At 38.9% G+C, this 43,165-nt stretch carries 46 protein-coding genes; 26 read left to right on the forward strand and 20 right to left on the reverse strand.

Annotated elements, in window-relative coordinates; genetic code table 11:
* Nucleotides 1-87: 87 nt before the first annotated feature.
* Together acpS and fliL are read right to left on the reverse strand one after the other, a co-directional pair.
* The gene (gene acpS, locus CVS92_RS03525; protein WP_107784747.1) at nucleotides 88-432 is read right to left on the reverse strand and encodes a holo-ACP synthase; all 345 of its coding nucleotides are present in this window, start codon (nucleotides 430-432) and stop codon (nucleotides 88-90) included.
* Nucleotides 429-965 carry a flagellar basal body-associated protein FliL gene (gene fliL / locus CVS92_RS03530; RefSeq protein WP_107788525.1) on the reverse strand — a complete coding sequence of 179 codons (537 nt, stop codon included), beginning with the start codon at nucleotides 963-965 and terminating at the stop codon, nucleotides 429-431. The genes acpS and fliL overlap by 4 nt, the downstream gene beginning before the upstream one ends.
* 58 nt (nucleotides 966-1,023) lie before the next feature.
* Here fliL and ybaK point away from each other — a divergent pair, with 58 nt between their 5' ends.
* Complete coding sequence (gene ybaK, locus CVS92_RS03535) at nucleotides 1,024-1,506, forward strand: Cys-tRNA(Pro) deacylase (protein ID WP_107788526.1); 483 nt, start codon at nucleotides 1,024-1,026, stop codon at nucleotides 1,504-1,506.
* On the opposite strand, the gene CVS92_RS03540 is transcribed toward ybaK, so the two are convergent.
* Nucleotides 1,495-2,481 (reverse strand): SAM-dependent methyltransferase, encoded by a 987-nt coding sequence (locus CVS92_RS03540; RefSeq protein ID WP_107788527.1) that lies wholly within the window; start codon nucleotides 2,479-2,481, stop codon nucleotides 1,495-1,497. The two genes, ybaK and CVS92_RS03540, sit on opposite strands and share 12 nt — an antisense overlap.
* Nucleotides 2,478-3,086 (reverse strand): trimeric intracellular cation channel family protein, encoded by a 609-nt coding sequence (locus CVS92_RS03545; RefSeq protein WP_054196787.1) that lies wholly within the window; start codon nucleotides 3,084-3,086, stop codon nucleotides 2,478-2,480. The genes CVS92_RS03540 and CVS92_RS03545 overlap by 4 nt, the downstream gene beginning before the upstream one ends.
* A 117-nt stretch (nucleotides 3,087-3,203) precedes the next feature.
* Here CVS92_RS03545 and CVS92_RS03550 point away from each other — a divergent pair, with 117 nt between their 5' ends.
* Nucleotides 3,204-3,866 (forward strand): lipid-binding SYLF domain-containing protein, encoded by a 663-nt coding sequence (locus CVS92_RS03550; protein ID WP_107788528.1) that lies wholly within the window; start codon nucleotides 3,204-3,206, stop codon nucleotides 3,864-3,866.
* 90 nt (nucleotides 3,867-3,956) lie between these two features.
* Here CVS92_RS03550 and CVS92_RS03555 read toward each other — a convergent pair whose 3' ends face one another.
* Nucleotides 3,957-4,166, reverse strand: coding sequence for a hypothetical protein (locus CVS92_RS03555; RefSeq protein ID WP_002942234.1), 210 nt, complete (start codon nucleotides 4,164-4,166; stop codon nucleotides 3,957-3,959).
* Nucleotides 4,167-4,316: 150 nt separating this feature from the next.
* Between CVS92_RS03555 and CVS92_RS03560 the strand changes: the two genes are divergently transcribed.
* The 10 genes from CVS92_RS03560 (at nucleotide 4,317) to modD (ending at nucleotide 11,463) form a co-directional block, all read left to right on the forward strand.
* A complete protein-coding gene (locus tag CVS92_RS03560; RefSeq protein WP_107788529.1) occupies nucleotides 4,317-4,763 on the forward strand; it encodes a Fur family transcriptional regulator in 447 nt (148 codons plus the stop codon).
* Nucleotides 4,764-4,864: 101 nt separating this feature from the next.
* Entirely contained in the window at nucleotides 4,865-5,188 is a 324-nt protein-coding gene (locus CVS92_RS03565) for an HMA2 domain-containing protein (protein ID WP_021091233.1), read from the forward strand.
* Complete coding sequence (locus CVS92_RS03570) at nucleotides 5,181-5,831, forward strand: ferritin-like domain-containing protein (RefSeq protein WP_107788530.1); 651 nt, start codon at nucleotides 5,181-5,183, stop codon at nucleotides 5,829-5,831. The genes CVS92_RS03565 and CVS92_RS03570 overlap by 8 nt, the downstream gene beginning before the upstream one ends.
* A 31-nt stretch (nucleotides 5,832-5,862) precedes the next feature.
* On the forward strand, nucleotides 5,863-6,174 hold the full coding sequence (locus CVS92_RS03575; protein ID WP_234398692.1) for a hypothetical protein: 312 nt from the start codon (nucleotides 5,863-5,865) through the stop codon (nucleotides 6,172-6,174).
* A gap of 9 nt (nucleotides 6,175-6,183) precedes the next feature.
* Nucleotides 6,184-6,498, forward strand: a complete 315-nt coding sequence (locus CVS92_RS03580) for a hypothetical protein (RefSeq protein WP_103589312.1) — start codon at nucleotides 6,184-6,186, stop codon at nucleotides 6,496-6,498.
* Nucleotides 6,498-6,821: an oxidoreductase gene (locus CVS92_RS03585; protein WP_087585277.1), complete on the forward strand. Its 324-nt coding sequence runs from the start codon at nucleotides 6,498-6,500 to the stop codon at nucleotides 6,819-6,821. Before CVS92_RS03580 ends, CVS92_RS03585 begins: the two co-directional genes overlap by 1 nt.
* Entirely contained in the window at nucleotides 6,790-8,880 is a 2,091-nt protein-coding gene (locus CVS92_RS03590) for a heavy metal translocating P-type ATPase (protein ID WP_413784235.1), read from the forward strand. Before CVS92_RS03585 ends, CVS92_RS03590 begins: the two co-directional genes overlap by 32 nt.
* 14 nt (nucleotides 8,881-8,894) lie before the next feature.
* Nucleotides 8,895-10,358: an alanine/glycine:cation symporter family protein gene (locus CVS92_RS03595; RefSeq protein WP_234398693.1), complete on the forward strand. Its 1,464-nt coding sequence runs from the start codon at nucleotides 8,895-8,897 to the stop codon at nucleotides 10,356-10,358.
* Between the two features lie 12 nt (nucleotides 10,359-10,370).
* On the forward strand, nucleotides 10,371-10,628 hold the full coding sequence (locus CVS92_RS03600; protein ID WP_107788533.1) for a helicase: 258 nt from the start codon (nucleotides 10,371-10,373) through the stop codon (nucleotides 10,626-10,628).
* A 1-nt stretch (nucleotide 10,629) separates the two neighbouring features.
* Nucleotides 10,630-11,463 (forward strand): ModD protein, encoded by an 834-nt coding sequence (modD, locus tag CVS92_RS03605; RefSeq protein ID WP_107788534.1) that lies wholly within the window; start codon nucleotides 10,630-10,632, stop codon nucleotides 11,461-11,463.
* Between the two features lie 358 nt (nucleotides 11,464-11,821).
* Here the strand turns inward: modD and CVS92_RS03610 are convergent, their stop codons facing one another.
* The 5 genes from CVS92_RS03610 to abc-f form a co-directional block, all read right to left on the reverse strand.
* Entirely contained in the window at nucleotides 11,822-13,762 is a 1,941-nt protein-coding gene (locus tag CVS92_RS03610; RefSeq protein WP_107708230.1) for a BCCT family transporter, read from the reverse strand.
* A 125-nt stretch (nucleotides 13,763-13,887) separates the two neighbouring features.
* Complete coding sequence (locus tag CVS92_RS03615) at nucleotides 13,888-15,333, reverse strand: DKNYY domain-containing protein (RefSeq protein WP_107788535.1); 1,446 nt, start codon at nucleotides 15,331-15,333, stop codon at nucleotides 13,888-13,890.
* Nucleotides 15,333-16,844 carry a DKNYY domain-containing protein gene (locus CVS92_RS03620; RefSeq protein ID WP_107788536.1) on the reverse strand — a complete coding sequence of 504 codons (1,512 nt, stop codon included), beginning with the start codon at nucleotides 16,842-16,844 and terminating at the stop codon, nucleotides 15,333-15,335. Before CVS92_RS03620 ends, CVS92_RS03615 begins: the two co-directional genes overlap by 1 nt.
* Before the next feature lie 73 nt (nucleotides 16,845-16,917).
* The gene (locus tag CVS92_RS03625) at nucleotides 16,918-17,352 is read right to left on the reverse strand and encodes a hypothetical protein (RefSeq protein WP_107788537.1); all 435 of its coding nucleotides are present in this window, start codon (nucleotides 17,350-17,352) and stop codon (nucleotides 16,918-16,920) included.
* A gap of 1 nt (nucleotide 17,353) precedes the next feature.
* The gene (abc-f, locus tag CVS92_RS03630; protein WP_107788538.1) at nucleotides 17,354-19,285 is read right to left on the reverse strand and encodes a ribosomal protection-like ABC-F family protein; all 1,932 of its coding nucleotides are present in this window, start codon (nucleotides 19,283-19,285) and stop codon (nucleotides 17,354-17,356) included.
* Between the two features lie 102 nt (nucleotides 19,286-19,387).
* Between abc-f and CVS92_RS03635 the strand changes: the two genes are divergently transcribed.
* From CVS92_RS03635 to CVS92_RS03645, 3 genes are all read left to right on the forward strand, one after another.
* Nucleotides 19,388-20,707 carry an MATE family efflux transporter gene (locus CVS92_RS03635; protein ID WP_107788539.1) on the forward strand — a complete coding sequence of 440 codons (1,320 nt, stop codon included), beginning with the start codon at nucleotides 19,388-19,390 and terminating at the stop codon, nucleotides 20,705-20,707.
* Nucleotides 20,683-21,345 (forward strand): M48 family metallopeptidase, encoded by a 663-nt coding sequence (locus CVS92_RS03640; RefSeq protein ID WP_199906405.1) that lies wholly within the window; start codon nucleotides 20,683-20,685, stop codon nucleotides 21,343-21,345. Before CVS92_RS03635 ends, CVS92_RS03640 begins: the two co-directional genes overlap by 25 nt.
* 70 nt (nucleotides 21,346-21,415) lie before the next feature.
* Complete coding sequence (locus tag CVS92_RS03645; protein ID WP_103600401.1) at nucleotides 21,416-21,901, forward strand: tetratricopeptide repeat protein; 486 nt, start codon at nucleotides 21,416-21,418, stop codon at nucleotides 21,899-21,901.
* 166 nt (nucleotides 21,902-22,067) lie between these two features.
* Here CVS92_RS03645 and CVS92_RS03650 read toward each other — a convergent pair whose 3' ends face one another.
* Complete coding sequence (locus tag CVS92_RS03650; protein ID WP_107788541.1) at nucleotides 22,068-24,134, reverse strand: TRAP transporter permease; 2,067 nt, start codon at nucleotides 24,132-24,134, stop codon at nucleotides 22,068-22,070.
* 83 nt (nucleotides 24,135-24,217) lie between these two features.
* Nucleotides 24,218-25,159: a TAXI family TRAP transporter solute-binding subunit gene (locus tag CVS92_RS03655; protein WP_107788542.1), complete on the reverse strand. Its 942-nt coding sequence runs from the start codon at nucleotides 25,157-25,159 to the stop codon at nucleotides 24,218-24,220.
* Nucleotides 25,160-25,480: 321 nt separating this feature from the next.
* Between CVS92_RS03655 and CVS92_RS03660 the strand changes: the two genes are divergently transcribed.
* From CVS92_RS03660 to CVS92_RS03675, 4 genes are read left to right on the forward strand one after another with little or no spacing between them, the layout of a single operon-like run.
* The gene (locus tag CVS92_RS03660) at nucleotides 25,481-26,353 is read left to right on the forward strand and encodes a phosphate ABC transporter substrate-binding protein (protein WP_107788543.1); all 873 of its coding nucleotides are present in this window, start codon (nucleotides 25,481-25,483) and stop codon (nucleotides 26,351-26,353) included.
* Between the two features lie 4 nt (nucleotides 26,354-26,357).
* Nucleotides 26,358-27,215 (forward strand): phosphate ABC transporter permease subunit PstC, encoded by an 858-nt coding sequence (pstC, locus tag CVS92_RS03665; RefSeq protein ID WP_107788544.1) that lies wholly within the window; start codon nucleotides 26,358-26,360, stop codon nucleotides 27,213-27,215.
* Complete coding sequence (locus CVS92_RS03670; RefSeq protein ID WP_107788545.1) at nucleotides 27,202-28,059, forward strand: PstA family ABC transporter permease; 858 nt, start codon at nucleotides 27,202-27,204, stop codon at nucleotides 28,057-28,059. The genes pstC and CVS92_RS03670 overlap by 14 nt, the downstream gene beginning before the upstream one ends.
* Nucleotides 28,028-28,693 (forward strand): phosphate ABC transporter ATP-binding protein, encoded by a 666-nt coding sequence (locus CVS92_RS03675; RefSeq protein ID WP_107788546.1) that lies wholly within the window; start codon nucleotides 28,028-28,030, stop codon nucleotides 28,691-28,693. Before CVS92_RS03670 ends, CVS92_RS03675 begins: the two co-directional genes overlap by 32 nt.
* Nucleotides 28,694-28,719: 26 nt before the next feature.
* Here the strand turns inward: CVS92_RS03675 and CVS92_RS03680 are convergent, their stop codons facing one another.
* The 4 genes from CVS92_RS03680 to CVS92_RS03695 are packed head-to-tail and all read right to left on the reverse strand — an operon-like array spanning nucleotide 28,720 to nucleotide 31,733.
* Nucleotides 28,720-29,592: a carbon-nitrogen hydrolase gene (locus CVS92_RS03680; RefSeq protein ID WP_107788547.1), complete on the reverse strand. Its 873-nt coding sequence runs from the start codon at nucleotides 29,590-29,592 to the stop codon at nucleotides 28,720-28,722.
* Nucleotide 29,593: 1 nt separating this feature from the next.
* Nucleotides 29,594-30,520: a cation diffusion facilitator family transporter gene (locus CVS92_RS03685; protein ID WP_107788548.1), complete on the reverse strand. Its 927-nt coding sequence runs from the start codon at nucleotides 30,518-30,520 to the stop codon at nucleotides 29,594-29,596.
* A gap of 2 nt (nucleotides 30,521-30,522) precedes the next feature.
* Nucleotides 30,523-31,491: an agmatine deiminase family protein gene (locus CVS92_RS03690; RefSeq protein ID WP_107788549.1), complete on the reverse strand. Its 969-nt coding sequence runs from the start codon at nucleotides 31,489-31,491 to the stop codon at nucleotides 30,523-30,525.
* Entirely contained in the window at nucleotides 31,488-31,733 is a 246-nt protein-coding gene (locus CVS92_RS03695; protein WP_021091247.1) for a CBU_0592 family membrane protein, read from the reverse strand. Before CVS92_RS03695 ends, CVS92_RS03690 begins: the two co-directional genes overlap by 4 nt.
* A 110-nt stretch (nucleotides 31,734-31,843) precedes the next feature.
* Between CVS92_RS03695 and CVS92_RS03700 the strand changes: the two genes are divergently transcribed.
* The 4 genes from CVS92_RS03700 to CVS92_RS03715 all read left to right on the forward strand — a co-directional run bounded on the left by CVS92_RS03700 (nucleotide 31,844) and on the right by CVS92_RS03715 (nucleotide 34,844).
* Entirely contained in the window at nucleotides 31,844-32,497 is a 654-nt protein-coding gene (locus CVS92_RS03700; RefSeq protein WP_107788550.1) for an amino acid ABC transporter permease, read from the forward strand.
* A complete protein-coding gene (locus tag CVS92_RS03705; protein ID WP_107788551.1) occupies nucleotides 32,484-33,152 on the forward strand; it encodes an amino acid ABC transporter permease in 669 nt (222 codons plus the stop codon). The genes CVS92_RS03700 and CVS92_RS03705 overlap by 14 nt, the downstream gene beginning before the upstream one ends.
* Before the next feature lies 1 nt (nucleotide 33,153).
* Nucleotides 33,154-33,891, forward strand: a complete 738-nt coding sequence (locus CVS92_RS03710; protein WP_107788552.1) for an amino acid ABC transporter ATP-binding protein — start codon at nucleotides 33,154-33,156, stop codon at nucleotides 33,889-33,891.
* 92 nt (nucleotides 33,892-33,983) lie between these two features.
* Nucleotides 33,984-34,844, forward strand: coding sequence for a cysteine ABC transporter substrate-binding protein (locus CVS92_RS03715; protein ID WP_107788553.1), 861 nt, complete (start codon nucleotides 33,984-33,986; stop codon nucleotides 34,842-34,844).
* Between the two features lie 400 nt (nucleotides 34,845-35,244).
* Here the strand turns inward: CVS92_RS03715 and CVS92_RS03720 are convergent, their stop codons facing one another.
* From CVS92_RS03720 to groES, 4 genes are all read right to left on the reverse strand, one after another.
* Entirely contained in the window at nucleotides 35,245-36,612 is a 1,368-nt protein-coding gene (locus tag CVS92_RS03720; RefSeq protein WP_107788554.1) for a phosphomannomutase/phosphoglucomutase, read from the reverse strand.
* Nucleotides 36,613-36,745: 133 nt separating this feature from the next.
* Complete coding sequence (gene groL, locus CVS92_RS03725) at nucleotides 36,746-38,380, reverse strand: chaperonin GroEL (RefSeq protein WP_002940160.1); 1,635 nt, start codon at nucleotides 38,378-38,380, stop codon at nucleotides 36,746-36,748.
* 22 nt (nucleotides 38,381-38,402) lie between these two features.
* Nucleotides 38,403-38,711, reverse strand: coding sequence for a monooxygenase (locus CVS92_RS03730; protein ID WP_084042163.1), 309 nt, complete (start codon nucleotides 38,709-38,711; stop codon nucleotides 38,403-38,405).
* Nucleotides 38,712-38,719: 8 nt separating this feature from the next.
* Nucleotides 38,720-38,980, reverse strand: a complete 261-nt coding sequence (gene groES / locus CVS92_RS03735) for a co-chaperone GroES (RefSeq protein ID WP_072594386.1) — start codon at nucleotides 38,978-38,980, stop codon at nucleotides 38,720-38,722.
* Nucleotides 38,981-39,148: 168 nt separating this feature from the next.
* Here groES and CVS92_RS03740 point away from each other — a divergent pair, with 168 nt between their 5' ends.
* The 3 genes from CVS92_RS03740 to CVS92_RS09150 form a co-directional block, all read left to right on the forward strand.
* Nucleotides 39,149-41,689 (forward strand): tryptophanyl-tRNA synthetase, encoded by a 2,541-nt coding sequence (locus CVS92_RS03740; RefSeq protein WP_107788555.1) that lies wholly within the window; start codon nucleotides 39,149-39,151, stop codon nucleotides 41,687-41,689.
* Nucleotides 41,690-42,847 (forward strand): MFS transporter, encoded by a 1,158-nt coding sequence (locus tag CVS92_RS03745; RefSeq protein WP_107788556.1) that lies wholly within the window; start codon nucleotides 41,690-41,692, stop codon nucleotides 42,845-42,847.
* A gap of 99 nt (nucleotides 42,848-42,946) precedes the next feature.
* Nucleotides 42,947-43,165 (forward strand): hypothetical protein (locus tag CVS92_RS09150; protein ID WP_234398694.1); only part of this gene is annotated, 219 nt, incomplete at its 3' end.

A 43,165-nucleotide genomic window follows, 5' to 3' on the forward strand; every position in this document is an offset into this window, starting at 1 on the left:
GGCTTAAGTAAAGCATCTTGCATAAAAATTAAAATTATTTTGATTTTTATCCACGTTATATTATAAAAACTTCAAATACAAAAAATTTCACACTATCATCACTGCAGCTACGGCAAATCCGCCATCGTGAGTTATGCTAAGGCTTGCTTCTTTGATATTAAAATTTGTATAAATTTTTGTGCTAAATTTTATCTTTGGTGCGTTTTTTGCGTCTTTGCTAAGCTCAATGTCCAAAAAGCCACACTCTTTGCTGATGCCCACACCAAGAGCTTTGCTAGCTGCTTCTTTGGCCGCCCAAAATCCAGCCAAAGTCGCATCATTTTTTGCTAGCGTGATCTCGTCATCACTAAGAAATTTTTTTAAAAAAAGCTCGCCATAACGAGCCTTAAGTTTTGAAATTCTATCTATCTTAACGATATCAATGCCTATCATTGCACCACAAAATCAGTAAAAAATATGTTTTTGATGTAGCCATCATTTAGCACTTCATTTAGCTTGCCGACGATCTCGTCTTTTAGCCTATCCTTGCCCTTTGCGGTGCTTACTTCTTCGTAGGTTTTTGATGAAAGTGTTCTGATAATAATATCTCTTAAAAGTGCTTTTTTCTTATCAAGCTCAGGAGTTAGCAACTCATCGCTTTGCTCCATATCGATCTTAGTTTTAAGAAATCTTGAGCCATTTTCGCTAAGCAAATTTACAATAAACTGATCAAGTGGATATATCGGTCCCATATTTGAATAGTCGTTGCTACCATGCTTTGCCTTATTTTGAGCTGGCATGGACTGCGTTTGAGTCTGAGCTGATGCTTGCATCATATTTGCCTCTTTTGGCTCGTCAGAACTAAGCATCAAAAACGCGACTAGTCCTCCAATAACTAGCAGCAAAACAAATATCGCAATGATAATTATCATTAATGCACCATTGCCACCTTTTTTTGCTTTTTTCTCTTCAACTTCTTCAGTCATCTTTCCTCCTTTAAGTTTTGGCTATAATTATACAAAAAATTCGCAAAAATGAGAAAAAATGATACATAAAACAAATGCTGCTAGAGCTTTAGACAAGCTAAAAATTAATTATGAAATTTTAGAGTATGAAGTTGATTTAAACGATCTTTCAGCCCTCCACGTAGCAGCTAGCACTAAGCAAGATATAAAGCAAATTTATAAGACTATCGTTTGCGAGTGTGAGCCTAAAAATTTCGTTGTTGCTTGCTTGCAGGGCGATTTGGAGCTTGATCTAAAAGCACTTGCTCACGCGTGTGGCGCAAAACGCTGTGAACTTATAAATTTAAAAGATATAGAAAAGATCACTGGCTACATCAGGGGTGGCTGCTCACCGCTTGCTATGAAAAAGCACTTTGCCACATTCATCGATGAGCGAGCAAAAGAGCAAGAATACGTGTTAGTAAGCGCTGGAGTAAGAGGCAAACAGATAAAAATAGCTCCAAATGATCTTTTAAAAGCTTGCGAGGCCAAATTTGCCAATATAGCCAGGCTAGTTCTTTAAAAACTCTATAAATTTAAACTTCTCGCCTAAAAACTCGGGCGAGAGTAGAAATTTCGCCTGCTTAGCTGCATTTTCATAGGCTTGCTTGCTACCCTTTTCAAGCACTAAAGATAAAATTTCATCCATGCCAAGATCACAAACTAAAGCTTCGTTTTGTTTTTTAAATTTAAGCATCTCAAAGCCAGCCTCGCAAAAAGCCTCTTTTACCTGCTTAAAGCAAAGGCTATAAGTTAGATCCGAGCTTTTAAAATATGGCTCAAGATCTGAAATTTCAAATAAAGAAAATACTTGATGGTCTTTAAAAACCCTTAGGCTAAACTCATTTTTTGGCTCAAATTCGCCGTAATCAAAGCTTAAAAATCTCACCTTTTTTGCTGCACTTGCAAGCTGGAGCGCAAATTTAACGTAGCTAGTTGATATCTCGCCCTTTTTTATGTCAAATTTCTTTGCAAGAGCTAGCAAATTTTGATCTGCCTTTTGCCAGTGAAATTTTAGTTCATCATCCACAAAAAGCATATTTTGTCCGTCTATTACTTCACAGCTAAATGCGTCAAGTAGCTCATTTGAGATGACAAAAATTTCATCAAATGCACACTCGTCTAAATTTTTATAGTGTTTTATTTTGATATCATCGCCAAAGCGTTTTGCAAAAGTCTCAAGCTGTTTTTTATGTAAAATTTCATGAGGTTCGATGATTATAAACTCCAAATTTGGCAAAATTTCTGGGTTAAGCGTAAAAATCCCTTGTGCAAAATCAGCTAGCATATCGCCAGAGTTTGCACCAATCTCCACAATCTTACAAGAGCTAGAAATTTCGCAGTTTCTAAGCAGCTTTAAAAAGTAGTTTGCAAGGCAAGCGCCAAAGAGATAGCCAACGCTTACATTTGTATAAAAATCGCCCTTTTTGCCGATATCTACGCCAAATTTATAGTAGTTTTCATTGACCCAGATATCAAAAAACTCGCTAAATTTCATAGATCAGGTAGCTTCCAGCCTCTGTAAAACGCAAACATCCTAACTGTAATGCCAGCAGCGAGCAAGAGCATGGTAAAAAATATATTGGTTAGGCCTAGATGATATAGCACAAAGTAAGCAAGCCCCACGCCAAGGCTTATCGTGCCGTAAAGTCCGGTGCGTAAAAACCATGGAATTTCGTTTAGCAAAATATCTCTTAAGATACCGCCGCCAACGCCGTTAAAAAAGGCGATCATCATCACGCCAAAGATGTTGTAGTTGTACTCAATAGCAACCATTGCTCCAACGATCGAAAAACAGATAACATCGATCGCATCGGCAAATATGAATACAAATTTTCGCTCCAAACCTTCTCTTTTTATGTGTAAATTTGCCACTCTTGAAACAATCAACATAAAAATAACAACGCTTACTGGCATATAGTGCGTAAATGAATAAACTGCCCTGCCAACGAGCATATCACGCATGATACCGCCACCAAGTGCGGTCAAAAATGCAGACAAAAAGACTCCAAGCCAGTCGCACTCCTTTTTTACTGCAAATAAAAACCCACTAAGTGCAGCTGATGCAATACCGACGTATTCGACAAAAAGTATTAAACTCATATTTTTCCCTTAAAAGGTCGCATTTTATAATGAACTCTCATAAAAAATCATTAATAATATTTTTACCATTAGTTTATTTTAGGCTATAATAACGAAAAATTTAAGGAAGGAATTTTAATGAAAAGACTATTAATCATATTTCTTGCTGGTTTATTTTTCACGCCATACTTAAATGCTGATGTGATCCAAAATCAAAAGCTAAAAAATGCAATAAATATTTTAAACACTTTTGGTACAAGAAATTTAAAGCCAAACACTAAATTTGAAGGCATAAAAGCGATCGCCATAATCCCTGATGTGACAAAAGCAGGCGCTGTTGTAACTGGCTCAACAGGCAAAGGCGTATTTATCGCTAAAAACGATGATGGTGAATGGTCAAGCCCATTTTTTGTAAATTACACATCTGGAAGCATAGGCTTGCAGCTTGGTTACAGCTCAGCTGATATGATCATTTTATTTAAAAATTCAGAAGCTTATGCAAATTTATTTAATGCAAAAGATACGATCAGCCTAAAAGCAGAAGCAACTGGTGGCGTTGGTAATGAAGTAGCGATCACAAGTGATTTGCCTGAAATTTCAGCATTTGCTGAGGAGCGTGGCAAGACAAGTGGTGCTTTTGTAGGAGTTAGCCTAGATGTGGCAAGGCTAAAAATAAATAGACAAGATACAAATGATTACTATGAGCGAATGTATGATTTTGAAAATATCTACAACAATAGCCCAAAAGCTAGTAAATACACACTAAAATTTAAAGAAATAATCTCAAAATACTTCTTATAGCTCAATTCCTTGACTCATTAAGTGAGTCAAGAGCTCTTTTTATTTTTACTTTTATGATTAATTTTATAGAAGTTATGGCTTAGCTTTTTGCTAAACCATAAATAGTGAAACAAAGCGTTTTTTAGGGATTGGAGAAAATTGAGTCATATACTCAAACGCTTCTTCGTAATCGCCATCTGTATATTGTGCAACTTGTTCGATAAGCTCGTAAAGCTCCTCATCGTCCATAGAATCAAAACTGCCTCTATTTTCTAAAACCTCTAACAAAACGGCGTCTAATTCAAGCTCGTCGTAAGTCATTTTATTCCTTAATTTTGATTTAAAAAATGCGACACTATACCAAAACAATCTTATAAAATACTTTACTTGAAATTCGTAAGAAATTTTATGCTTTTTTTATAAGTAAAGTTGTAAAATCCTTATATTCATTATCATTTTGGTTAGGTTTTTGTGGATAATTTTGAACTATTTTATAAGCATTTTAAAGAGTTTTTAGAAGCCTTTGGGCAGAAAAGCTCAGAGTTAAAAGAACAAATTTTGCATGTACTTTTCATTAGCAACTCTCATCTAAGTGCTCAAGAAATTTCTTCAGAAATTTACAAAATCCACAAGAATGAAATTTCAATGACATCAATTTACTCGTTTTTAAATTTTCTCGAAACGCATCATCTTGCAAATTGTTTTGAAGAAAATGGAGTAAAAAAATTTGAGTTAAATTTAAAATCCTCGCACGATCATTTGATATGTGAAATTTGTGAAAAGATAGTTGATTTTGAAGATGAGATGATAGAGCAAAGGCAAGAGCAAATTTGCGAAGAAAAAAATTTTAGCGAGCAGTCGCATACGATGATACTTTATGGTATTTGCAGTGATTGCCAAGAGAAAAATGGAAATTAAATTTTATCATTTCATTTTACTTTTTGATAATGAAAAACAAAAAAATTTCAGATTTATTTAAGCTGTGAAATAGATAATACGCAATTAAAAAAAGGATGAAAATGGATATAAAAACACAAACTTTAGCACAAGTTGCAAGCTATTTTTCAATGATAGCTCATACAAACGGCAGACTAAGAGTAAGAGTTAGTCCAAAGATAAAAGAGCTAAGTAGCAGCGTAAATTTAGCTAGCCTAGATGATGTGATAGCTCAAATAAATGGTATAAAAAATGTAAAATTTAACAAGCTAATCGGCTCTGTAACGATCGAATATGATCATGAAATTTTTCCAAAAAACCTTTGGGAAGATCTTTTAAAAGGGCAAAATTTAGAAGAGATTTCAACTAGAGTAAATGAAGTTGCAAAAGAAGTGAAATATGCTTAATGAACTTTTAAATGCATCATACACCAGCGAAAACAACGCACTTAGCTTATATGAAAATTTAGCTTCATTTGGTGATGTTTTTAACGAGATCGCAAATATCAGAAAAAATGCAATCATCTTGATAGAAAAATTTGCGAGCACACATGATTATGAGCTTGCTTGCGAAAATGAAGCTATATTTTTGCCAGCAAAAAATAAAGAAGATGCGCTGATACAAGCTTTAAACTATGAGTTAGAGCTAAATAAAATGTATGAAAAATTTTGTGAAAGCTTAGATGATGAAGAGCTAAAAGATCTATTTTTTAGACTTTGGGCTACTTCAAATAACGAATACGTTGCCTCTTTAAAGCAACGTTTAAAAGAAATTTATAGTGGCTGTGAAATAAAAAATGAGCTAAATTTAAATGAAATTTCACAAAATTTTGAGCAAAATGGCATAACAAATATTTTAGAAAACTATCAAAACGACTTTAATGAGATAACTAAAAGCTTGCAAAATATCGCAAGTGGCAAAGCTGATAAAAGCGAGTTAGCAAAGATAACCAACAATCCAAATTTCTCGTTTTTTAGCGGACTTGCACTTGGGGCATTAGGCATTTCAGTAGTTAGTAAAAATTTTAATAAGGATGAAGAAAATGAATAATTTACAAAATCAAACAAAGAAAGGATTTAAAATGGCATTACCATTTTTAGCAGGTTTAGCAGTAGGCGGTTTAGCAGTAGCTGCTTGGAATAAAAGAGATAAGATCAAAGAGTACGCCCAAGAAGGCTTAGATAAAGGCAAAGAGGCTGCAAAAGATCTTTACAAAAAAGGTAAAAGCGTTGCAAAAGATGCAAAAGACTTTATAGTAAAAGAAGAGAAAAAGGCAAAACGCGGTGCTAAAAAAGTAGAAAAAGAGGCTGAAAAAGTGGTAAAGAAAACAAGAAAACCACGCGCTAAAAAGCCAGCTGCTCCAAAAGCTATCACAGTAAACGATATAGCTTAAGGATAGAGAATGCAAGAAAATAGTCTTTTTACACTTTCAAGCACAAGACTTCCATTTGATCACTTCATCAGCGGAGCTTTAATCGCTGGCATGGGTGCAGCTGCACTTGGCTTTAGCGACTATCTAAATAATAGAGCAACTAAAAAAGATATCGCTAAAAAGATAGCGAAATACGCTGTAACAGGTGGTTTTGTAGGTGCTGTTGGCATTCATGCTTCAAATTTAATAGCACAAAAAAAATATCTAAATGCAGCAGCTTTTACAGCAGCTGGTATCGGCGGTCTTTTGATAGCAGAAAAACTAATAAAATTGGAGAGTAAATAATGAATAACCCTTATATCAACGAAGAAAACGTAGCAAGTGAAACTGTAGCCAACAATGCAGCAGCTACTCAGCCAAGCGCAATTGATAACGCAATAAACAATGCAGCTCAAAATTTACCATTTGTGCCTGAAAATTTTAATGCTGCTGGCTTTGTAAAAGGTCTAGTTTTAGGTGGTATCGCAGCTTATGTACTGACTAATCCAAAAGCACAAGAGTGCGTATTTAAAGCGATTATCAAAGGTGGCGAGCTTATAAATGCTGGCATAGAAGAACTAAAAGAGCGTTTTGAAGATGTCAAAGCAGAACTTGACTCACAAAAATAAGGTCACTCTAGCTCACAAGAGTAAAAATAGAGCGAGATTTATTTGCGAGAGCCTAAACGATAGAAGCGATGTCAGCGCCATCGAGGCTGCGATCTCAGAGCGAACTGATGCGCTAAGTGTTCGTGTAAATAAATACGCAAAAAGCATCATCGTCGAATTTGATAAGAGCTATGAGAAAATTTTAGATTTTATAAAGAGCTATGATTTTCCAACCAAGTCAAAAGATGAGAATTTACCTAGCAAGGCAAATATCTACAAAGCTGCTGCTGCACTTGGTGTAACGCCGTTTATGAGCAACAAAACTTTAAAATCAGCCGTGACTCTTTACGCTACAGCTCCAAATTTAATAGAAGGTGCAAAAGAGCTAAGGCACGAGGGCGTCACCTCAAAAGTACTTGAGGCAACAGCTATTGGTACAAGCCTTGCTATGGGTGATCACCTAGCAGCAAATAGCACAAATTTGATGATAAATATCGGCGAATATATGGAAGAAAGTGCTAGCCACAGAAGTGATGATCTCATCAAAGAGCTAGCAAAACCAAATATCGAAGAAGTCTGGGTCGAGAGAAATTTAAATGGTGAAAAGACGCTTGAAAAAGTAAAAACCGAAAATTTAAAAAAGGGCGACATCGTAGTAGTCGGAGCTGGTGAGACGATAGGCGTTGATGGTTATATCGTTGAAGGTAACGCTGATGTAAATCAAGTCTCAATGACTGGAGAGGCTGAACCTATACCAAAAGCTAGAGGCGACCGTGTTATAAGTGGCACCGTGGTTGATGAAGGTAGGATAAAAATTTGGGCTGAAAACGTAGGTAGCGACACCGCAACTGCAAGGATCAAAGAGTACATCCAAACTTCACTTAATGAAAAATCAGCCATTGGGGTAAAAGCTCTAAAACTAGCCGACAAACTTGTACCAGTCACACTCTCACTTGCTGGGCTTTCATATATTATAAATAAAAATATGAACAGCGTTGCAAGCGTGCTTCAGGCTGACTACTCTTGTGCACTTAAGCTCGCTACGCCAGTTGCGTTTAAGTCAAGCATCTCAAAGGCTGGCAGAAACGGCATCCTCATAAAAGGCGCAAAGGCGATCGAGGCTCTAAGTTCGGTTGATACATTTGTCTTTGACAAAACCGGCACTCTAACTCACGGACGCCTAAGCGTGGTTGAAATTTACTCTTTTAAAGATGGATTTTCAGAGGCTGATATCTTAAATTTAACCGCAAGTGCTGAGGAGCACTACTTCCACCCTGTGGCTGAAGCGATAGTTGAGGCTGCAAACAAGCGTGGATTTAGCCATATCCACCACGACGAAGTTGAATTTATCGTAGCTCACGGTGTAAAAACTGCGATGCACGGCAAAGAGGTCGTTATCGGCAGTAGGCACTTTTTAGAAGATGATGAGATGATAAGCTTTAAAGCTCACGAAACGCTTATAAATAAGGCTTTACAAAGCGGTCTAACCCTGCTTTACGTGGGATACGACAAAGAGCTTGTTGGCGTCATAGCCATGAAAGATGATATGAGAGCAAACGCTAAAGATATGGTGGCAAAACTACGAAATCTTGGCGTGAAAGAGATAGTTATGCTAAGTGGCGACATAAAGAGCAAAGCTGAAGAGGTAGCGCGCGAGCTGGGGCTTGACAGGGTCTATGCTGAGTGCTTGCCAACGGACAAAGCAGCGATCATCGAAGAGCTAAAGAGTGAGGGCAAAAAGGTCGCTTTTGTAGGTGATGGCATAAATGACGCGCCAAGCTTAACAAAAGCAAATGTTGGCATCAGCATGCACAAAGGTGCTGATATCGCTAAAGCAACGGCTGATATAAGCCTTTTAAAAGATGACATCACGAGCGTAGCGCTTGCAAAAGAGCTTGCTAATAAAACTATGAAGTTAATTAGCTCAAATTTCCGCTCAACCGTTGGCGTAAATACAGCCATACTAAGTGCCGCAACGCTTGGCATGTTAAATCCAATAGCAACTGCCATGCTTCATAATGGCACAACGATTTGGCTTTTATTAAATTCAATGAAGGGCGTAAAATTCAAATCAAAATAAATTTGAAAGGGTAGATGGTGCTTGATAGTTTCTTAAATTTTTTAAACGGCAAAATGGACGTAGCCAACGACTTTTTATATGGATATTTTTTAGTCATTATTCTTGTGGCTACGGGAATTTATTTTAGTTATTTGACTCGTTTTGTGCAGTTTAGGATGTTTTTTGAGGCTTGCAGAGTCTTAGTAGAAAAAAAGGACAAGTATAATAAGCACCATTTAACGCCATTTCAAGCACTTATGATCTCGACTGCTTCGCGCGTTGGTATAGGCAATATCGCTGGAATTTCAGCTGCCATCGTCGCGGGCGGTCCTGGTGCTCTTTTTTGGATGTGCTTGATGGCATTTTTAGGATCAGCTTCAGCTTTTATAGAGAGTACGCTAGCGCAAATTTATAAGACAAAAGATGTTTTTGGATTTAAAGGTGGTCCAGCTTATTACATCAAAAATGGCCTTGGCATAAAATGGCTGGCCTCTCTTTTTGCAGTGATCCTCATCATCACCTACGCATACGGTTTTAACGGACTTCAAAGCTATACCATGACATCAGCTTTTGAAATTTACTACGACAAAGCTGGCAGCAACGTTAGCTTTGCACAAAGCGGCCTACCTGTTGGCATCGGCCTTATTCTTACGGCATTTGCGGCGGTAATGTTTTTTAGCAAAAGCCACATCATCGGTAAGGTAAGCTCATACATCGTGCCGTTTATGGCACTTGCCTACATCTCGCTAGCACTTATCGCTATCATTTTAAATTTCAAAGAAATTCCTGATGTTGTTAAGATGATTTTAGAAAATGCCTTTGATTTTAAAGCGATATTTGGCGGATTTGCCGGCAGCGTGATCGTAATAGGCATCAAAAGAGGTCTTTTCTCAAACGAAGCTGGCATGGGCTCAGCTCCAAACGCAGCAGCCGCAGCACATACTAGCCACCCAGTAAAACAAGGCCTAGTTCAAGCAATGGCAGTCTTTATAGACATGACTATATGTATCGCTTCTGGTATGATCGTGCTATTTTCACAGGCCTATCTTACGAAGCAGACTGGCTCAAGTGGTGAGGTGCTAACAGCACTTCCTCTCGTTCAAGCCGCTATGAAAGAGTATTTTGGTGAATTTGGAGTTCATTTTACCACTCTTGCGGTCGTACTTTTTGCCATCACTTCGCTTATTGGCAACTACTACTACGCTCAGGCAAATATGAAATTTTTAACCAAAAACCACAAGCTTACATTGCTATTTAAGATAACGGCTGTCGTTATGATATTTATTGGCGCTCAGATGAATTTAAAGCTCGCTTGGAATATCGCGGATATCACAATGGCTGCAATGGCAACTATTAACATCATCGCTATATTCTTACTTTCAAAAGTAGTGATAATAGCAGTCAAAGACTACGAAGCTCAAAGAAAAGCTGGGATAAATCCAGAATTTGACCCAGAAAGTCTTGGCATCAAAAATACAAGTTGCTGGAATAAAAACTAAATGGAGAAGAATTTGAAAAACGATACAAAAATAAGTGGCAAACTACTTGACATAAATACTCACAGAAAGGTAGCAAAGGTCGGTATGGGCGTTACTTTAGCGACAGTTTGCTTAACGGCACTTTGCATGAATGGCAGAGGTATGAAAAAATTACACACAGTTTCAGGCATTGCATTTACTTGCTTTGCTCTTTATCATACTGGGCTTTATGACAATGGAATCTTTAAAAAAATGATAATAAAAGCAAAAAATGAGGCAAAAAAGGCATAAAATGATACTTAGCGACGCAGAAATTCTAAGCTATATAAACGAAGATATACCTTACTTTGATCTTACTACGTCGCTTCAAAATATCGATAAAAATGCCTTACTTGAAATTTATTCACGTGATGAAATTTGCGTTAGCTGCGTTGATGTAGCCGCAAGTGTTGCAAAGCTACTTGGGTGCGAGAGTAAAATTTTTGTGCAAAATTCTCAAATTTGCAAGGCTGGCGATGTAATCATAAAAATTTATGGCAGCTATGAAAATGTGCATAAGGCTTGGAAACTAGCTCAAGTCGCACTAGAATATGCCAGTGCCATCGCAACTTATACAAACAAAATGGTAAATGCCACAAAGTGCGTCAATGAAAAATGTGAAATTTTAGCAACTAGAAAGAGCTTTCCATTTGCTAAGAAATTTTGCGTAAAAGCAGTACTTGAAGGCGGTGGTGGCATCCATAGGCTTGGGCTTAGCGATAGTATTTTATTTTTTAAAAACCACATGAAAGCTTATGCAAATTTTGATGAATTTGTATCTCTTTTGCCAGAATTTAAAGCCAAAATGGTTGAGAAAAAAATCTGCGTTGAAGCTGAAAATTTAGACGAAGCAAGCAAGCTTTTAAAAGCAAATTGCGACGTTGTACAGTGTGATAAATTTAGCCAAGAGCTTATCAAAAACGTACTATCTTTAAGAGATGAAATTTCGCCAAATACAATGATACTAGCAGCTGGCGGCATAAATTTAGCAAATGTAAAAGATTACGCAAATGCCGATGCGATAGTAACATCAGCGATGTATTCAAAAGGCGTTGCTGATATCAGCACCAGACTTGAGATTTTATAAATTTTTACAATGACCGATACAGCAAAACATCTATCAAAGTTAAAAATTTACAGAAAATGCATTTTGGCTCTGGAATTTGAACGATACGCAACAAAAAATTAACATTTTTTATTTTCAAATTTATCTCATAGCTACAAGCAAAAATACAAACTAATAAAGTTAAATTTTCTAATTTGTTTTCTCTAAAAAATAAGGACACTCATATCTTGCTTTACACCACGTGCATAAAACTCAATCAAATTTTAAAATTTACAAACAAGTATATCACGCTTTTAAATTCAGTAACAAACGATAACGAGTGAGTAAAATTTAGAATTTGCCTAGAAATTTTCAAATTCCAGGCAAATTTCACTCAAATTTACTCTCTAACAACATGTAAAAACTGCATGTGTTTGCGGTATTGCTCGATGACGTCATTTATCAGCGTGGCTTCGCTCCAGCCAAGCACATCGTAGTCCTGACCGCCCTCTTTTAGGTATACCTCTGCTCTATAGTAAAGATCATCGCCGTCAAGCTCTCTAGTGTAGTCTGGGCTCTGGCTTTTAGTAAGATAGACGCCATATCTAAAGTCCATCTCGTCGCCAAGTCCGACATTTAAATTTACAAAATTTTCGCCATTTGTGACCTTTGCTTCAAGGCCGTTTTTGGCAAATTCCTCTTTTAGCTCGTTAAACACTTTTAGTACGACTTCGTTTAAAAATTTCTTGCCATCTTTCTTGCCTGGAAGCGTGATGATCGCGCTTAGTCGCTCCTGCCAAGGTTTTGAAAGATCGCTAAGAGGCATGTTGCTAAAGTTATTTGTCTCTTTTTTGGTTAGATCCACACGTAACGCCTTAAATAGCCCATAAATAGCACCAAGTAGCACTATGGCAAATGGCAGCGCGGTCGTGATCGTAAGTGCTTGAAGCGAGCCAAGACCGCCGGCTAGCATCAAAAATGCCGCCACGACGCCTACTGTAACGCCCCAAAAGACCTTTTGCCAAACAGGCGTATCGTCCTTGCCGTTTGAGCAAAGCATATTCATCACGATCGCCGCAGAATCAGCCGAAGTGACGAAAAATATGACGATCATAAAGACCGCGATCGTGCTTAGCACGCCTGAAAAGCTAAATTTCTCCAAAAACATAAATAGCGCTGAGGCCGAGTCTGAATTTACCGTGGTCGCTAGCTCGCTAAAGCCATTTTGAACAAGCGCAATCGCTGAGTTACCAAAAAAGCTCATCCAAGCAAAGGTAAAGCCAGTTGGCACGAGAAGCACGCCGATCACAAATTCTCTGATCGTTCTGCCTTTTGAAATTTTAGCTATAAAAAGCCCCACAAACGGCGACCAAGATAGCCACCAAGCCCAGTATAGCAGCGTCCAGCCGCCAAGCCAGCTCTCGTTTTGCCTCTCGTAGGCGTAGAGGTTAAATGTATTTGAGATGAGCGTAGAGATGTAGTCGCCGCTGTTTTGCACAAACGACTTTAGAAGCTGCGTCGTATCGCCCAAAAATAGTATCAAAAACATAAAACATATAGCTAGCGCGATATTTGCGTTTGACAAGATTTTGATGCCCTTATCGACACCACTTGCCGCTGAGATAGTAGCTGCAAAACAAAGCACTATTAGAAGCGTGATGTGCATGGTTGGCAGGCCAAAAACGTGCGTAAGGCCAGCATTTACCTGAAGCACGCCGTATCCTAGCGATGTCGCCACGCCAAAAAGGGTCGCCACGACGGCAAATGTATCGATGGCGCTACCTATCTTGCCATAAATTTTATCTCCGATGATCGGATAAAACGCCGATCTAAGCGTTAGTGGCAAGCCGTGTCTATACGAGAAAAAGGCTAGAATTAGCGCTACGATAGCATAAACTGACCATGCGCTCATGCCCCAGTGAAAAAATGTGATATTCAACGCAAGCTTTTGCGCTGCGATAGTTTGCGCGTCGCCAACTGGTGGGTTTAGATAGTGCATGAGCGGCTCGGCCACACCAAAAAATACTAGACCTATGCCCATGCCAGCGGCAAAAAGCATAGAAAACCACGAAATATTTTTGTGCTCTGGCTTTACGTGATCAGCTCCTAGCTTGATCTCGCCAAGCTTACTAAAGCCAAGAATGATGACGCTTAGCAGTATGACGGCAACAACTAGGATATAAAACCAGCCAAATTTGGCCGCGATGTAGTTTTGCATACCCTTAAAAAACTCATTTGAGAAATTTGGAAATATCGCTGCAAATGCCGCTATTAAAAATATGACAATAAGCGATGGGATAAATACTGAATTGTTAAATTTTGACCTTTGAAATTTAAACATTTTTCTCCTTTTTATAAATTTCAGTTTTGCCTTAAAATAACAAAAAAGAGTAAATAGGCCAAATTTTCTCTTTAAATTTTTATGAAATTTTAAGCTCTAGCCACCAAAAATAGCCACTTCGAAATTTATCTCAAGTCTCTTTCATCTCTCTTTGGTTTTGCAAGAGTTGTTAGCACTATGACGACAAAAGCGATGCCAAATGTGATATACAAAATGATCTTTGGCGAGTCATACTCTATCCTCGATCTTGCAACCTCTTCGCCGCTTGCCTCCACTAGCTCACCGCGCTTTATCATCTCGCTGATATCTTTTGCGCTAAGCTCTTTAGACGCTCTTGTTAAAATTTCTATGACGCTAGGACCCGCCACCTCATAAACGCTATGCTTTATGCCGTAAAATGGCTTTATCTTGCTAAAAAAATAGACCTTATCGCCATTTGCATAGACTGCGCCATACTCGCCATCTTTTACCAGCCCTATCTCACGCCAAGAGCTGCTTGGGGCAAATTTATATAAAGAGACAGTTTGCGCCACTAAGTGCCTGCCGTGCTTTGAGCGCTGCCACTCTTCGCCTTGCTGTAAAAAATAGGCTGAGCTATCATCTACAAAAACGTCAGCATAGAGCCTTTTTAGCTCGCCTTTTAGCTGATAGTCTGAAATTTTAGTCTGCTCGTTTTTACTGCCATCCCAAAAGTAAATTCCATCTTTGCTGGCAAAAAGAGGCCAAAACGAATGCACGTTATCCACGCTATAAATGGCGCTATAAGGCATATTTTGAGCGTTAAATTTATGCTCATTTGCAAACACCGCCCCACTTTTTGGCTCAAAAAGATATTCTATATCGTGCTTAGCATCGTAGCATATCCGGCGCGTCTCATCTCCGTAGCCAGTATCAAGCCTATAAAAGCCCATAAACAAGCTTTTGCCATCTGTGTAATATCCGCTAGCAGCGCCGCTTTCTGTCGTGATGTATCTTAGCTCGCTAGGATCTGCGTCAAGCTTTTCGCCCTTGTAGTAAAGCGTAGCTCCGTCTCTTGCAAAGCCAGCGTCAAAGACAGGCTCTAAATTTGTGCTTTCAACCCTTTTTGTCCTGTAAAAATAAGGGCTATCATCGTAGCTTTTTATAAAAACGTGAACAAGGTTTTTCATAATGGCGCCAAATTCGCTAAATCCCGCCTCTTTCTCGCTTCTAGTAGCGCAATAATAGCTTATCTTGCCATCACTTAGATAGCCATTGCCAAGCACTTTGGCACTTTTTGGATCAAGACCTGGCAAAATTTCTCTAGCGCAATAGACATGATTTTTATCAGCCCCCACGTTTGAGTAGTCGTATGCGTGCTTTAGCTTTAAGACCCTAAAACTAGCCTCATCGACGCCTTTTAGCTCATACTTGCCGCTACCTGAAATTTGAACGTAAATTTTACCCTCAGGCGAGCGGTAAAACTCGCTACTATCAATGTTTGCAAAGCCTCTTTGATACTCGCCCTCATGCCATAGATAAAGCATCGCCAAAACAAAAAATAGCGTCAAGATAACTAAAAAATAAACAAATCTAATAGTAATTTTTCTCATTATCTATAATCATCCACCCTTTTTTTAAGCTCGCTTTTTTGATTTTTATTTTTAAAAATAGCGCCAACTACCGACATTATAAATGCAATGGCTAAAAATATCCAGTAGGCATATTTTTGCGAGTAATCATCAAAGTCGCTTATCGCATCGATCACCACCTCGCCCTCAGCTGGCACCATAGCGCCTTGATCTACCATTTTTACTATCTCATCAAGTTTTAAATTCTCAACATTTGAGTCATAAGGACGAGTGAGGATTTCAACCACGCCAAGGTCGTTTATATCATAAACACTGCTGTTAAAATGCCAGCCGTAGCCGACGTTATCAAAATAATAGGTCTTATCGCCGTTTGCATAGACCGCTCCGTAGCCATCGTTTCTTACAAGCCCTATCTTTCGCCACTGCTCTTTTGTATCAAGCCTTACGATGCAAGTGTGGCGTGAGCTTAGGCTGTGGTTATTTTTTGTGTCATGCCAAATTTCATAGGTTTTTAAAAAATATGTCTTGCCATCACTTATTACCACGTCGCCATATAGCGGCGTTATCTCGCCTTTAAATGGATCATCTCCGTCCCTTACAAACTCGCCCTCATCTATACTGTTATACCACTGCCACTTTCGCTCCCAGTGATAGATCCCACCTTTACCGCGAAAAAGAGCGTGATAGGCGTGCTTATCTTCTAGGTTAAAAAGTGGCTCGTATGGGGCAAATTTTGGGTCAAATTCATGGTCATTTGCATAGACCATGCCGCTACTTGGCTCATAAAGATAGTGAATGCGCCATATCTCGCCGATATCACGCATTTGCGGGCTAAATTTGATCCCTAGTTTTGTGCTGTCATAATAGACATTTTCCCTATCAGTCGTAAAATGCACGCTCTTTCTGCCAGATACCTGCTCGATATAACGCATCTTGCTGGCATTTGCGCCATCTAGCTCTTTACCCTCATGATAGACCTTTACTCCGTCACTCGCGTAGCCAAAGCCCAAGATCGCTGCTAAATTTGCGTTATCAACCTGCCTAAATTTATAGATATGAGTTTGTGCTTTTGGTGTGTTAAACATTTTGTGCGAGAAGATGTCCCAAAACTCTTTAAGTGCGGAAATTTCGAGGTTTGTCTCGCTTACGCTATCGCAAAAATATGTAATCTTGCCGTCACCAAAATAGCCATTGCCAAGCGCTCTAACGCCATTTGGATCAAGCCCACTCATCACGAGGTTACCGCAATATACCGCCTCATCGCTAGCGCCAACGTTTCTGTTGTCGTATTTGCCAGTGTCAATGTATCTAAATTTACTGGCCTTCACGCCTATTAGCTCAAATTTACCACCACTTGGCACCATGGCATAGACCTTGTCGTCTTTGACGTAAAAAAAGCTATTATTTAGCTCTTTACTATCGCCAATGTCGTCATCTAAAATAGTAGCTAACCCAAATATAAAAAAATAGGTAGCAAAAAATATCACAACAATAGCGATCACTACAGAGATTAGCGGATGTTTTTTTAACATTTTAGCTCCGTTTCAAACAAATTTAGCGACCTCATCAAGCCGCAAACCTTTCATACATTTAAATTTCAAAGTTCTATCCAAATATAAAATATCTAAAAATCAAAAGCCTAAGATATGCAGATTTACCCATCCAAATCAAAAAGCAAATAGCCGCTAACAAAATGATAAGCCTATAAATGCTAAATTCCAACGTAATCCCATAATAGATAACCCACAAAGAAATAAAACAAAGATACAAAGCAACAAGCAAAAAGAATAAATTTTCTATCCTTGCAAAAAGTCCTGATTCTTCGCTGCTTTTTGCGATTAGCCTAATTGTCTCTATCTTATTTAAAAACCCAACCTTTTTATATTTTATCTCGACTAGGCCGCCCACTTCATATTTATATATTTTAGGCGAAAATGTCTCACTAAACCTCATCTTATCAACGATAATGCTAAGGCTTACAACAGAATTTTGCCTAACAACTCTCGTATTTAGTGCGCTTATCCTACCGATCTTTTTCAAGCTACTCTAGCTCCTCAGCGATCTCAAGCACTTCAAAATAGTCATTTTCTAGGCTTTCAAGCTCAGCTTTTGCCTTTTCAAGCTCTTCATAAAGCTTAGTAAGACCTACTTCTTGATAAATTTTTGGATCGCTTAAACCTTCATTTAGCTCAGAAATTTTTGCTTCAAGGGCTGAAATTTTATCTGGATATGTATTTAAAATTTGCGTTTGTTTGTAGCTTAGCTTTATGCCGGTTTTGCTCTTTTGTTTAGCTTCATTTTGGTTATTTACAAGCTCTTTTTCAAATTTATCAAGCTCTTTTAGCTCATCTTCAAGCTCCAAATAGACGCTATACTCTTCATGCAAGACATTTATCTTTGTGCCCTCAAATGCCCAAAGCTTGTTTGCCATCTTATCGACAAAATATCTATCGTGACTTACTAGTAAGATCGCACCCTCAAAGCTTTGCAAGTAGTCTTCTAAGATATTGATAGTTGCGATATCAAGGTCATTTGTCGGCTCGTCAAGTACCAGCACATCGTAAGTTTTAGTAAAAAGTAGTGCAAGTGCGACGCGGTTTTTCTCGCCGCCACTTAAAACGCCTATCTTTTTATCTAAAAATTCCTTTGGAAAGAGGAAATTTTTAAGATAGCCATAAACATGCATATTTCGTCCACGAACTAGCACATGATCGCCGCCATTTGGGCAAAATGTCTCTATTAGGCTCTTGTCATCATCAAGTACATTTCTAGCTTGATCAAAGTAGCCGATGCTCACCTCGCCTCTTTTTATCTCACCACTACTTGGCCTTTCAAGGCCTAGCAAAATTTTAAGCAGCGTGCTTTTGCCACTGCCGTTACGCCCGACTATGGCGATCCTCTCGCCCTGCAAGATTCTTGCGTCAAATTTTTCAAAAAGCACCTTGCCGTCTATACTTTTGCTTAAATTTTTAAACTCAAAGAGCATTTTTTTGCGGTTTTGGCTCTGAACTTGGTTGAAATTTTTACTCGCACGCTCCAGCTCTAGCCTCACGCGCCTTATCACGCCTGGGTTTTTCTTAGCCTCCTCGCGCATGGCAAGCACTCGCTCTTTTCTGCCCTCGTTTCGCTTTAGCCTAGCTTTTACGCCACGCCTTAGCCACTCCTCTTCGGCCTTTAGCTGTTTTAGCAGCGTCTCATGCGACTTTGCAAGGCTTGCTAAAATTTCCTCTTTTTTGGTTAGATAGTTTGCATATCCGCCCTCGAAATTTTTTAAGCTTGCATCCTCGACCTCAACGCACCTAGTAGCGAGCGCATCGATAAAATACCTATCGTGGCTTATAAAAACTATGCTTTGATTTGAGCTTTTAAGCATATCTTCAAGAAATTTGACCATATATACGTCAAGGTGGTTTGTCGGCTCGTCAAGCAGCAGCACATCTGGCTTTTTAAGGATGAGCGCACCCAGTGCCACGCGTCTGATCTCGCCACCACTTAGCGAGCAAATGGGCCTGTTTTCATACTCTTTTAGCTTAAATTCTTGCAAAATTCGCTCGATCTTATGCTCGATATTCCAGCCGTCTTTTGCCTCTATAAATTTTAAAAGCCTCTCTTGCTCTTTTAAAATTTCTTTGTTTTCAGGCTCATTTGCTAGTAAAACGCCACTCTTTTCATACTCGCTTATCGCGTCAAATATCTCTTTTAGCTCGTTATTTAGCGCATCTCTTACGCTAAATGTGGCGTTAAAATTTGGATTTTGCGCTAGCATCTCGACGCTTATTAAGCTCTGTAATATCCGTCTGCCGCTATCTGCTGCCACTTCGCCAGAGATGATCTTCATAAGCGTGCTCTTGCCGCTACCATTTTTACCGATGATAGCGATCTTTTCATTTTCATTTACACTAAAATTTACAGCGTTTAAAATTTCATTTGCGCCAAATTTTTTACTTACGTCTATCAGGTCGATTAATGCCATTTTTCTCTCATTTTTTAAATTTCTCGCGATTATATCAAAAGGGAGCTAAAACCTAATTTTGGCTATAATCGCCAAAATTTTGAAATAATTAAGGAAAATTTAATGAACTTATCTATGAGAAAACTCGTAGTTCCGATATTTTTAGATATGTTTTTACACTTCATTACGCTCATCATCAACACCTACATGGTTACAAAAGTGAGCGTGCATTTAGTTGGTGCCATGGGTGCGGGCAATCAAGTGATGGATCTTTTTATGACCATTTTTAACTTCCTAAGCATTGGCTGCTCGGTTGTCGTCGCCCAAGCACTGGGAGCTAAAAAGAACGATCTTGCTTCAAACGTCATACACGCAAGTATCACGTCAAATACACTCTTTGGTATCTTCTCAGCTATCATTATCTACGTCTTTGGCTACAACATCTTAAATTTACTAAACGTGCCAAAAGAGCTTATAAATGATAGCTTCTCATATCTTCACATCCTTGGCTTTGCCCTGCTTTTTGACGGTATCGGTATGGTACTAGCTGCAGTGCTTCGTGTTTATAACCTAGCAACTGCTGTTATGCTAACTTCGGTTTTAATGAACGTAATTACGATTTTGGGCAATGCTATCTCCCTTTTTGGCTGGTTTGATCTGCCAAATTTAGGCTTACAAGGAGTCGCTATCTCGACACTTGTTGGCAGATTAGTAGGCATTTTTGTGCTAGCTTATATGCTAAGTCAAAAAACAAAAGTTAAAATTTATTTTAAAAAGCTACTTGTCGTGCCATTTGAAATTTTAAAGAAAATTCTCTCAATCGGCCTTCCAAGCGCAGGCGAAAATTTACTCTGGATGGCGCAATACATGGTCGCTTTTGGCTTTGTGGCAAGCATGGGCGAGGCTAGCCTTAGCGTGCAGACCATTTACTTTCAGATCACGCTTCTTATCTTGCTTTGTGGAGCAAGCATTAGCGTGGCCAACGAGGTCATTGTAGGACATTTAGTTGGAGCAAGTGAGTTTAACGAGGCCTATACAAGGACATTTAGAGCGTTAAGACTTGGAGTTTTTATCACACTCGTAGTCGTGCTTATAGCTTATGCACTAAAGTATCAAATCATGGACGCACTAAATTTAAATGAAAATTTACGTGCGATCATGCTACCGCTTTTTACACTTTCGATATTTCTTGAAGCGGGTAGAACCTTTAACATAGTCATCGTAAATGCCCTTCGTGCAAGCGGTGATGCAAAATTTCCTCTTGCGACTGGCCTTATCTTTATGTGGGGGCTTTCGCTGCCACTTGGATATTTTTTAGGTATCTATCTTGGTTGGGGAATTATCGGCGTTTGGATAGGGTTTTGTGCTGATGAATGGCTAAGGGGCCTTGCAAATACGTGGCGTTGGAGAAGCAAAAAATGGCAAGAAAAACGCCTAGTTTAAAGCAAAAGAGCATAAATTTAGACTTTTATGGGCTAAGCGTTTTAATAAATTTTAAAACAAATGTAAAATCCATGCGTCTAAGAGTTGGCAAGGACGCTAAGATCACGCTATCTGTGCCATTTTACAGCACGCAAAAGATGGCTCTTAGCTTTCTTGAGATGCATAAAATTTGGCTTGAAAATACTTACAAAAAAGCTCTTTTGAATTTACCAAAAGATGATGAGATGAAATTTCTTGGGCAAGTTTATAAGATAAAATTTGATGAAAATTTTAAAGAGCCATTTTTTGATGGCGAGTTTGTCTTTACGCCAAATTTAAAAAGCCTTGAGCGTTTTAAAAAAACAAGAGCAAAAGAGCTATTTTTAGAGCTTGTAAGCCATTTTCAGCCTTTTATAAATAAGCCAATCAAGCGTATAGTCATACGAAATAGCAAAACTCGCTGGGGTAGTTGCAACCACAAAAAAAGCTACATAAACCTAAGCCTAAGACTCATAGAAAAGCCGCTCTCAGCCGTGCGCTACGTCGTTCTTCACGAGCTAACACACCTACTCTATCCGCATCATCAAAAAAGTTTTTACGATTTTATAGAAAAAATCATGCCTGATTATAGAAAGCAAGAGCAAATTTTAAAAGCGTAATTATTTTTCATCAAGTAAGTGTAAATTTAATATGATAAAATTGCGAGAAATTTTACAAAAGGAAATTTAAATGAAAAAAATGATTCTTGTTTCGCTTTTAGCTGCTTGTGCTTTCGCAGGCGATTTTGAAGATGGCTTAAAAGCATATGCTGGTTCAAATTTTAAAGAAGCTTTGGCTAAATTTGAAGCAGGATGTTTGGCAAATGATGTAAAATCTTGCGTAAAAGTTGGAGCGATTTACCAACTAGGAAAAACAGCTCTACCTAATCCAAGCAAGGCCTTAGAGTACTATAATAAAGCTTGCGAAGCTGGTGAGGTAGAAGGTTGCTCGGCAGCTGGTGGGCTTTATCTAAATACTGAACCGCAAAAAGCAAGAGAGCTTTTTAATAAAGCTTGTGAGAAGAATGATGGATATTCTTGCGAGATGGTAGGTTCTATCTTGATAGAAGCTAAAGAATTTAAAAAAGCTTATGAATTTTTAGTAAAAGGCTGCGAATTAGGCGATAAGATGTCTTGCGAATTTGCAGGCGATCTAAGACGCTCAAAACAACTATAATTTTTAGGCTTACGAGCCTAAAAATTTCTTATTTAAATTTATTACACCAATATCCTTAAACAAAAAATCCAAAAAAACACTTATTTTAAATAAAAATTACTCAAAGTATAAAGGTGGCTCTAAAAATCTACATTAGAAATTTAGGCAAGAGTGCTCTTGCCTAAGATTAGATTATTTTTATTTGATCAAGTGGTTTGTCTTTAATGCCCCATTGAGTCATAAAAACAAATCCATAAAGTACAGCAGCTACGATATAAGCAGTGTATTCGTTTGGTATAAGATTAAATTTCACACATATATTTGGTACAAGAGCTAGTGGCACAACAGGGATCAAAAGAATACGCTCCCAAATTCTAAGCTTTGTGACATAGTAGCCTTGAAGTAAGCTTGAAAATGCAAACATTCCTACGATCGCCATACCAAAGACAAGTAAAATTTCAAGCGGATTACTCATCCAGATTATTCCTTTTGAATCAAGCGGGTCGCCCTCATTTACGCTTTCTATTAGCATAAGTTTGTTGTTAAAGAAAAATGCAAATGGCAAGATCGCCGTTCTTAGATCATAAAAGAATCCTTGAACGCCAACGGTTATAGGATTCGCTTTGGCGATACCAGCTGCCGCATAAGCTGCGATACCAACTGGTGGCGTATCATCAGCTAAAATTCCAAAGTAAAATACAAAAAGATGCACAGCAATGGCTGGGATCAAAAAGCCATTTTTGTGCGCCAAAAATAAAATGACAGGTGCCACAAGACTTGAAACTACGATGTAGTTTGCCGTCGTTGGAAGACCCATTCCTAGTATTAGCGACATCATCGCAGTAAGAAGCAATATCATAACTATATTATCACCAGCAAGTAGCTCAACTAGATCTGAAAGTACTTGACCAAGGCCAGTTAGAGAGATAGAACCCACGATAATACCTGCAAGTGCGGTTGCTATAGCGATCGTTGTCATACTTTTTGCGGCTGCGACCATTGCCCAAAATATATCTTCAAAGCCTATTAACACATCATTTATTCCAACTTTTTCGCCACTTGCTAGTTTTTTAACTGGCTCTTGAAAGATCATTATTAAAAATAAAAACCCAATCGCATTAAATGCTGCAGCGATGGCTGACTCTTTTGCGATTAATAGCGTATAAAGCAAAATCAAAATCGGAGTTATATAGTGAAGTCCGCTTACAAAAATTTTAAATCTTGAGTGAAACTCGCTTTGATTTATACCTTTTAAGCCAAGCTTCACGCTCTCTAAATGAACGATAAAAAATAGTGACAAATAACAAGCAAATGCTGGGATAACCGCTGCCATCATCACGTTTGTATATGTCATACCTAAAAACTCAGCGATGATAAAAGCAGCAGCACCCATGATCGGAGGCATAAGCTGACCATTTACACCAGCCGCAACCTCGATGGCTCCAGCTTTCGTGCGTGAAAGACCAGCTTTTTTCATAAGTGGTATGGTAAATGTACCAACAGTTACGACGTTTGCAGTGGAGCTTCCTGAAACCATGCCAGTTAGGCCACTTGCGATAACTGAAGCTTTAGCTGGGCCACCTCTATATTTGCCAAGAAGTGAAAAGGCTAAATTTATGAAGTATTGTCCAGCGCCTGCCCTCTCAAGCAATGAACCAAAAAGAACAAAAAGATAGATAAAGCTAACGCTAACTCCGATAGGCACACCAAAGATACCTTCGGTCGTTAAAAACATATGACCTGCTATCTTTTCAAAGCTAGCACCTTGATGAGCGATGATATCTGGCATATAAGGGCCAAAGTGATCATATATCAAAAATAATATACAAATAATTGGAAGTGCTGGCCCCATGACACGCCTGCCAGCCTCAAGCAAGACAATGATCGCTAGAAACGATATGACAATATCTTGCGTGATGTAGTCCCCTGTCCTATCAGCTAGCTCATAAAAATAAACTGCTGGATAAAGCACGGCAACAACGCCTACCACACAAAAGACTAGATCGTAAAATGGCAAACTAGAATGTGCCTTTTTATGAAAAGTGACTGGATAAAGCAAAAATACAAGACCAACCGCAAAGGCTAAGTGTATCGAGCGTGAAATGTTAGTATTTAGCGGAAAATAAGCTATATAAAGCTGAAAAACTGACCAAGAAAAGCATACGATCGCAATGAAATAGTTGTAAAAATTGCTATTTATCTCCCTTGTCTTTACTTCGACAAATTGTTCTTCGTTATCTTTGACTTCGTTCATCTCTCTCCTTTAAAATTTAAATATATAAATTAAAAATTTGCATATTTAAATTTTATCCAGAGGCAAAAGCCTCCGGAAATGGATTATTTTAAAATACCAGCCTCTTTAAATGCAGCTTCTGCAGCTGGGTGAAGCGGAGCTGAAAGACCTTGAACAAGATCTTCTTTATTTACTGATTTTAGCGCTGGGTGAAGAGTTTTGTACTCATCAAAGTTGTCTAAAATAGCTTTTATCACAGCCTTTACAGCCTCATCTTTTGTATCTTTATTAGTTACCAAAACAGCTTTTACACCGATAGTATTTACGTCGTGATCAACGCCATCATATGAACCTTTTGGTATCACACCTTTTGCGAAGTATGGCTTCTCTTTAAGAAGATTATCGATCTCACTACCTTCGATATTTAGGATATCAATCGGTAAAGATGTCGCTGCGTCAGTGATGTTTGCGGTTGGGTGGCCGACAACAAAGCTATAACCATCTATCTTTTTATCTTTTAGTGCGTGTGGGCATTCGCCAACTGTTAAAACACCGCGATATCCTAGTTTTGAAACGTCAAAGCCTTTTGCCTTAAAGACTTCAAGCGTACTTACTTCGTTGCCGCTGCCTGGGTTTCCGACATTATATTTTTTACCTGCAAATGAAGCAAGATCACTTGTTAGACCGCTATCTTTTGCTACAACAAATGCAAGAAGTTCTGGATAGATAGCAACTACTGAGCGTAAATTTTCATCTTTTGCTCCGTCAAATTTGCCAGTGCCGTTAAATTTATCATATACAACGTCACTTTGAACAAAGCCAAATGTAAGCTCTTTTTTCAAAACGTTATTCACGTTATAGACTGAGCCGCCAGTTGATTGGACTGAGCATTTTACATCGGTGTTTTTGTTTGCCAAGCGGCAGATCGCTCCACCTATCGGATAGTACGTACCTGTCATGCCGCCAGTGCCGATACTGATAAATTCTTTTGCTGAAAGAGTTGTTGCTAAAAGCAAGCCAGCAAGTGCCAAAGAAGTAGTTTTCATCTAAGATCCTTTCAAGAAATTTAAGGCTATTTTATTCTATAAATTTAGCTTTTTACCTTATTTAATATGATATTTTCATGCCGTTTTAGTAAAGTTGCAACCATTCTACACAATCAAGACTTAAAAAAATATTTTCTTAAGATTAAATTTATATTTCTTTATCAGCCAAAATAAATTTGATAAACCGGCTATTTAAATATCATTTTTTATTGTATAATCCACCGCAGTTCTAAGTTTTAGAAAAACTGTTGCGAATTTACAACTAATCAATAGCTTTTATAAATGTTAATAACAATCAAAAATTTATTTATGGAGGAATTCATGAAAAAATCACTTATGTTGGCCGCTTCTATGCTGCTTTTATCTTTAAATTACGCTTCTGGTGCAGACGAAAAAACGCAAGTTAGCTTTAGCGGCTCATCTACTCTGGCTCCAGTTATCGCTAAAATTTCAACCGACTTTATCGAAAAGTACGAGACTTGGGACAAAGTTGATAGCTCTTTACCAAACAAAAATATCACCATCTTTGTCTCAGCTGGTGGCTCTGGCGCTGGCGTAAAAGCCGTGCTTGATCATGTCGCTGACTTTGGCATGCTAGCTCGCGATATAAAAGATAGCGAAAAAGCAAAGATCAAGGATATGAAAGCCTATACGCTTGGTATAGACGCACTTTGCGTGGCTGTAAACCCAGAAAATGAGGTGATAAAGCTAAAGGGCGGAAATTTGAGTAAAGACGAGATAGTCAAAATTTTCTCAGGCGAGTATAAAAAGTGGAGCGATCTTGACAAATCCCTACCAAATGACGAAATAGTCGTAGTTACAAGAGATCTTGGCGGCGGTGCTCACGAGGTATTTCAAAAAAAGATCATGAAAGATGTCAAAGTTAGTAAAAACGTCATCCAATCACCTTCCATGGGCGCACTTGTCTCAAAAATCATCGAAAATAAAAACGCTATTGGCTACGCATCTTTTGGTATCACAAACCAAAACAAAGGCAAGCTAATACCGCTAAACGTTGATGGCGTCGAGCCAACTGTTAAAAACATAGTTGATGGCAAATACTACATCTCTCGCCCACTCATCATCGTAAAAAGTGGCAATCTAAGCAAGAGTGAGCAAATTTTTGTAGACGTGCTAAATTCAGCCGAAGGTCAAAAGACTATCGAAAAAATGGGATTTATACCAGTAAAATAGTCTAATGACAGGGCAAATTTTTAAAGGCGCGATATATCTTTTCACACTTTTATCCGCCATGCTTTTGCTTTTACTCGTGGGATTTTTACTGCTAAATTCCACGAGTTTCTTTGCAGAAGTAAGCCTTTTTGACTTCTTGCTAAATGGCGACTGGGACGTTAGCACAGAGCCTTTTAGCTTTGGACTCTTTAATATCCTAGTCGCAAATTTCGTAGTTGCGTTTTTAGCTTGTATGTTTTCATTTTTTATCTCGCTTGGCGTTACTATATTTATCTGCTTTTTTGCGAGCGCCTGGCTTAGGCACGTGCTAGACTGGATGATACGGATACTAGCTGGCATACCATCTATCATATATGGATTTTTCGCGCTTTACACAGTTGTAAAAATTTTAGAGTCAGGGCTAAAAATGTCCGCTGGCGAGTCAGTCTTAGCAGCTAGTCTAATCCTTAGCGTCATGATACTGCCCTTTTTTACCTCGCACTTGCTCCAAAGCGTGGGTCTGCTAAAGCAAAATTTCAAAACAAACTCAGACGCGCTTGGCGTAAGCACTGGATATTTTATAAGAAAAATAATTTTTAGGAAATCTATAAAAGCTAGCATTTCAGGCTTTATACTCGCATTTTCAAGAGCAGCTGGCGAGACTATGGCTGTGATGATGGTCATAGGCAACACCCCGCTTTTTCCGCACCTGCTCTCAAAAGCTCAGACCATACCATCTCTAATAGCCCTTGAAATGGGTATGAGCGAGGCTGGTAGCTTGCACTATCACGCTCTTATTGCAAGCGGATTTGTCCTGCTTGTTTTTATATTTATGCTAAATATTTTTATCTTTAAATTTGAGAAAAACAATGAACGCTTTTAAAGATCATCTAGTCAAATTTTATGCCTATCTTTGCGTATTTATAGTGGTTGCGATGATATTTTGGATATTTTATTTCATCTTCGCAAATGGTATCTCTCAGATAAATTTAGACTTTCTAACCAAAAATCCACAAGGTTTAAATTTAGGTGAGAGTGGTGGCATAAGAGACGCTATCATAGGCTCATTTTTGCTGATGATACTATCTATGATATTTTCTGCACTTCTTGGCGTTAGCTGCGCCATTTATAGGCAAATTTACTGCACCTCTGGCACGATCAAGCTTGGGCTTAAATTTATCATCCAAACGATGGCTTCTATTCCTTCTATCTTGCTTGGGATGTTTGTTTATGGGCTTTTTATCGTTAGTCTTGATATCCCTAAAAGCCTACTAACAGCTAGTATTACGCTTGCTTTGATGGTCTTTCCATTTGTTGAAGTTAGCACAGAAAAGGTGATCTCGCAGATCGATGAAAAGATGTTAAGAGATAGCTTCGCGCTTGGTGTTGATAAAAATTTCATGGCTAGAAAGCTGGTTTTGCCAGCTATTAGAAAAAATATAATATCTATTTTAATACTTGCTGGCAGCTACGCCATAGGGGCTACCGCACCGCTACTTTTAACTGGAGTCGTCTTCATGGCAAAAGTAGAGGGGCTGCTCTCGCCGGTCATGGCACTGCCTTTTCATCTGCACATGCTACTAAGCCAGTCAGTCGCAACGCAAAATGCCTACGCCACGGCGCTCGTGCTCATTTTTATATTGATCATTTTGCATCTGCTTTCAGCCGTAGTTTTATTTGATATAGGAGAGAAAATTGCCAGATATTTTAAACATAAAAGATCTTAGTATTTTTTATCAAGATAATGAAATTTTAAAAGATCTAAATTTAAACATCGCCGAAAACGAGATCATCTGCCTAATGGGTAGCTCAGGATGTGGCAAATCGACATTTCTTTCAGCGCTAAATGGCTTTTTAGAGCAAAAGGGCGGCAGATATAGCGGAGAAATTTTATTTAGAGGTGAAAATATCAAAGATAAGGGCGAAATTTGGCTAAGACGAAAGCTAGCCATACTCTTTCAAGACGCCACACTCTTTCCTTTTAGTGTAGAAAGAAATTTGACCTATGCGATGGAATTTTACGAGGGCAGCATAAAAGATAAGCAAAAAAGAGTAGAAGAGCTCTTAAAAAGCGTAAATTTACTGGGTGAAATAAGCGATCTAGATATGCCAGCTAGCAAGCTCTCTGGCGGTCAAAAGCAAAGACTTTGCATCGCAAGAATGCTAACTACAAAACCTGAAGTGCTCATGCTTGATGAGCCTTGCTCATCGCTTGATATGAAAAATGTCTTGATCGTAGAGGAGCTTTTAAAAAGCTTGTCGCAAAGATACACCATCATCATCACCACGCACAATGAAGAGCAGGCAAAAAGGCTTGGCGGCAGGATAGTTCGAATCGTAGATAAGAAATTTACATTTTAAGAGAGCTAGAAATTCTAGCTCTAAATTTAGTCGATAAATCTTTTTGTGATATTTGCGTAGGCATCGATCCTGCGGTCTCTTAAAAATGGCCAAATTCTGCGCACTTCTTCGCTTCTTTTCATATCTATCTCAACGATCTTGCAAAGCTCATCTGTGCTATTTGCACGGAAAAGCTGCTCGCCTTGTGCCCCAAAAACAAAGCTATTTCCCCAAAATTTTATACCATCCATCACACCACTATCATCTTTTTCAAAGCCCACACGATTTACCGCAACAACCGGCAGGCCATTTGCCACGCTGTGACCTCTTTGAACTGCCACCCACGCTTCAAGCTGTCTTGATTTTTCATCATCACTATCGCCCTCAAACCAGCCAATAGCCGTTGGATAGATGAGAATTTTTGCTCCTTTTAGCGCCATCAGCCTAGCTGCTTCTGGATACCACTGATCCCAGCAGACCAAAACGCCAAGCTTGCCAAGGCTGGTTTCAATAGGCTCAAAGCCAATATCGCCAGGTGTGAAGTAAAATTTCTCGTAAAATCCAGGGTCATCAGGGATGTGCATTTTTCGGTACTTGCCAGCCACGCTGCCGTCACGCTCGAAGACAAAGGCGGTGTTATGATAAAGTCCGTCAGCCCTCTTTTCAAAGAGTGAAGTGACTAAAACAACGCCATTTTCTTTTACTACTCTGCCCCAAAAAGCGACATCTTCTTGCCAGTCGTTTGCATGATCAAAGAAATTTGTATCCTCGCTTTGGCAAAAGTATTGCGTCTGGTGCAGCTCTTGGCAAACAACTAGATCAGCGCCACCTTTTTTTGCCTCGGCGATTAGCTCAAGCGTCTTTGCGATAGTCGCCTCTTTTGTGCCTTTAAATTCTTGTTGAAGTAGTGCTACTTTCATCTCATTTTCCTTCTTTGTCATTGTATGGGTCTAAATGCGTGGTTATCTGCCACGAATAATCCCTAAATTTCTCTCTTATCTCAGCTTCAAGCGAATCGGCCACCTCATGCGCATCGTAAAGCGAGATATCTTTGTCAAAAACTAAATGCAGCGTTAAAAATATGGTATTTGCGCTCTGTCTAGTGTTTAGGTAGTGAAAGTCTGAAATCCTCTGCTTTGCCTTTATCATCTTGATGATCTCATCTGTGACCTCAGGGCTTGCTGCGTGATCTAGCAAGATACCAAAGGCGTCTTTACCTAAATTTATAGCGCTTTGAGCGATGTAGCCGCTTATCACAATACCAAAGATCGCATCTATCATCACAAATCCACTAAATTTAATGACAAGAAGCGAAATAATGACAGCAAGGTTGCTAAAAAGGTCGATCTTATAGTGCAGCGCGTCTGCTTTTATGATAAGGTTTCCACTTTTTTTAGAAATTTGGTTTAAAAATAGCACCAAACATAACGTCACTATGACCGAAAATACCATCACGCCAAGGCTTAAGCCAAGGTCTATTTCTAAATTTGGCTCGCTAAATTTCTTAACGCTCTCATAAAATATATATCCAGCAGCCACAACGATGATGACGCACTCAAATAGCGCTGCCAAGGTCTCTAGCTTTGTGTAGCCAAAGTTAAATCTCTCATCAGCTTGCTTTCTTGACTTTCTAAGCGCAAATAAATTTAAAAGCGAGACAATAAAATCAAGCATCGAGTCAATCGCCGAGCCAAGAACAGCGACCGAGCCGCTAAAAAGACCAGCTGTAAATTTCACAAGTGCGAGCAAAAAGGCGCAAGCTCCAGCTGCGATAACTGCCTTATTTTCGCTCTGCGTGCACTCTTGCTTGTTTATGCGGTTAAACTCATAATCAAACGGACTTGACAAGGCTAAGCCCTTTTGTATCTATTTTGGCTTGAGCAGTGAAGCGAGCCATTTTGACGCACAAAAACTAGCGAATTTACACCGATGATCTTTCTATCTGGCAGTGCCTTGGCAAGTAAATTTAGCACCTTTTCATCGTTTTCGTCGTTATATGTTGGCACGATTAGCGCGCCATTTATAAAGATAAAATTTGCATAGGTGCAACCAAGCCTTTTACCATCATAAAATTTAGGCTTAGGAAGTGGCAGAGCAAGTAGCTTAAAGCCAGTTTTTTTAAGCTCATTCTCCATCTTTTTAAGCTCATCAAAGTGCTCATCACTCTTGTCATCGCAAGCTGCGTAAGCTACCGTATCAGGCGTGATAAAGCGTGCTAAAGTGTCGATGTGGCTATCTGTGTCATCGCCTCTTATAAAGCCATTTTCAAGCCAGATGATACGCTTTAGACCAAATAAATTTTTTAGTTTTTCCTCGATCTGTTCTTTGCTAAGCGCTTTGTTTCTATTTTCATTTAGCAGGCATTTTGAGGTGGTTAAAAGCACGCCATCGCCGTTAAACTCGATGCTTCCGCCCTCTAGTATCATATCAACAGGCTCAAGCTTGGTTTTGTAAATTTTAGCTAGTTCTAAATTTATCGCATCATCTTTTGAGCTCTTAAATTTACCGCCCCAAGCGTTAAATTTAAAGTCATAGCTCTTAACGCCGTCCTTGGTGCAAACGTCGATCATGCCGTAGTCTCTGATCCAAGTATCATCAGTCTCAAGCTTAACAAACTCTACATTTTTAAATTTTTTAAATCTATCAAAATTTGCCTCATCAGGGCAGATGAGCACCACCTTTTCATAGGGCGTAACAGCAGCCACAAGCTCCTCATAGCCCGCCAAAATCTCCTCTAAATAAGGCTCCCAGTCACTCTTACTATGTGGCAGCGATAAAAACAAAAGCTCCTGCTCTTCCCACTCTGCGTAAGCTCTCACGCTCTCTCCTTATAAATTTTATAAATTCCATAAATTGTAATGATTATCCAAAAGACCTCTATCAAAAATGAGCCAAGGTTAAAGTGCACAAAAAGCGAGATGATAAGTAGCACCGCACCTACTAAATTTATTATCTGATAGGCTAGATCGCGGCTATTTAGGCGGCCGATTTGAAGTAAAAAGTAGCCCAACACGATGCAAATCATCCCTAAAAAGCCGATGATCTGAAAAAGATCGATCAAATTTTATCCTTTTTGCAAGCTTAAATTTAAAGCAAGATCATATCTAATTAGTTTTAAATTTATGATTATAAGATAAAATAACTCCATTTTTCAGATTGGATTAAAGTTTTATGGATTTTGAGTTTATTGAGAAATTTTATCCGCTTTATGTTAAGGCCGGAGTGCTTACCTGTGAGATTGCCTTTTTAGGGATCATTTTTTCTATTTTGATCGGTATTTTTTGCATGGGAGTTAAATTTTACAAGCTGAAATTTCTCTCAAAGATTGTTGATTGCTACGTTGAGCTTTCAAGAAACACGCCGCTTCTCATCCAGCTGTTCTTTTTATACTACGGCTTGCCAAAGCTTGGAGTGTCGATGAGTGGCTTTACCTGTGCGGTCGCTGGGCTTAGCTTTCTTGGTGGTAGCTATATGAGCGAGAGCTTTAGACTTGGCTTTGAGGCGGTTAGAAAGTCTCAGATAGAAGCAGGACTAAGCATCGCACTTAGTAAAAACCAGCTCCTAAGATATGTCATCTTGCCACAAGCCTTTAGCGTGGCGCTTCCAAGTATCAGTGCAAACGTTATATTTTTACTAAAAGAGACCAGTATCGTTAGTATAGTAGCGCTCGCTGATCTAGTCTACGTTGCAAAGGATCTTATCGGACTTTACTACAAAACAGATGAGGCACTTTTTATGCTGGTGGTGAGCTATCTTATCATCATCTTGCCAGTATCGCTGGCACTTAGCTACATCGAAAAAAGGGTAAGACATGCAAGGAGTTAGTATATTATTTGACACGCAAAATTTACTAAGGCTGTTTGAAGGGCTCATTGTAAGCACTGAAATTTCATTTATCTCGATTATCATCTCTGTCATCGGCGGCCTAATCCTTGGCGTTTTGATGAGTTTAAAAAACAAATTTATATATCTTGTTTTAAAAATTTGCCTCGAGATCGTTCGCATCATGCCCCAGATCGTCTGGTTATTTTTATTTTACTTTGGCGTTAGCAAGGCTTTTGATATCCACATCTCAGCATTTACCGCCTCACTCATCGTCTTTAGCCTTTGGGGTGTTTTTGAGATGATGGATATCGTGCGCGGCGCTATCACATCAATACCAAGGCATCAGTTTGAGTCAGCCGCCTCCATCGGTCTAAGCAAATTTCAAATTTACTTCTACGTCATCATTCCGCTTGCTACAAGAAGGCTGGTGCCTGGAGCTGTAAATTTACTAAGCCGTATGATAAAAACGACCTCTATCGTCGTGCTAATCGGCGTCGTAGAGGTGGTCAAGGTCGGCCAGCAGATCATCGAGCGAAATGTATTTACCAACCAGATGGCGCCATTTTGGATATATGCGCTCATATTCTTTTTATATTTTGCTATCTGCTATCCAGTCTCAAAACTATCAAAAAAACTAGAAGAAAAATGGAGCTAAAATGAGCGAAAATATCTTAGAACTTAAAAAAATAAATAAATTTTATGGAGAGCTTCACGCCTTAAAGGATATAAATTTAGAGGTAAAAAGCGGTGAAGTGGTCGTGCTTCTTGGACCATCGGGCTGTGGCAAGAGCACAACTCTTAGATGCATAAACGGCCTTGAGAACATCGCTAGCGGCGAGATAATAATTGATGGCGAAGTAATTGATGCTAAATTTAATGATTGGCAAAGGATCCGCCAAAAAGTCGGCATGGTCTTTCAAAGTTATGAGCTATTTGATCATATGAACGTCATAGACAACGTCCTTCTTGGGCCTTTAAAGGTACAAAAAAGAGATAGGGCCGAGGCTGAAAAAACGGCTGATATGTGGTTAAGCAAGGTTGGACTGCTTGATAAGAAATTTGCCTATCCAAAGGAGCTAAGTGGTGGCCAAAAGCAACGCATAGCAATAGTAAGAAGCCTTTGTTTAAACCCTGAAATTATGCTATTTGACGAGGTTACGGCTGCGCTTGATCCAGAGATCGTTAGAGAAGTGCTTGATGTGATACTAAATTTAGCCAAAGATGGCATGACAATGCTAATAGTCACCCATGAAATGAGCTTTGCAAGAGCGGTTGCAAACAAGATCGTTTTTATGGACGCTGGAGCGATCGTGGAGATCAGCGAACCAGAGGAATTTTTTACCAACCCAAAGAGCGACCGTGCGAAGAAATTTCTAAATTTATTCTCATTTTAGAAAAAATAAGAGATAATTTGCCGTTTTTTCAAAATGCGTTTAGAGCGAAAATTTAACGCTCTTATTTATTTAACTTTTTACAAGGAGAAAGAGTGAGAAAATTTAAATTTTTCTTATTAGCATTAATCGCTACCGTCTTTCTAACGGGTTGTGGTAATGACAAAGGTGCCGACACGGCAAAAGCTGCTTCAAACGAAGCTGATACGATCGCAAAGATCAAAGAGCGTGGATTTGTAAGAATTGGCGTTTTCAGCGACAAACCACCATTTGGCTATGTCGATAAAGACGGCAAAAACCAAGGCTATGATATTTACTTTGCAAAACGTATCGCAAAAGACCTACTAGGCGATGAGAGCAAGGTAAAATTTGAGCTAGTCGAGGCTGCTGGTAGAGTTGAAGTTTTAGTAGCTGATAAAGTAGATATTACGCTTGCAAATTTTACAAAAACACCTGAGCGTGCACAAGTTGTTGATTTTGCACTTCCATATATGAAGGTTTCACTTGGCATCGTAAGCCCTGAAGGTGCGGTGATAAAGAGCATCGATGAGCTAAAAGACAAAACCCTAATCGTAAATAAGGGCACAACCGCAGACGCGTTTTTTACAAAAAATTATCCTGATATCAAGCTTGCAAAATATGACCAAAATACTGAAACATTTGCAGCTTTGGTTGATAAAAGAGGTGCTGCACTAGCACATGATAATGCCCTACTTTTTGCCTGGGCGAAAGAGACTCCAGGCTTTGTTGTAGGCGTTGAAGCACTTGGTGATGTGGACGTGATAGCACCAGCTGTTAAAAAAGGTAACAAAGTTTTACTTGACTGGCTAAATAATGAGATCATTGAGCTTGGAAAAGAAAATTTCTTCCACAAAGACTATGATGCTACACTAAAACCGATCTACGGCGATAGTGTAAATCCAGAATCACTTGTCGTTGAAGGCGGCAAACTCTAAAAATTTAATGGCGTAAATCTTTACGCCATCTCTCTTTTTTTAAATTTAACAAATACGTTTGTAAAAATTTTTGCCGGTAGGTTACACTGCATAAAATCCATGATAGACAGTATTATGTATCTGAGCAGCAAGCTAGTAGACGAGCCTCTTAAATAATGAGATATTTTAAAAAGAATGCCAACATTAGATAGACTACTTGTGGATTTAAATTGCATTATCCACTTGAAGGTTCAAAAAAGCTAAGATGCATGTTTTTGATAAATTTAAATTACAGATAGTATGTATGCAGAGAAAAAATCCGCAAAAGCTAGGCAAAAAGATAAATCTTAGTTTTTTGAATGTTTAAATAAATTTTAAAAAGCATTTTGGAGTAAATTTAGCCCAAAATGCTGATTGTAAGCTACATTAAGCTCTTTAACAAATTTGTCACTTTTTGCTCGATCTCTTCTAGAAATTCTTTACTCTTTGCCTCAAATCTAGTGACGATAACTGGCGTTGTATTTGATGCGCGCACTAGCGCCCAGCCATTTTCAAACTGAATCCTTATGCCATCAATATCAATGATATTTTTTATCTTTGGCAGGTCGCAACTCTCGTTTTTCACGCACTCTTTTAACTTGGCAACTATCTTAAATTTAGCCTCGTCAGTCGTCTTTACCTTGATCTCATCGGTGCTAAAGACAAGTGGCATCTTATCAAGCTCGCCGTCAAGGTTAAAGCCCTTATGAACTAGTTCGAGTACTCTCATCATCGCATAAAGCGCATCATCAAAGCCAAAGTATCGCTCTTTAAAGAAGATATGACCGCTCACTTCAGCTGCAAGATCTACGTTTAGCTCTTTCATCATCTTTTTTATATTGCTGTGTCCGGTCTTGCCCATAAATACTTCACCTATCTTTGCGATCTCATCGTACATATTTTGTGAGCATTTTACCTCGCCAAGCACCTTTGGATGTTTCATATTTAGTGCATAAAGATATGCTAGTTCATCGCCTTTTATATCTCTTTTTGGCGTTATAACCGCGATCCTGTCGCCATCTCCGTCAAAGCCAAATCCAAGGTCAAATTCTTTCTTTTCGATGAGTGAAAATAGCTCTTTTAAATTCTCTTTTTCGCTTGGGTCTGGGTGGTGATTTGGGAAATTTCCATCTGGCTCTTCATACAAAATTTTTGCATTTAGCCCGAGTGCCTTGACGATAGGCACCAAGCTCACGCCAACAGCGCCATTTGCGCAGTCGATAACAAAAGGCTTTTTGAAATTTTTAAGCTCACTAAATTCTTTTACAAAAAACTCAACATATTTTTCTAAGATATTAAATTTCTCACAGCTATCATCGTCTGCGATCTCTAAATTTGAGGCGATTATCTCGTTCACCTTATCTTTTAAAATTTGCAGATCTTTGCCAAAAAAACTATCTTTTTTGATAGTAATCTTAAAGCCGTTGTACTCTTTTGGGTTGTGAGAGCCCGTGATCATGATACTTGCATCAAAATAATCAGCATAAACGCTAAAGTAGCCAACAGGAGTTGGAAGTAAGCCGATGTTATAAATTTTAAAGCCACCAGCCTTGTTTAGACCACTTAGTAGATACCTAAAAAGCGTGCTAGCACTAAGTCTTGCGTCAAAGCCAACGCTTAAGGTTTTTACGCCAAATTCGTTAAATTTCTTACCCAAAGCAAACCCTATAGCCTTGACGCTGTCCTCCGTCAAGTCTTTTTCAAAAATACCGCGGATATCGTATTCTCTAAAAATTTCATCATATTTCATTGTAAATTCTCCCTAAAAGAAAGCAAAATGATACAAGAATAAATTTAAAAAGGAGTAAATAATTTTATAAATTTAGTGAGGTTAAAGTTTAAATATAAATTCGAGCTAGAAAGCTCTAGCTCGAAAAGGGCTGCTACATCATGCCGCCCATGCCACCCATTCCGCCCATGTCAGGCATTGCAGGCATTGCTTTTTCTTCTTTTATCTCGCTGATAGTTGCCTCAGTTGTTAGTAGCAAGCTAGCCACACTAACAGCGTTTTGTAGCGCAACTCTCTCAACTTTAACTGGGTCGATAATGCCAGCTTCAAACATATTTACATATTCGCCAGTTGCAGCATTAAAGCCAAAATTTGCATCTTTGCTTGTCTCAACTGCGTTTGCTACTACGCCTGCGTCAAAGCCAGCGTTCTCAGCAATTTGGCGAAGTGGAGCACGAAGCGCTCTTCTAACGATCTCAGCGCCGATTGCCTCATCACCTTGTAAATTTAAATTTACGCTCTTTGAGGCAAGGATAAGAGCTGAACCACCACCTACTACGATACCCTCTTCTACGGCTGCACGAGTAGCGCTTAGTGCGTCATCTACGCGGTCTTTTTTCTCTTTCATCTCAGTCTCAGTCGCAGCACCTACTTTGATAACAGCCACGCCACCGCTTAGTTTTGCAAGACGCTCTTGAAGTTTTTCTTTGTCGTAGTCGCTTGTAGTCTCTGCGATTTGAGCTTTTATTTGAGTGATTCTAGCGTCGATCGCTGACTTCTCACCTGCGCCATTTACGATAGTTGTATTGTCTTTGTCGATAACTACGCTTGAAGCTTGTCCAAGGTCGTTTATAGTAGCGCTCTCAAGTGTTCTGCCTAGCTCTTCGCTGATAACCTCACCACCTGTTAAAATAGCGATATCTTCAAGCATCGCTTTTCTTCTATCGCCAAAGCCAGGAGCTTTAACAGCTGAGATGTTTAGCACGCCACGAAGTTTATTTACAACAAGCGTTGCAAGTGCCTCGCCCTCGATATCTTCAGCGATGATTAGAAGTGGTTTGCCACTCTTTTGTACTTGCTCAAGCACTGGAAGTAAGTCTTTTAAATTTGTAATCTTCTTGTCAAATAACAATATAAATGGATTGCTTAGCTCAACTTGCATCTTTTCAGGGTTTGTGATGAAGTATGGGCTTAGGTATCCGCGGTCAAACTGCATACCCTCAACAACGCTTAGCTCATCTTGGATAGATTTTGCCTCTTCTACTGTTATGACGCCATCTTTACCGACTTTCTCCATCGCATCAGCGATAAGTTTACCGATGCTCTCATCTGAGTTAGCAGAGATAGTAGCGATCTGAGCGATCTCTTTTGAACCTGATACTTTTTTAGAGATATTTTTTAGTGCATCTATAAGAGCTGCCACTTCTTTATCCATACCGCGTTTTACTTCGATAGGATTTGCGCCAGCAGTTACGTTTCTAAGACCCTCTTTAAATATCGCGTGAGCTAGCACAGTCGCTGTTGTAGTGCCGTCGCCTGCTTGGTCGTTTGTCTTGCTTGCTACTTCTCTAACTAGGCTTGCACCCATGTTTTCGATAGTATCTTTTAGCTCAACTTCTTTAGCCACGCTAACGCCGTCTTTTGTGATGTTTGGAGCACCAAAGCTCTTTTGGATAAGGACATTTCTGCCTCTTGGTCCCATTGTCACTTTTACAGCGTCATTTAGTTTTTTTACGCCCTCGTATAAGCGGTTTCTTGCATCATCAGAGTAAAAAATTTCTTTTGCCATTGTTTTTCCTTTCGGTTTTAATTTATTTTAAAAAATCAGCCTTATTTATCATTGACAAAGGCATATTAATATCAAAAATTTTGCCGCGAATATTTGAATAGCCGTTTTTAGCCAGTCTTTCGCTATGCATTTTCAGATACTTTTCCGCATTCTCCTTATTGTCAAAAAGATAAATTCCGCCGGCTTCTTTTGTTTGTTTATTCTCAGTCCAAATTTTCCATATCATACCGGGTTCTTGGTTGATGCTTTTGGCCAAATCCTCAAAAGCTTTTGACATCTCGTCTCCAAAAAGACCTTCTTGCGGAAAATCAACATACATAATCGCAGCCATCTGCAGCCTTATTTTAAAACGCCTAAAACATCATCAATATTTAAAACAAGATATGTTTTATCATCTAAATTTATCTCAGTGCCACCGTATTTTGCAAATACAACTTTATCACCAACTTTTACGCCCTCTACTTCAGCCCCGACTGCTTTTACCTCACCGCTTAAAGGTTTTTCTTTTGCGTTATCAGGTATAATAATGCCCGAAGCTGTGGTCTTTGTCTCCTCTACGCGTTCGACTAGAACACGCTTGCCTAATGGTTGAAAGTTCATTGTTCATCCTTTTGGTTTAATTGTCTTTTTTAGCACTCTTTATTTTTGAGTGATGAGATCCTAGCACTTTTTTCTAAAAAAGTCAATAATTTATAGTTAAATTTTATTAAAACTTTAGTCACTTGCACTAAAGATTTGTGATATATAAAACTAATATAAAGGAAATTTATGAAAAAAATAGCCTATTTAGTAGTGGCTTTGGGGCTGATAATCCTTTGCCTTTTTGGCTTTATCTTTAGCTCTTTTAGCAATAAATTTATAGCCAGCAAAATAGAAAAAGAAGCGCTCGCTCGCGGTATCGATGTAAAATTTAAAGATTTTAACCTTAGGCTTAGTACGCTAAATTTAGAAGCGACCGTGATGAACGCCATAAATTTAAAGGCAAATGGCGATCTCTCGTTACTTGCTCAAAGTATTAATTTAAACATAGAGATAAACGCCGACAAGGCAAAGGCTAGCGAGCTTGGACTAAAAAAAGATGTCGCTCTTAAAGCAAACGTAGCTGGTAAATTTAGCGACTTCAAGCTAATAGCAACTGGCACGGTGCTTGGCTCAAACATAAATTTAAATGCAAATTTAAAAGACTATCTGCCAAAAGCTCTAAATCTTGACGCTAAAAATATCGAACTCTCTGAGATATCAGCTCTTGCTAAAAAGCCAAATTTAGCTAGCGGTAAGCTTGATCTAACAAGCAATATGCAAGGGGTTGATGAGAAAAATGAGCCCATTATAAACGCTCAAATTTTAGCAAGTGGCGCAGCGATAAATAAAGAAATTCTTAAAAACGAATTTGGTCTAAATTTAGCAAAAGATATAAGCTTTAAAGGCGGTGTAAATGCTAAATTTGCAAATGAAAAAGTGACCGCGAAAACCATTATCATCGCACCTGAAGCCACTTTAAAAGCAAATGAAACGACTTATGATCTAGTTAGTAAAAATTTAAAGAGCGACTTTTTGCTAAACGTGCCTGATCTTGCCCTTTTTGGCAAGCTCTTAAATCAACAGCTAAGTGGCGCAGTGGATATAAACGGCGAAATTACAATGCAAGAAAACGCCCTTAAAAACCTAAAAGCTGAGATAAACGGGCTTGGCGGCAAGATAAATGCAAATTTTGATAGCAAAAACTTAGCCCTAAATGCGGCTAACATCAAGCTAAAAGAGCTTCTAGCGCTTGCTCTACAGCCTAGCTACGCAGATGGGCAGATAAATTTAAATGCAAATTTTAGTGGCTTTGACGAGCTAAAAAAGCTTGCAGGTGAGGCTAAATTTGAGATAAAAAACGGCCTTATAAATAATGGTCTTGCAAAGCTTAAAAATGCGGCAAAATTTGAGCTAAAAGGCGGCGCTACCGCGAAAGGTGAGCTTGTAAGTTTTGACGCAAACGTACTTAGCGACCTTGGCGGGCTAAAGGATATAAAGGGCGTTTATGACCTAAAAAACAGCCAAATTTTTAGCAAATTTGCGCTGCTTATTAGCGACCCTGAGAAATTTAAAGCAGTTAGTGGCTTTGAAGTTGGCTCAAAGATGGTGCTTATGGGCGATGTGAAGGTTAAAGAGAGCAAGATAGATGAGCTAAATTTAGGCGGCGATGCCTTTGCTGGCAAGCTAAACGTCGCCATAAAAAATGAAAATCTTGATCTTAGCCTAAAAGAGGCGCAGCTAGGAGAAATTTTAGCACTTAGCGGCAACGACAGGCTGGCAAACGCCAAGGCAAATCTCCAAGCAAAAGGACAAAATATCTTTAGCAAAAGCCCAAGTATCGCCGCAACGATCGCTTTAAATGAGGGCAAATTTAACGCCGCAGCGCTTAGCAAAATACTTGATAAAAAATTCCCAGAAAATGAGAAATTTAGCTCAAATTTGAGCCTAGACTACAAAGGCGACATAGCAAAATTTAGTGGCGACTTTCTTAGCTCGCTAGCTGATATAAAGGGCATAGATGGCAGCTTTGACGTGGGCAAAAGCACGCTAAACTTAAAGCTTCAAGCGGTAGTTTCAGAGCTAAATAAGCTTGCATTTTTAGCTGGCCGTGAGCTTCACGGCAAATTTGCAGCCCTCGTAACGGCAAACGGTAAAGTAGATGATCTAAGCGTAAAAGCCACTTCAGATGATCTATTTAAGGGCAAACTCGAGACAAACTACAAAGCTGGCGTGCTTGATGCGGTGCTAAAAAACTTCGAAGTCAAAGGGCTAACACAGACTTTGGGGCTGGATCATCTATATGACGGCAACGGCGATGCTAAATTTGACTACGAAACAAAGCAAAAGCTCGGCAAATTTGACATCTTGCTAAAAGAGGGTCACCTAGCCAGCACAAATCTCACAAACAATATAAAAACCTTCACCGGCAAGGACATCACAAAAGAGATTTACAAAGATGGCAAAATTTACGGCGATATAAAGGGCGATAACGTCGTTTTTAACGTAAATTTAAGCTCGCCAAAAAGCGACATAAAGGTTGCAGGCGGCACTTATAACACCGCTACAAAAATGCTTAATGCGCCGCTTGTTTGCAGGCTCGAAAAGACCGATCTAAACGTGAAAATTTCAGGCACGACAGACAAGCTAAAATACGACGTCAGATCGCAGTATCTTGAAAATAAGGTCAAAAAAGAGATAGGTAGATTTTTAGACAAAAAGCTTGGCAAAGATGATGACGCAAGCGGCGAAAAACAAAATTTAAAGGGGCTTTTAAAGGGGCTATTTTAGATGAAAAAGGCGGAAAATTTAAAGTATCTAATGGGGCTTGGGCACTTTTGTAGCGACATAAACCAAAGTGCGCTTGGTGCGATGTTGCCCTTTTTTATCGCGAGCTACCACTACGACTACGCCACAGCCGCCTCGCTCGTGACCGCCACAAATTTAGCAAGCTCGCTCATCCAACCACTAATCGGCCGCCTAAGCGACAAAAAAGAGATGTCCTACGTCATCCCACTTGGGCTACTACTTGCCGGCGGAGGCATGAGCCTAACTGGCTTTGTCACAAACTACTACATCATCTTAGTCTGTGTGATGATAAGCGGTATCGGCGCTGCACTCTTTCACCCAAGTGCCGCAAGGATCGTAAACTACGCCTCAAACGCCAAAAATAGAGCCAAAAGTATAAGCATATTTTCATTTGGCGGAAACGCAGGCTTTGCGGTTGGGCCTATTTTGGTCGCCGTTTTTGTGGGAAATTTTGGCCTGAAAGGGACGCTAGTCTTCATCATACCTCAAATTTTTCTGACACTTTTGTACATTAAAAAGGGCAAATTTATAAAAGCATTAGAGGGCAATCATAAAAAGCAAATTTTGCAAAAAACTATCACTTTAAAAGACGATCTGGGAGCATTTTTGAGGCTTTGCGTCTGCATATTTTCACGCTCCATCGTAGCCTTTGGTTTTACAGCATTTTTTAGCATATATCTCATCAAAATTTTTGGCATTAGCAAAGAGGTGGCAAATGTAAATTTAAGCCTATTTTTCGCTGCAGGTGCTATTTCTACACTATTTGGCGGAGCACTGGCTGACAGGTATGGTCTAGTAAAACTCATCAAGATAAGCCTAAGTATCGCCGCGCCGCTAGTCGTGCTAATGCTCTTTATCGACAGCTACGTGCTATTTCTAGCGGCCTCCATCTGCGTGAGTGCATGCATTAGCCTATCTTTTAGCCCCTCTATCGCCCTTGCGCAGCTTTATCTGCCAAATCAGATCGGCCTAGCCTCCGGCGTAACGCTTGGCCTTAGCATCACAATCGGTGGTATATTCGCAACAGTCATTGGCAAGATCGCTGACCTCTTTAGCCTAACGCACTCATTTTACTTTATCGCCGCAGTATCGATCATCAGTGCGGTGTCGAGCTACTTTTTAAAGCCAGTCACGAGATAAATAAATACTAAATTAATATAAATTAACCTGATTTAAAAATATTTAAACATTTTTTAAATTAATTACAATAAAATAACTAATTTAATTTAAGGAGTAAATTTGGAACCGTTACAACAAGAAAAACAATATATGTTAAAAAGTGCCAGAGAGTTGGGGATTGTATCTTGTATTGTGATGATATTTAAGCATCTAGTTTATATTTCAGGACTTTATGAAACCTTTGATCTTAGTTTTAATTTTATCTTCAAAATATGCTGCGACTCTATCAGTTGGATACTTTTATTTTTTGCCATTTCATTGATATGCTCTGTTTATAAT

It is taken from the genome of Campylobacter concisus (genome assembly GCF_003048555.1).
GTDB classification, from domain to species: domain Bacteria; phylum Campylobacterota; class Campylobacteria; order Campylobacterales; family Campylobacteraceae; genus Campylobacter_A; species Campylobacter_A concisus_AO.

Coding starts and splice junctions, on each gene's coding strand:
- ybaK (WP_107788526.1), top strand. CDS start 1,024: ATGATACATAAAACAAATGCTGCTAGAGCTTTAGACAAGCTAAAAATT.
- CVS92_RS03570 (WP_107788530.1), top strand. CDS start 5,181: ATGCTTAATGAACTTTTAAATGCATCATACACCAGCGAAAACAACGCA.
- CVS92_RS03710 (WP_107788552.1), top strand. CDS start 33,154: ATGAGCGAAAATATCTTAGAACTTAAAAAAATAAATAAATTTTATGGA.
- groL (WP_002940160.1), bottom strand. CDS start 38,380: ATGGCAAAAGAAATTTTTTACTCTGATGATGCAAGAAACCGCTTATAC.
- fliL (WP_107788525.1), bottom strand. CDS start 965: ATGACTGAAGAAGTTGAAGAGAAAAAAGCAAAAAAAGGTGGCAATGGT.
- CVS92_RS03545 (WP_054196787.1), bottom strand. CDS start 3,086: ATGAGTTTAATACTTTTTGTCGAATACGTCGGTATTGCATCAGCTGCA.
- CVS92_RS03580 (WP_103589312.1), top strand. CDS start 6,184: ATGCAAGAAAATAGTCTTTTTACACTTTCAAGCACAAGACTTCCATTT.
- CVS92_RS03620 (WP_107788536.1), bottom strand. CDS start 16,844: ATGTTAAAAAAACATCCGCTAATCTCTGTAGTGATCGCTATTGTTGTG.
- CVS92_RS03595 (WP_234398693.1), top strand. CDS start 8,895: ATGGTGCTTGATAGTTTCTTAAATTTTTTAAACGGCAAAATGGACGTA.
- CVS92_RS03720 (WP_107788554.1), bottom strand. CDS start 36,612: ATGAAATATGATGAAATTTTTAGAGAATACGATATCCGCGGTATTTTT.
- pstC (WP_107788544.1), top strand. CDS start 26,358: ATGACAGGGCAAATTTTTAAAGGCGCGATATATCTTTTCACACTTTTA.
- abc-f (WP_107788538.1), bottom strand. CDS start 19,285: ATGGCATTAATCGACCTGATAGACGTAAGTAAAAAATTTGGCGCAAAT.
- CVS92_RS03655 (WP_107788542.1), bottom strand. CDS start 25,159: ATGAAAACTACTTCTTTGGCACTTGCTGGCTTGCTTTTAGCAACAACT.
- CVS92_RS03550 (WP_107788528.1), top strand. CDS start 3,204: ATGAAAAGACTATTAATCATATTTCTTGCTGGTTTATTTTTCACGCCA.
- CVS92_RS03650 (WP_107788541.1), bottom strand. CDS start 24,134: ATGAACGAAGTCAAAGATAACGAAGAACAATTTGTCGAAGTAAAGACA.
- CVS92_RS03730 (WP_084042163.1), bottom strand. CDS start 38,711: ATGGCTGCGATTATGTATGTTGATTTTCCGCAAGAAGGTCTTTTTGGA.
- modD (WP_107788534.1), top strand. CDS start 10,630: ATGATACTTAGCGACGCAGAAATTCTAAGCTATATAAACGAAGATATA.
- CVS92_RS03585 (WP_087585277.1), top strand. CDS start 6,498: ATGAATAACCCTTATATCAACGAAGAAAACGTAGCAAGTGAAACTGTA.
- CVS92_RS03540 (WP_107788527.1), bottom strand. CDS start 2,481: ATGAAATTTAGCGAGTTTTTTGATATCTGGGTCAATGAAAACTACTAT.
- CVS92_RS03575 (WP_234398692.1), top strand. CDS start 5,863: ATGGCATTACCATTTTTAGCAGGTTTAGCAGTAGGCGGTTTAGCAGTA.
- groES (WP_072594386.1), bottom strand. CDS start 38,980: ATGAACTTTCAACCATTAGGCAAGCGTGTTCTAGTCGAACGCGTAGAG.
- CVS92_RS03680 (WP_107788547.1), bottom strand. CDS start 29,592: ATGAAAGTAGCACTACTTCAACAAGAATTTAAAGGCACAAAAGAGGCG.
- CVS92_RS03610 (WP_107708230.1), bottom strand. CDS start 13,762: ATGTTTAAATTTCAAAGGTCAAAATTTAACAATTCAGTATTTATCCCA.
- CVS92_RS03565 (WP_021091233.1), top strand. CDS start 4,865: ATGGATATAAAAACACAAACTTTAGCACAAGTTGCAAGCTATTTTTCA.
- CVS92_RS03635 (WP_107788539.1), top strand. CDS start 19,388: ATGAACTTATCTATGAGAAAACTCGTAGTTCCGATATTTTTAGATATG.
- CVS92_RS03555 (WP_002942234.1), bottom strand. CDS start 4,166: ATGACTTACGACGAGCTTGAATTAGACGCCGTTTTGTTAGAGGTTTTA.
- CVS92_RS03640 (WP_199906405.1), top strand. CDS start 20,683: ATGGCAAGAAAAACGCCTAGTTTAAAGCAAAAGAGCATAAATTTAGAC.
- CVS92_RS03705 (WP_107788551.1), top strand. CDS start 32,484: ATGCAAGGAGTTAGTATATTATTTGACACGCAAAATTTACTAAGGCTG.
- CVS92_RS03740 (WP_107788555.1), top strand. CDS start 39,149: ATGAAAAAAATAGCCTATTTAGTAGTGGCTTTGGGGCTGATAATCCTT.
- CVS92_RS03660 (WP_107788543.1), top strand. CDS start 25,481: ATGAAAAAATCACTTATGTTGGCCGCTTCTATGCTGCTTTTATCTTTA.
- CVS92_RS03700 (WP_107788550.1), top strand. CDS start 31,844: ATGGATTTTGAGTTTATTGAGAAATTTTATCCGCTTTATGTTAAGGCC.
- CVS92_RS03670 (WP_107788545.1), top strand. CDS start 27,202: ATGAACGCTTTTAAAGATCATCTAGTCAAATTTTATGCCTATCTTTGC.
- CVS92_RS03615 (WP_107788535.1), bottom strand. CDS start 15,333: ATGAGAAAAATTACTATTAGATTTGTTTATTTTTTAGTTATCTTGACG.
- acpS (WP_107784747.1), bottom strand. CDS start 432: ATGATAGGCATTGATATCGTTAAGATAGATAGAATTTCAAAACTTAAG.
- CVS92_RS03590 (WP_413784235.1), top strand. CDS start 6,790: ATGTCAAAGCAGAACTTGACTCACAAAAATAAGGTCACTCTAGCTCAC.
- CVS92_RS03745 (WP_107788556.1), top strand. CDS start 41,690: ATGAAAAAGGCGGAAAATTTAAAGTATCTAATGGGGCTTGGGCACTTT.
- CVS92_RS03645 (WP_103600401.1), top strand. CDS start 21,416: ATGAAAAAAATGATTCTTGTTTCGCTTTTAGCTGCTTGTGCTTTCGCA.